Annotated in this window: 57 protein-coding genes (2 of these 57 only partly in view); 32 read left to right on the forward strand and 25 right to left on the reverse strand. The window is 67.7% G+C overall.

The window, feature by feature from the left end; all coding sequences use genetic code 11:
* The 6 genes from IEV99_RS10070 to mgrA all read left to right on the forward strand — a co-directional run.
* A protein-coding gene (locus IEV99_RS10070; protein WP_188517502.1) for a TadA family conjugal transfer-associated ATPase crosses the window boundary here: on the forward strand, positions 1-728 show its 3' end. The gene continues 790 nt to the left of window position 1, outside the view; only the last 728 of its 1,518 coding nucleotides appear in the window; the start codon falls outside the window, past its left edge; the stop codon is at positions 726-728.
* A gap of 3 nt (positions 729-731) precedes the next feature.
* On the forward strand, positions 732-1,697 hold the full coding sequence (locus tag IEV99_RS10075) for a type II secretion system F family protein (RefSeq protein WP_188517503.1): 966 nt from the start codon (positions 732-734) through the stop codon (positions 1,695-1,697).
* Positions 1,698-1,705: 8 nt separating this feature from the next.
* Complete coding sequence (locus IEV99_RS10080; protein WP_188517504.1) at positions 1,706-2,644, forward strand: type II secretion system F family protein; 939 nt, start codon at positions 1,706-1,708, stop codon at positions 2,642-2,644.
* A 2-nt stretch (positions 2,645-2,646) separates the two neighbouring features.
* Positions 2,647-3,192: a hypothetical protein gene (locus IEV99_RS10085; RefSeq protein ID WP_188517505.1), complete on the forward strand. Its 546-nt coding sequence runs from the start codon at positions 2,647-2,649 to the stop codon at positions 3,190-3,192.
* A gap of 94 nt (positions 3,193-3,286) precedes the next feature.
* Positions 3,287-3,565, forward strand: coding sequence for a DUF2934 domain-containing protein (locus tag IEV99_RS10090; protein ID WP_188517506.1), 279 nt, complete (start codon positions 3,287-3,289; stop codon positions 3,563-3,565).
* A 103-nt stretch (positions 3,566-3,668) separates the two neighbouring features.
* Positions 3,669-4,715: an L-glyceraldehyde 3-phosphate reductase gene (gene mgrA / locus IEV99_RS10095; RefSeq protein WP_188517507.1), complete on the forward strand. Its 1,047-nt coding sequence runs from the start codon at positions 3,669-3,671 to the stop codon at positions 4,713-4,715.
* A gap of 59 nt (positions 4,716-4,774) precedes the next feature.
* On the opposite strand, the gene IEV99_RS10100 is transcribed toward mgrA, so the two are convergent.
* A complete protein-coding gene (locus tag IEV99_RS10100) occupies positions 4,775-5,785 on the reverse strand; it encodes a LacI family DNA-binding transcriptional regulator (protein WP_188517508.1) in 1,011 nt (336 codons plus the stop codon).
* Positions 5,786-5,938: 153 nt separating this feature from the next.
* Here IEV99_RS10100 and IEV99_RS10105 point away from each other — a divergent pair, with 153 nt between their 5' ends.
* From IEV99_RS10105 to minC, 18 genes are all read left to right on the forward strand, one after another.
* Positions 5,939-7,216 (forward strand): ABC transporter substrate-binding protein, encoded by a 1,278-nt coding sequence (locus tag IEV99_RS10105; protein WP_188517509.1) that lies wholly within the window; start codon positions 5,939-5,941, stop codon positions 7,214-7,216.
* A gap of 79 nt (positions 7,217-7,295) precedes the next feature.
* Entirely contained in the window at positions 7,296-8,189 is an 894-nt protein-coding gene (locus IEV99_RS10110) for a carbohydrate ABC transporter permease (RefSeq protein WP_188517510.1), read from the forward strand.
* A gap of 17 nt (positions 8,190-8,206) precedes the next feature.
* Complete coding sequence (locus IEV99_RS10115) at positions 8,207-9,124, forward strand: carbohydrate ABC transporter permease (protein WP_188517742.1); 918 nt, start codon at positions 8,207-8,209, stop codon at positions 9,122-9,124.
* Positions 9,125-9,126: 2 nt separating this feature from the next.
* On the forward strand, positions 9,127-10,203 hold the full coding sequence (locus IEV99_RS10120) for an ABC transporter ATP-binding protein (protein WP_188517511.1): 1,077 nt from the start codon (positions 9,127-9,129) through the stop codon (positions 10,201-10,203).
* Positions 10,204-10,226: 23 nt separating this feature from the next.
* Positions 10,227-10,985 (forward strand): sugar phosphate isomerase/epimerase family protein, encoded by a 759-nt coding sequence (locus IEV99_RS10125; protein WP_188517512.1) that lies wholly within the window; start codon positions 10,227-10,229, stop codon positions 10,983-10,985.
* Between the two features lie 11 nt (positions 10,986-10,996).
* Complete coding sequence (locus IEV99_RS10130) at positions 10,997-12,157, forward strand: Gfo/Idh/MocA family protein (protein ID WP_188517513.1); 1,161 nt, start codon at positions 10,997-10,999, stop codon at positions 12,155-12,157.
* An 11-nt stretch (positions 12,158-12,168) separates the two neighbouring features.
* Positions 12,169-13,233, forward strand: coding sequence for a sugar phosphate isomerase/epimerase family protein (locus tag IEV99_RS10135; RefSeq protein WP_188517514.1), 1,065 nt, complete (start codon positions 12,169-12,171; stop codon positions 13,231-13,233).
* Positions 13,233-14,384: a Gfo/Idh/MocA family protein gene (locus IEV99_RS10140; protein ID WP_188517515.1), complete on the forward strand. Its 1,152-nt coding sequence runs from the start codon at positions 13,233-13,235 to the stop codon at positions 14,382-14,384. Before IEV99_RS10135 ends, IEV99_RS10140 begins: the two co-directional genes overlap by 1 nt.
* 127 nt (positions 14,385-14,511) lie before the next feature.
* Positions 14,512-16,017 (forward strand): ABC transporter substrate-binding protein, encoded by a 1,506-nt coding sequence (locus IEV99_RS10145; RefSeq protein WP_188517516.1) that lies wholly within the window; start codon positions 14,512-14,514, stop codon positions 16,015-16,017.
* Positions 16,018-16,032: 15 nt separating this feature from the next.
* The gene (locus IEV99_RS10150) at positions 16,033-16,962 is read left to right on the forward strand and encodes an ABC transporter permease (protein WP_188517517.1); all 930 of its coding nucleotides are present in this window, start codon (positions 16,033-16,035) and stop codon (positions 16,960-16,962) included.
* Complete coding sequence (locus IEV99_RS10155) at positions 16,959-17,816, forward strand: ABC transporter permease (RefSeq protein WP_188517518.1); 858 nt, start codon at positions 16,959-16,961, stop codon at positions 17,814-17,816. The genes IEV99_RS10150 and IEV99_RS10155 overlap by 4 nt, the downstream gene beginning before the upstream one ends.
* A gap of 7 nt (positions 17,817-17,823) precedes the next feature.
* Entirely contained in the window at positions 17,824-18,615 is a 792-nt protein-coding gene (locus tag IEV99_RS10160; RefSeq protein ID WP_188517519.1) for an SDR family NAD(P)-dependent oxidoreductase, read from the forward strand.
* Positions 18,612-19,508, forward strand: coding sequence for a polysaccharide deacetylase family protein (locus IEV99_RS10165; protein ID WP_188517520.1), 897 nt, complete (start codon positions 18,612-18,614; stop codon positions 19,506-19,508). Before IEV99_RS10160 ends, IEV99_RS10165 begins: the two co-directional genes overlap by 4 nt.
* 1 nt (position 19,509) lies before the next feature.
* Positions 19,510-21,057 carry a gamma-glutamyltransferase family protein gene (locus IEV99_RS10170; protein ID WP_188517521.1) on the forward strand — a complete coding sequence of 516 codons (1,548 nt, stop codon included), beginning with the start codon at positions 19,510-19,512 and terminating at the stop codon, positions 21,055-21,057.
* A complete protein-coding gene (locus IEV99_RS10175) occupies positions 21,054-22,052 on the forward strand; it encodes an ABC transporter ATP-binding protein (RefSeq protein ID WP_244643731.1) in 999 nt (332 codons plus the stop codon). Before IEV99_RS10170 ends, IEV99_RS10175 begins: the two co-directional genes overlap by 4 nt.
* Entirely contained in the window at positions 22,049-23,044 is a 996-nt protein-coding gene (locus IEV99_RS10180; RefSeq protein WP_188517523.1) for an ABC transporter ATP-binding protein, read from the forward strand. Before IEV99_RS10175 ends, IEV99_RS10180 begins: the two co-directional genes overlap by 4 nt.
* 56 nt (positions 23,045-23,100) lie before the next feature.
* Entirely contained in the window at positions 23,101-23,406 is a 306-nt protein-coding gene (locus IEV99_RS10185) for a hypothetical protein (RefSeq protein WP_244643732.1), read from the forward strand.
* Positions 23,407-23,544: 138 nt separating this feature from the next.
* Positions 23,545-24,297, forward strand: a complete 753-nt coding sequence (gene minC, locus IEV99_RS10190) for a septum site-determining protein MinC (RefSeq protein WP_188517524.1) — start codon at positions 23,545-23,547, stop codon at positions 24,295-24,297.
* Between the two features lie 133 nt (positions 24,298-24,430).
* On the opposite strand, the gene IEV99_RS10195 is transcribed toward minC, so the two are convergent.
* Genes IEV99_RS10195 through IEV99_RS10210 form a run of 4 tightly spaced genes read right to left on the reverse strand, consistent with a single transcriptional unit; the run spans position 24,431 to position 27,760 of the window.
* Positions 24,431-25,135 (reverse strand): ABC transporter ATP-binding protein, encoded by a 705-nt coding sequence (locus IEV99_RS10195; protein WP_188517525.1) that lies wholly within the window; start codon positions 25,133-25,135, stop codon positions 24,431-24,433.
* Positions 25,135-25,878, reverse strand: coding sequence for an ABC transporter ATP-binding protein (locus IEV99_RS10200; RefSeq protein WP_188517526.1), 744 nt, complete (start codon positions 25,876-25,878; stop codon positions 25,135-25,137). The genes IEV99_RS10195 and IEV99_RS10200 overlap by 1 nt, the downstream gene beginning before the upstream one ends.
* Positions 25,875-26,876 carry a branched-chain amino acid ABC transporter permease gene (locus IEV99_RS10205; protein ID WP_188517527.1) on the reverse strand — a complete coding sequence of 334 codons (1,002 nt, stop codon included), beginning with the start codon at positions 26,874-26,876 and terminating at the stop codon, positions 25,875-25,877. Before IEV99_RS10205 ends, IEV99_RS10200 begins: the two co-directional genes overlap by 4 nt.
* Positions 26,873-27,760: a branched-chain amino acid ABC transporter permease gene (locus tag IEV99_RS10210; RefSeq protein ID WP_188517528.1), complete on the reverse strand. Its 888-nt coding sequence runs from the start codon at positions 27,758-27,760 to the stop codon at positions 26,873-26,875. The genes IEV99_RS10205 and IEV99_RS10210 overlap by 4 nt, the downstream gene beginning before the upstream one ends.
* Before the next feature lie 172 nt (positions 27,761-27,932).
* On the opposite strand from IEV99_RS10210, the gene IEV99_RS10215 reads away from it, so the two are divergent.
* Positions 27,933-28,250 (forward strand): hypothetical protein, encoded by a 318-nt coding sequence (locus IEV99_RS10215; protein ID WP_188517529.1) that lies wholly within the window; start codon positions 27,933-27,935, stop codon positions 28,248-28,250.
* On the opposite strand, the gene IEV99_RS10220 is transcribed toward IEV99_RS10215, so the two are convergent.
* From IEV99_RS10220 to IEV99_RS10250, 7 genes are all read right to left on the reverse strand, one after another.
* The gene (locus tag IEV99_RS10220) at positions 28,218-29,540 is read right to left on the reverse strand and encodes a phenylacetate--CoA ligase family protein (protein WP_188517530.1); all 1,323 of its coding nucleotides are present in this window, start codon (positions 29,538-29,540) and stop codon (positions 28,218-28,220) included. The genes IEV99_RS10215 and IEV99_RS10220 overlap by 33 nt on opposite strands.
* Before the next feature lie 105 nt (positions 29,541-29,645).
* On the reverse strand, positions 29,646-31,598 hold the full coding sequence (locus IEV99_RS10225; RefSeq protein WP_188517531.1) for a heparinase II/III family protein: 1,953 nt from the start codon (positions 31,596-31,598) through the stop codon (positions 29,646-29,648).
* A gap of 100 nt (positions 31,599-31,698) precedes the next feature.
* Positions 31,699-32,934: an ABC transporter substrate-binding protein gene (locus tag IEV99_RS10230; RefSeq protein ID WP_188517532.1), complete on the reverse strand. Its 1,236-nt coding sequence runs from the start codon at positions 32,932-32,934 to the stop codon at positions 31,699-31,701.
* Positions 32,935-33,025: 91 nt separating this feature from the next.
* Entirely contained in the window at positions 33,026-33,229 is a 204-nt protein-coding gene (locus IEV99_RS10235) for a hypothetical protein (RefSeq protein ID WP_188517533.1), read from the reverse strand.
* A gap of 64 nt (positions 33,230-33,293) precedes the next feature.
* Entirely contained in the window at positions 33,294-34,298 is a 1,005-nt protein-coding gene (locus IEV99_RS10240; protein ID WP_188517534.1) for an inorganic phosphate transporter, read from the reverse strand.
* A 2-nt stretch (positions 34,299-34,300) separates the two neighbouring features.
* Positions 34,301-34,945 (reverse strand): DUF47 domain-containing protein, encoded by a 645-nt coding sequence (locus IEV99_RS10245; RefSeq protein ID WP_188517535.1) that lies wholly within the window; start codon positions 34,943-34,945, stop codon positions 34,301-34,303.
* A 9-nt stretch (positions 34,946-34,954) separates the two neighbouring features.
* On the reverse strand, positions 34,955-35,398 hold the full coding sequence (locus tag IEV99_RS10250) for an NUDIX hydrolase (protein WP_188517536.1): 444 nt from the start codon (positions 35,396-35,398) through the stop codon (positions 34,955-34,957).
* 153 nt (positions 35,399-35,551) lie between these two features.
* On the opposite strand from IEV99_RS10250, the gene acpA reads away from it, so the two are divergent.
* Positions 35,552-37,048, forward strand: coding sequence for an acid phosphatase (acpA, locus tag IEV99_RS10255; protein ID WP_188517537.1), 1,497 nt, complete (start codon positions 35,552-35,554; stop codon positions 37,046-37,048).
* A 3-nt stretch (positions 37,049-37,051) separates the two neighbouring features.
* Here the strand turns inward: acpA and IEV99_RS10260 are convergent, their stop codons facing one another.
* Together IEV99_RS10260 and IEV99_RS10265 are read right to left on the reverse strand one after the other, a co-directional pair.
* Positions 37,052-37,597: a hypothetical protein gene (locus IEV99_RS10260; protein ID WP_188517538.1), complete on the reverse strand. Its 546-nt coding sequence runs from the start codon at positions 37,595-37,597 to the stop codon at positions 37,052-37,054.
* 37 nt (positions 37,598-37,634) lie between these two features.
* Positions 37,635-38,588 (reverse strand): aldo/keto reductase, encoded by a 954-nt coding sequence (locus IEV99_RS10265; protein ID WP_188517539.1) that lies wholly within the window; start codon positions 38,586-38,588, stop codon positions 37,635-37,637.
* 221 nt (positions 38,589-38,809) lie between these two features.
* Between IEV99_RS10265 and IEV99_RS10270 the strand changes: the two genes are divergently transcribed.
* Complete coding sequence (locus tag IEV99_RS10270; protein WP_188517540.1) at positions 38,810-40,852, forward strand: NAD(+) synthase; 2,043 nt, start codon at positions 38,810-38,812, stop codon at positions 40,850-40,852.
* A gap of 7 nt (positions 40,853-40,859) precedes the next feature.
* Positions 40,860-41,474 carry a cysteine hydrolase family protein gene (locus IEV99_RS10275; protein ID WP_188517541.1) on the forward strand — a complete coding sequence of 205 codons (615 nt, stop codon included), beginning with the start codon at positions 40,860-40,862 and terminating at the stop codon, positions 41,472-41,474.
* 58 nt (positions 41,475-41,532) lie between these two features.
* Here IEV99_RS10275 and IEV99_RS10280 read toward each other — a convergent pair whose 3' ends face one another.
* Positions 41,533-42,057, reverse strand: a complete 525-nt coding sequence (locus IEV99_RS10280) for a DUF4142 domain-containing protein (protein ID WP_244643733.1) — start codon at positions 42,055-42,057, stop codon at positions 41,533-41,535.
* 247 nt (positions 42,058-42,304) lie between these two features.
* On the opposite strand from IEV99_RS10280, the gene IEV99_RS10285 reads away from it, so the two are divergent.
* Together IEV99_RS10285 and IEV99_RS10290 are read left to right on the forward strand one after the other, a co-directional pair.
* Positions 42,305-43,594 carry a TAXI family TRAP transporter solute-binding subunit gene (locus tag IEV99_RS10285; protein ID WP_188517542.1) on the forward strand — a complete coding sequence of 430 codons (1,290 nt, stop codon included), beginning with the start codon at positions 42,305-42,307 and terminating at the stop codon, positions 43,592-43,594.
* 24 nt (positions 43,595-43,618) lie between these two features.
* The gene (locus tag IEV99_RS10290; RefSeq protein WP_188517543.1) at positions 43,619-44,377 is read left to right on the forward strand and encodes a hypothetical protein; all 759 of its coding nucleotides are present in this window, start codon (positions 43,619-43,621) and stop codon (positions 44,375-44,377) included.
* A gap of 99 nt (positions 44,378-44,476) precedes the next feature.
* On the opposite strand, the gene IEV99_RS10295 is transcribed toward IEV99_RS10290, so the two are convergent.
* A complete protein-coding gene (locus IEV99_RS10295; RefSeq protein WP_188517745.1) occupies positions 44,477-45,673 on the reverse strand; it encodes an ABC transporter substrate-binding protein in 1,197 nt (398 codons plus the stop codon).
* A gap of 244 nt (positions 45,674-45,917) precedes the next feature.
* Between IEV99_RS10295 and IEV99_RS10300 the strand changes: the two genes are divergently transcribed.
* Positions 45,918-46,169 carry a hypothetical protein gene (locus IEV99_RS10300; RefSeq protein ID WP_188517544.1) on the forward strand — a complete coding sequence of 84 codons (252 nt, stop codon included), beginning with the start codon at positions 45,918-45,920 and terminating at the stop codon, positions 46,167-46,169.
* A 6-nt stretch (positions 46,170-46,175) separates the two neighbouring features.
* On the opposite strand, the gene IEV99_RS10305 is transcribed toward IEV99_RS10300, so the two are convergent.
* The gene (locus tag IEV99_RS10305; RefSeq protein WP_188517545.1) at positions 46,176-46,709 is read right to left on the reverse strand and encodes a GAF domain-containing protein; all 534 of its coding nucleotides are present in this window, start codon (positions 46,707-46,709) and stop codon (positions 46,176-46,178) included.
* A 182-nt stretch (positions 46,710-46,891) separates the two neighbouring features.
* Positions 46,892-47,671, reverse strand: a complete 780-nt coding sequence (locus IEV99_RS10310; RefSeq protein ID WP_188517546.1) for an enoyl-CoA hydratase/isomerase family protein — start codon at positions 47,669-47,671, stop codon at positions 46,892-46,894.
* A 276-nt stretch (positions 47,672-47,947) separates the two neighbouring features.
* Here IEV99_RS10310 and IEV99_RS10315 point away from each other — a divergent pair, with 276 nt between their 5' ends.
* On the forward strand, positions 47,948-48,229 hold the full coding sequence (locus tag IEV99_RS10315; protein ID WP_188517547.1) for a DUF3297 family protein: 282 nt from the start codon (positions 47,948-47,950) through the stop codon (positions 48,227-48,229).
* A 46-nt stretch (positions 48,230-48,275) separates the two neighbouring features.
* On the opposite strand, the gene IEV99_RS10320 is transcribed toward IEV99_RS10315, so the two are convergent.
* The 7 genes from IEV99_RS10320 to IEV99_RS10350 all read right to left on the reverse strand — a co-directional run.
* Positions 48,276-48,905, reverse strand: a complete 630-nt coding sequence (locus tag IEV99_RS10320) for a pyridoxamine 5'-phosphate oxidase family protein (RefSeq protein WP_188517548.1) — start codon at positions 48,903-48,905, stop codon at positions 48,276-48,278.
* A 66-nt stretch (positions 48,906-48,971) separates the two neighbouring features.
* Positions 48,972-49,613 (reverse strand): aspartate/glutamate racemase family protein, encoded by a 642-nt coding sequence (locus tag IEV99_RS10325; RefSeq protein WP_188517549.1) that lies wholly within the window; start codon positions 49,611-49,613, stop codon positions 48,972-48,974.
* Positions 49,614-49,622: 9 nt separating this feature from the next.
* On the reverse strand, positions 49,623-50,594 hold the full coding sequence (locus IEV99_RS10330) for an ABC transporter ATP-binding protein (RefSeq protein WP_188517550.1): 972 nt from the start codon (positions 50,592-50,594) through the stop codon (positions 49,623-49,625).
* A complete protein-coding gene (locus IEV99_RS10335) occupies positions 50,591-51,652 on the reverse strand; it encodes an ABC transporter ATP-binding protein (RefSeq protein ID WP_188517551.1) in 1,062 nt (353 codons plus the stop codon). The genes IEV99_RS10330 and IEV99_RS10335 overlap by 4 nt, the downstream gene beginning before the upstream one ends.
* Positions 51,649-52,557, reverse strand: coding sequence for an ABC transporter permease (locus tag IEV99_RS10340; protein ID WP_188517552.1), 909 nt, complete (start codon positions 52,555-52,557; stop codon positions 51,649-51,651). The genes IEV99_RS10335 and IEV99_RS10340 overlap by 4 nt, the downstream gene beginning before the upstream one ends.
* Positions 52,554-53,507: an ABC transporter permease gene (locus IEV99_RS10345; RefSeq protein WP_188517553.1), complete on the reverse strand. Its 954-nt coding sequence runs from the start codon at positions 53,505-53,507 to the stop codon at positions 52,554-52,556. Before IEV99_RS10345 ends, IEV99_RS10340 begins: the two co-directional genes overlap by 4 nt.
* A 67-nt stretch (positions 53,508-53,574) precedes the next feature.
* Positions 53,575-54,724 carry the 3' portion of an ABC transporter substrate-binding protein gene (locus IEV99_RS10350; RefSeq protein ID WP_244643793.1) on the reverse strand. It continues 446 nt past the right edge of the window, so 1,150 of the gene's 1,596 nt are visible here — the last part of the coding sequence; the start codon falls outside the window, past its right edge; the stop codon is at positions 53,575-53,577.

Here is a 54,724-nt window from a genome sequence, read left to right on the forward strand (position 1 = left end):
GACCGCAAATGGCCGAGCTGCTGGCTGCCGCCGTGAAGGCCCGCATCACCACGATCGTGTCGGGCGGCACCGGCTCGGGCAAGACCACGATGCTGAACGCCCTTTCCGCGTTCATCTCGCCGACCGAGCGCCTGATCACGATCGAGGATGCGGCTGAGCTGCAGCTGCAGCAGCCTCATGTCGCGCGCATGGAGACGCGGCCCGCGAACCTGGAAGGGAAGGGCGAAATTCGCCAGCGCGACCTCGTCAAGAACGCCCTGCGCATGCGCCCGGAACGCATCATCCTCGGCGAGTGCCGCGGCGAGGAAGCCTTCGACATGCTGCAGGCCATGAACACCGGCCACGAGGGCTCCATGGCGACGATTCACGCCAACAACCCCCGCGAGGCCATCTCGCGCCTGGAGCAGATGATCGGCATGGCCGGCCTGCCGCTGAGCCAGACCTCCATTCGCGGCCAGATCTCCGCCGCCGTGCGGATGATCGTGCAACTGCAGCGTCTTTCGGACGGCAAGCGGCGCGTCACCTCGGTGGCCGAGATCACCGGCATGGAAGGCGACATCATCCAGATGCAGGAGATCTACAAGTTCGTGCGCACCAGCACGGACCCGGACGGCACGATCCAGGGCCACCACGTGGCCACCGGCATTCGGCCGCGTTTCCTGCAGGAGCTGGTCGCCCACGGGGTCAACATCCCGTCCTCGCATTTCGACCCGTCGAAGCCGCTCTGACGCATGGACGCCCTCGACATCGATCCCGTCTATGCGGTGCTCGGCCTCGTCGCCCTGGCGGTCGTGCTCGTCGTGGAAGCGTTGTACCTGCTCGTCTACGACAAGAAGGACTACCGCACCCGCGTGAACCGGCGCCTGTCGCTCGGCGGCAAGGGCGACGCGCCCGAACGCGTGCTCGTGCAGCTCCGCCGCGAGCGCGGCCTGAACGCCGACGGGCACGCCTCGTGGTCCGGCTGGCTCCAGCAACTCGCCCTCCAGTCGGGCGTCCGCATGGGACTGCCGCTCATCGCCGGGCTGGTCGCCCTGCCGCTGCTGGCGGGCGCCGGCGCCTACTCGGCCACGCTCGAACCGACGCTGGCGCTGGTGGCGGCCGCGTTCGCCGGGACCATTTTGCCGCTCGGCGCCCTGCTGTTCCTGCGCAAGCGACGGCAGGCCAAGTTCGCCGAGCAATTGCCGCAGGCCATCGACGTCGTGGTGCGAAGCCTGCGCGCCGGCTACCCGGTGCCGATCGCCATCGCGATGGTGGCCCGCGAAATGCCCGACCCGCTCGGCTCCGAGTTCGGCATGATCGCGGACGAGATTACGTACGGCGCCGATCTCGAGGGAGCGATGCGCAGCATGCTGGCCCGGGTCGGGCAGGAGGATCTCGCGCTGTTCGTCACGTCTATCGCGATCCAGTCGACGACAGGCGGCAATCTCGGCCAGATTCTCGAGAACCTCGCCAAGGTCATCCGCGAGCGCTTCAAGATGCGCCGCAAGGTCAAGGGCCTCTCGGCCGAAGGCAAGGTCGCGGCCGCGATCCTGAACGCCATGCCGGTTTTCGTGTTCATGGCCATCAACGTCATCAGCCCGGAATTCTACGGCGACGTCTGGGGCCAACCCTCGGCGCCCTATGTGCTCGGCGGTTCGCTCGGCTGGATGATGGTGGGCAACCTCATCATGTGGCGCATGATCAACTTCAAATTCTGAGAGCCGCCATGGACGCGCCCGAAACCGACCTCCTGTCCGGCCTCGATCCCGATCTTCTGTTCGGGGGCGCGCTCACGCTCGTCGCGCTCGCGGTGGTCGCGGGCGTGGTGTGGACGTTGATGCGCGTGCGCCGGCAGGTCCGCCGCCGCGCTGCGCCCAGCCTCGCGCCCGCCGCCATCCAGGAAGGCGGGGCCGCGCTGGAGCGCCTGTCCGCCTATATCGCGCCCATCCTCGCGGGCGCGGACGCGCGCGAGCAGCGGCAGCTGCGCCAGCGCCTCGTGCAGGCGGGGTTCCTCTCGCCCTCGGCCGTGCCGCTCTTCTTTGGCGCCCGCCTCGCCGGCGCGGCGTTGGGCGGAGCCGGCACGGCGCTCGCGCTCTGGCTCGCTGAGAGCGACGCCAATCTGCTTGTCTGGACCGCCGCCATGGCGGGCATGGGATACTTTGGCCCGAACATCTATGTCGGCCGGCGGATCAAGGCCCGAGTCGAATCCTACCGGATGGGATTTCCCGATTTCATGGACCTCATGGTCGTCTGCGCCGAGGCCGGCCTGCCAATGGAATCCGCCATCGACCGAATCTCCCGCGAGCTCGTGCAATCCTATCCCTGGCTGGCCGAGAACCTCGCCATGGTGTCGCTGGAGATTCGCGCCGGAACCCCGATGGGGGAGGCGTTGAACCGTCTCGGCCAGCGTCTTGGGCTCGAAGAAGCCGTCACCTTCGCGGCGCTACTCCAGCAATCCACCGAGCTGGGCGCCAGCCTCTCTCAGTCTTTGCGCGTCTATTCCGATGAGATGCGCAACAAGCGTATGTCGCGCGCAGAAGAAAAGGCCTATGCGCTTCCGGCAAAGCTTGTGGTTCCCTTAACGGTTTTCGTCTTCCCTGTCCTGATCATCACGCTGCTCTATCCGGCCGGCGTCCGGGTCATGTCCTCTTTTGCGAATTCCTGACAATGCGCATCGTCTCGATCTTGTCCCTTGCTCTGGCCGGCTTCGCGTCGTTGGGTCTTGCGGGCTGCAATCCCGTGCTGGCGCCGGGCGGTGAGGCGACCCTCGAGGTGAGCGCCGCAACGCCGGCGCCGGCCGCGACCACGGTCGTGCAGGTTGCGGCGACGCCGGCGCCAGAAGGGCAAGCCGACCTGGAACTCGGCCAAAAGCACTTCGCCGCAGGCCGCTACGGCCTGGCCGAGATGCATTTTCGCAAATCCGTCGAGAGCCCCGGCGCGACCGCCGAGGCATGGCTCGGCTTGGCGGCTTCTTACGACCAGTTGCGCCGCTACGATCTCGCCGATCGCGCCTACGCCAAGGCCGAGCAGCTTGGCGGACGTACGCCCGCTTTTCTGAACAATCGCGGCTATTCCTATCTGCAGCGCCGCAACTTCAAGCTCGCTAGCCAAAACCTCTCCGCCGGCCTGGCGAGGGATCCCGAGAACCCCGAGATCGCCGCGAACCTGCAGGAGCTGGACAGGCAGGTGCGCGTCGCGCGTCCCGGCCGCTGACGCTGGCGCTCCAGCCGCTCTCGAACCTCCCGGAAGGCGCATGGAACGGCGGCGCGGCGGCGCCGTTTTCGCACAGGAATGCCGGAGAGCGAGCATGGACGAGGAGTTGAAGCAGCGCATTCGCGTGCGGGCGCACGAAATCTGGATGAACGAGGGCCGCCCTCACGGGCGTGACCAAGACCATTGGGACCAAGCCTTCCGCGAACTTTCCGCGTCGGGCGGCGCCGCCGCCGAAGCGGTTGAGACTCAGGCCTCCGCAGGCGCGGCGGCGAAATCCGGCCGCGGCGGGCGCAGCAAGAAAGCGCCTCCCGGCTCAACAGCGTCAGATGCCGCGAGCACGGCCGGCGAGAGCGCGTCGGGCCGCCGTCGCTGACGCGGGCGCGCCGCCGGGACACGGCCGCTATGCGGCCGTCATGGTTGCGGCAGGGCTGTCCGGCGTGTCTGATGAACGCCCATAGAAGCCCCAGGAGCCCGCCTTGCCTCACCAGCCCGCTGCCGACCGCTATGAAAGCGGCATGATCTACAACCGGGTCGGCCGGAGCGGCTTGATGCTGCCGGCGATCTCGCTCGGCCTCTGGCACAATTTCGGCCTGGACCGGCCGCAGGACACCGCACGCGCGATTGCTCGCAAGGCGTTTGATCTCGGGATCACGCATTTCGACCTGGCCAACAATTACGGCCCGCCGCCGGGTTCGGCCGAAAGCGCCTTCGGCGAGATCCTGCGCACTGATTTCGCCGGCCTTCGGGACGAACTCGTGATTTCCACGAAGGCCGGCTATCGCATGTGGCCGGGACCCTATGGCGAATGGGGCAGCCGCAAATACCTGATCTCCAGCCTTGACCAGAGCCTCAAGCGCCTCGGGCTCGACTATGTGGACATTTTTTATTCACACCGCTTCGACCCGAACACGCCGCTCGAGGAGACCATGGGGGCGCTCGACTCGATCGTGCGCCAGGGCAAGGCGCTCTACGTCGGCATCTCGTCCTACAATGCTCAGCGGACCCGCGAGGCCGCCCGCATCCTGCGCGAGCTCGGCACGCCCTGCATCATTCACCAGCCGAGCTACTCGATGATCAATCGCTGGATCGAGGACGACGGCCTTCTCGACGTGCTCGATCAGGAGGGCATGGGCTCCATCGTGTTTTCCCCGCTCGCACAGGGCATGCTCACCGATAAATACCTCCACGGCGTTCCTGGCGACAGCCGCGCCGCAGCCGGCAAGTCGCTCCGCTCCACGTTCCTGAACGACGAGAACATCAGCCGCGCCAGGGCTCTCGACGCCATCGCGCGGCGGCGCGGCCAGACGCTCGCGCAGATGGCGCTCGCGTGGGTGCTCAGGGGCGGGCGCGTCACCTCGGCGCTCATCGGAGCGAGCCGGCCCGAGCAGGTGGAAGACTGCGTCGTGGCGCTCAAGAACCTGGAGTTCACGCCTGCGGAACTCGCCGAGATCGACACCCATGCGGTAGAGGGCGGCGTCAATCTTTGGGCGGCGTCGGCCGAACGCGCGGGGCCCCCGCGCTAGCGCATCATTCCGCCGGGTGGATAACGATCAGCGGACAAAGATGGTGCAAAGACGGAGACCTAGCGCGCACGGGTGCTGTCGCGCATCACGATCTCGGCCGGCAGGCGGATTTCCCGCGAGGCGGGCTGGCGGCCTTCGATGAGGTCCACCAGCATGGCGGCGGCGCGCGCGCCGATCTCGGTTCGGGCCTGCCGCACCGTCGTGAGCGACGGATTGTAGGCCGCCGCGAACTCGATGTCGTCGAAGCCCGCAACTGAGACATCGCGCGGCGCAGAGAGCCCGGCGGCCGTGAGCGCCCGGATGGCGCCCATCGCCATGGCGTCGTTGCACGCGAAAATTGCGTCCGGCCGCGCGGGCAGGGCGAGCAGCGCGTGCGCGGCATCCTCGCCGGCCCGGATCGAAAAGTCTCCCGGCCGCACCAGCGAGGCGTCGAGCGGCAGGCCATGCGCCTCCAAGGCCTCGCGATAGCCCGCGAAGCGATCGTGCTCCAGCACGTTTGCGGCAGGTCCCGCCACATAGGCGATGCGCCTATGCCCTTGTTCGATCAAGCGTTCGGTCATCGCCCGCGCAGCTTCGCGGTTCGCGGTCTCGACATGGGGGAGCCCGGATCCGGGAATGCGCTCGCAAAGACTGACGGTCGGCGCACCAGCCAGTTCCCCGGTCGCGGCCGAGAGAAGCCGCCCATTCAAGAGCAGCAGGCCGTCCACACGGCCGGCGCGCACGAAATCGGCGTGGTCGCGCTCGCGTTCGGGGTCGTTGCCCGTATCGGCGATGATCAGGCTGTATCCCGCAGGCCGCAGCGTCGCGGCGATGCCCTGGAGCACCTGCGAAAAGAAGATGTTGGACACATCCGGAACCACGGCCAGCACCGCATGAGTGCGGCTCGTGCGCAGGTTGCGGGCCGCGACGTTCAGCACATATCCGGTCTCGCGCACGGCCTGCATTACGGCGTCACGGGTCTTCGGCTTCACCTGTTCGGGATTGGCGAGGGTTCGGCTGACGGTGGCTGTCGAAACCCCGGCGCGCCGGGCGACATCGTCGATCTTCGGCCTTTGTAGACGCTCGCCCATACTGTCGTCGGACCTTCCCGCGAGCGCCGCAGCAGCGCAAGGTAGACTGCGGACGCTTGACACGCGTCCCTCATGTGGCACTCTATGCAAAAATGTAATCGATTACAAATCGAAACGCATCGCGCTCAAGACGATGCTGCGGGAGGATGAACAATGACCAGCAAGGGTGCGCGGCTAGCGCCGCACAGGACCGCCACGAACCTCGTAACTCTCGGCGCGGCGCTCGCCGGCGTCGCGCTTTGGGCGGCTCCCGCGGTCGCCCAGGCCAACAAAGCCGAGGTAATCCACTGGTGGACGTCAGGAGGCGAGTCGGCCGCCGTGAAGGTGTTCGCCGAGCAGTTCGCGAAGGCCGGGGGCACCTGGGTTGACACCGCGATCGCGGGCGGCGCCAACGCCCGCACGGCGGCCATCAACCGCACCGTCGGCGGCACGCCGCCCACCATGATGCAGTTCAACACCGGAAAGCAGTTCGACGAACTGGTTGAGAACGACCTGCTCAACGACGTTGACGCGATCGCGACCGAGCAGAAGTGGAAGGACAAGATCCCGGGTCCGATCCTGGCTGCCACCACCCGCAACGGCAAAATGTTCGCCGTGCCGGTCAACATCCACGGCCAGAACTGGCTGTTCTACAACACCGAGGTCTTGAAGAAGGTCGGGGCCGAGGAGCCCAAGACCTGGGATGACCTGATCCCGATCCTCGACAAGATCAAGGCCGCCGGCCTGATCCCGCTCGCGTTCAGCGGCCAGAAAACCTGGGAACGCAACCTGTTCAACGCCGTGCTGATCGGGCAGGGCGGCCCGGAGCTCTGGCAAGCGGTCTACGGCAAGAAAGACCCGGCTGCCGTGAAGAGCGCCGCGTTCAAAAATGTCGCCGAGACCTATGCCAAGCTGCGCGGCTATGTCGATCCGGGCGCGCCCGGCCGCAATTGGAACGACGCGTCCGCGCTCGTGATCCAGGGCAAGGCCGGCTTCCAGGTCAACGGCGACTGGGCCAAGGGCGAATTCATCGCGGCCGGCCAGACGGCAGGCAAGGAATATGGCTGCACCATCCTGAGCAAGGCTGGCGGCGGCTACGTGATGGGCGGCGACGTCTTCGCGTTCCCGAAAACCAAGGACCCGAACCAGCTCAAGACGCAAATCATGCTGGCCAAGCTGATGCTGGAGCCCGAGACCCAGATCGCCTTCAACACCAAGAAGGGCTCGATCCCCGTCCGGACCGACGTGGACGTGAGCTCGATGGACATCTGCGCCCAGAAGGGAGCCAAGATGGCGGCCGACAAGGCCCAGCAGGCGCCCGCCATGGAGTTGCTGACGCCGCCATCCGTGACCGGCGCGGTGGAGGATGTGATCTCGTCCTTCTGGAACACGCCCGCCCAGAGCACGGACCAGTTCGCGGACAAGTTTGCCGCGGCGCTGAAGCAGATCTGACCCCGCGCCGGCCCGCCCCGTGCGGGCCGGTTTTCCTGTCGTTCGCTCCGGGCGCGCGTTGCGCCGTGGGAGGATCGCCATGCGCGCCATCAGGCCTCGCCTCGCATCCCGCTTCGCCGCGCTCCTCGGGCTCGCGCCGGCGCTTGCGATCCTGGTCGTCGTCTATGTCGGCTGCACGGCATGGACGATCTGGATCTCGATGACGTCGTCCCGGATGCTGCCGAGCTCGAACTTCGTCGGGCTGCGCCAATACGAGGCGCTGTTCGCCAACGAGCGCTGGCAGGTCTCGGTCGGCAATCTGGCGGTATTCGGCGTGCTGTTCATGCTCGTCAGCATCGCGCTCGGCTTCCTGCTGGCGGTGGCGATCGACCAGCGCGTGCGGGGCGAGAACCTGCTGCGCTCCATCTTCCTCTACCCGTTCTCGATGTCGTTCATTGTCACCGGCCTCGTTTGGCAGTGGCTGCTGAACCCGACCTTCGGCATCGAGAAGATGGGCCGCGACCTCGGGTTCGCCGCCTTCCGCTTCGACTGGATCGTGCGTCAGGACATGGTGATCTACACGCTCGTCTTCGCGGCCGTGTGGCACGCCGCCGGGCTCGTCATGGCGATCATGCTGGCGGGCCTGCGCGGCATCGACGAGGACATCTGGAAGGCCGCCCGCATCGACGGCCTGCCGCCCTGGCGGGTTTATCTCTCGGTCGTCATCCCGATGCTGGGCGCGAGCTTCGCCACCGCCTCCGTGCTGCTCGCCACCAGCGTGGTGCGGCTCTACGACCTCTCGGTCGCGATGACCAATGGCGGACCTGGAGTCGCCTCCGAGGTGCCGGCGAAGTTCGTCATGGATCACCTGTTTGAGCGCGGCAATCTCGGCCTCGCGACCGCGGCCGCCACCTCCATGCTGATCACGGTCGCGGCCGTGGTCGGGCCCTGGCTTTATTGGCAGAGCCGCCGAACCGGGAGGGCGCACGCATGACCGCGCCCGCCGAAAGCATGCGGCCGGCCTGGCCCAATTCGCCCGCCGCCCCGCGAGCCCTGGAGCCCAGCGGCGCCCGCCCGAGGCGGCTCAACCCCGCCCGGGTCGGCCTCTACGCCTTCCTGGCGATCACGGCGCTGTTCTTTCTGACGCCGCTCTACGTAATGGTGGTCACGTCGCTGAAGGAGTTGAGCGAGATCCGCTCCGGCGCGATCCTGTCATTGCCGCTGGCGCCCACCATCGAGCCCTGGATCAAGGCCTGGTCCTCGGCCTGCACGGGCCTCAGCTGCAACGGCATCAGCGTCGGCTTCTTCAACTCGGTGGCCATCCTGGTGCCGTCCGTGATCGCCTCCATCGCCGTGGGGGCGCTCACCGGCTACGCGCTGTCGTTCTGGCGCGTCAGGGGCTCGGGCGTGCTGTTCGGCGCGCTGATGATCGTCGCCTTCGTGCCCTACCAGATCTTCATCTACCCGCTGGTGCGCGTCTTCGCCTTCGTGGGCATCAACAACTCGATCCCGGGCATCGTCGTCATCCACACCATCTTCGGCCTGCCGACGATGACGCTGCTGTTTCGCAACTACTTCGTCTCGCTGCCGCCCGAACTGTTCAAGGCCGCGCGGGTCGATGGCGCAGGTTTTTTCCGCATCTTTTGGTCCGTGATGCTGCCCATGGCGACGCCGATGATCATCGTCGCCGTGATCCTGCAGGTCACCGGCATCTGGAACGACTTCATCCTCGGGCTCGTCTTCGCCGGCCGCGAGAACCTGCCGATGACCGTGCAGCTCAACAACATCGTCAACTCGACCCAGGGCGAGCGCGCCTACAACGTCGACATGGCCGCCACGATCCTGACGGCGCTTGTTCCCCTGGTCGTCTATTTCGCATCCGGACGCTGGTTCGTCCGCGGCATCGCTTCCGGCGCGGTGAAAGGCTGACCATGACCAAACGCTGCGACGTTTCTATTCGCGGAGTCGAGATCTCCTTCGGCGCCGTGCGCGTGCTGGAGAAGCTCGACCTGGAGGTCGCCCAGTCCGAGTTCCTGGTGCTGCTGGGGCCGTCCGGCTGCGGCAAGTCCACGCTGCTGAACGCCATCGCGGGGTTGATCGACGTGCAGGCCGGGAAGGTCTGGATCGGCGGGCGCAACGTCACCTGGGAGGAGCCGAAGGACCGCGACATCGCGATGGTGTTCCAGTCCTACGCGCTCTACCCGCGCATGACGGTGCGCGGCAACATGTCGTTCGGCCTCAAGGTGGCGGGCATGCCGTCCGCCGAGATCGAGAAGCGCGTCGCCGCCGCGGCCGCGATGCTGAAAATCACCGAACTGCTGGACCGGCGGCCGGCAGAACTCTCCGGCGGCCAGCGACAGCGCGTGGCGATCGGCCGGGCGCTGGTGCGCGACGCGGGCGTCTACCTGTTCGACGAGCCGCTCTCCAACCTCGACGCTCAGCTGCGGGCCGAGTTGAGGGTCGAGATCAAGAGACTGCACCATCGTCTTGCTGCGACGATGATTTATGTCACGCATGATCAGATCGAGGCGCTCACGCTGGCCGACCGGATCGCCGTCATGAAGGATCGCGTGATCCAGCAGCTCGGCACGCCGAACGAGATCTATCGGACGCCCGCCAACCGCTTCGTCGCCTCCTTCGTGGGCTCGCCGGCCATGAGCTTCGTGCCGGGATCTTACGAGGTGCGCGAAGGCTTGCCCTGGTTCCACGCCGAGGGCGTGGCGGCGCCGCTTCAGGGCTACGGCTTCGCCGACCGCCTCCAGCCCGGCGCTCCCATTGAGCTCGGCGTCCGGCCAGAACATGTCGAGGCCGGCGGGGACATCAGCGCCGCCATCGAGATGGTGGAGCCCATGGGCTCCGACCAGCTCGCCTGGCTGCGGCTCGGCAAGCACCCTGTTTCCATGCGCCTCTCCGCCGAGGCCGTCGCCGCGCCCGGCGCGCCCATGCCGATCCGGCTGCCGCCCGACAAGCTGAACCTCTTCGACGCCGCCTCCGGCCGTCGCCTCTGATCCGATCTGAAAGGACTCCCCTGATGACGCCCCTCGACGGCCTTTCCTTCCAGCTTTACTCGGCCCGCATGATGGAGCCGCTCGAAGCCCAGTTCGAACTGCTCGCCGGCCTCGGCTACCGCAAGGTCGAGCCCTTCGGCGGCCTGCTTGGCGATCCCGACAGGCTGAAGCGCCAGCTCGACGAGCACGGCATGGCCGCCCCGAGCTGCCATGTCGGCATGGACCGCCTGCGGGCCGACCCGGTCGCCACGGTGAAGCTCTGCCGCGGGCTCGGCATCGAGACCATCTACGCCCCCGCGCCGCCACCCGGCGAGCGCGACGGCGGCGAGGCCGAGTGGACCGCGATGGGACGCGAGCTGAACGGCATCTGCAAGACCGTCAACGGCGAGGGCCTGCGCTTCGGCTGGCACAACCACCATTTCGAGTACGGCCAGACTGCCGACGGCCGCCGCTTCCTCCACATCCTGCTGGAGGAAGCGCCGCAGATGCTGTGGGAAGCCGACCTCGCCTGGATCGTGCGCGGCGGAGCCGATCCCATCGCCGAGGTGAAGCGCTACGCCGGCCGCGTCGAGGTCGTGCACGTCAAGGACATCGCGCCAGAAGGCCATTGCGCCGACGAGGACGGCTGGGCCGATCCCGGCCACGGCGTACTTGATTGGAGCGCGATCGTGCCCGTGCTGCAGGAGATCGGCGTAAAGCTCTTCGTCGCCGAGCATGACAAGCCCAACGACGTCGCCCGCTTCGCCCGCCGGGCGATGACCACCGTCGCATCCTGGCGCTGAGGAGAAAACCCATGCGGGAGCTTGGTGTCGGCGTCGTCGGCTGCGGCGTCATTTCGACCATCTACATGCAGAACATGCCGTTGTTTCGGGGCGTGAGGCTCGTCGCCTGCGCCGATCTCGCGGCGGAGCTGGCCCGCTCGCAGGCGGAGAAATTTGGCGCCCGGGCGCTCACCATCGACGCGCTGATGCGCGACCCGGAGGTGGACGTCGTCCTCAACCTCACCCCGCCCAACGCCCATTTCGAGGTGAGCCACGCGGCGCTCACGGCCGGCAAGCACGTCTTCACCGAGAAGCCGCTCTGCGTCTCGGCCGAGGACGGCCGCAGGCTGCTGCGCGAGGCCGACGGACGGGGCCTCAAGCTCGGCTGCGCTCCCGACACGTTCCTGGGCGCCGGCGGAAGGCTGGCGCGCGAGACGGTCGACAGCGGCCAGATCGGCCGCGTCCTCGCGGGCTCGTGCTTCCTGATGTCCCACGGCATGGAGCACTGGCACCCGAACCCCGAGTTCTTCTTCAAGCCCGGCGGCGGCCCGATCCTCGATATCGGACCCTATTATCTTGGCGCGCTGTGCAATCTGCTTGGCCCGGTCGCGAGCGTGCAGGCGCTGTCCTCCACAGGCTTCGCCGAGCGCATCGTCTCGGCCGAAGGGCCGCGCAAGGGCGACCGCATCAAGGTGGAAACGCCCACCACCGTGATGGCGCTCCTGCGTTTCGCAGGCGGCGCCGACCTCGTTTTCTCGATGAGCTGGGACGTGTGGAAGCATGGCCACCCGCCGATCGAGCTCTACGGCACGGAGGGCTCGTTCCGGGCGCCGGACCCGAACTTCTTTGGCGGCGTCGTCGAGGTGACGGCGCGCGGCGAGGATTGGCGGGTGCTGGATTCCTCCTCGCGGCTCTACGGCAAGCCGAACTGGCGCTCGCCCAACTGGGCGCCGACCTTGCCGGACCGCGCCAACTACCGCTGCCTCGGGCTCGCCGACCTCGCCAGCGCAGTGCTGCACGGCACGCCGCACCGCTCGTCCGGCGCCTTCGCGTCGCACGTGCTGGACGTCATGCACGCGATCCTGCAGGCCGGCGTGGGCGGCGGGGCGATCCGCATCGAGTCGCGTGTGGAGCGGCCGGCGCCGCTCTCCGACGAAGAGGCGGCGTCCTATTGGCGCGGCCAAGCGGCCTGAGGGGAACAGCCATGCCAGCCACCATGAAAGGGCCCGCGATCTTCCTGGCCCAGTTCGCCGGCGACGCCGCGCCCTTCAACAGCTTCGACGCCATCTGCGGCTGGGCCGCCGGGCTCGGCTACAAGGGCGTCCAGGTCCCGACCTTCGACCCGCGCATGATCGACCTCGACAAGGCGGCCGAGTCGCAGACCTATTGTGACGAGATTGCCGGCGTGGCGGCGAGCCACGGCTTGGCGATCACGGAGCTGTCGACGCATCTGCAGGGCCAGCTCGTCGCCGTGCACCCGGCCTATGACGAAGCCTTCGACGCTTTTGCGCCCGCGGCGCTGCGCGGCAAGCCGCAGGCCCGCCAGGAATGGGCGGTGGACCAAATGCTCAAGGCCGCCAGCGCCTCCCGGCGTCTTGGCCTCACTGGCAGCGTCAGCTTCACGGGCGCGCTGGCCTGGCCGTTCCTGTACCCCTGGCCGCAGCGGCCGCCCGGGCTGATCGAGACCGCCTTCACGGAGCTGGGGCGCCGCTGGACGCCGATCCTCGACGCCTACGAGGAGGCGGGCGTGGACCTCTGCTACGAGATCCACCCCGGCGAGGACGTGTTCGACGGCGCGACCTTCGAGATGTTCCTGGAGGCGACCTGCAATCACCCCCGCTGCGCCATCAACTACGATCCGTCGCACTTCCTGCTGCAGCAGTTGGATTACCTCGCCTTCATCGACATCTACGCGGATCGCATCCGCGCCTTCCACGTCAAGGACGCCGAGTTCAACGGTTCCGGCCGGCAGGGCGTCTATTCGGGCTTCCAGCCCTGGCTGGACCGCGCCGGGCGGTTCCGCTCGCTGGGTGACGGGCAGGTCGACTTCAAGGCGATCTTCTCGCGCCTCGCAGCCATCGGCTACGACCGCTGGGCCGTGCTGGAATGGGAGTGCTGCCTGAAGAACGCCGAGGACGGCGCCCGCGAGGGCGCGGGTTTCATCCGCGACCACATCATTAGGGTGACGGACAAAGCCTTCGACGATTTCGCCGGCGGCGATGTCGATCCCACGCAGGCGCGGCGCATGCTCGGGCTGGGGAGGGAGTGATGGCGAGCCCACGCATTCGCCTCGGCATGGTGGGCGGCGGGGAGGGGGCCTTCATCGGCGCCGTACACCGCATCGCGGCCCGCCTCGACGACCGCTACGAGCTGGTGGCAGGCGCCCTTTCGTCCACGCCCGACAGGGCGTTGCGCTCCGCCCAGGCGCTGGGCCTGGCGCCGGACCGCTCCTACCCGGACTTCGCCGCGATGGCGCGCGCCGAGGCGGCGCGGCCGGACGGGATCGAGGCCGTCGCCATCGTGACGCCCAACCACATGCACGCGCCGGCCGCCGAGGCGTTCCTGGACGCCGGGGTGCACGTGATCTGCGACAAGCCGCTCACCGCCACGCTGGGGGAAGCGTGGCGCCTGCGTGACAAGGCCCATGCCAGCGACCGCATCTTCGCGGTGACCTACAACTACACCGGCTATCCGCTGGTGCGGCATGCGCGCCGGATGATCCGCGACGGCGAACTCGGCGCGATCCGGGTGATCCAGGTCGAATACCCGCAGGAGTGGCTCTCCACCCCGCTGGAGCAGACCGGCCAGAAGCAGGCCGACTGGCGCACCGATCCGGCCCGCTCGGGCGCGGGCGGATGCATCGGCGACATCGGCACGCACGCTTTTCAGCTCGCGCACTTTGTTTCTGGTCTTGCGCCCAGCCACGTGCTGGCCGAGGTCACCACCTTTGTGCCTGGCCGACGGCTCGACGACAACGTCCAGGTGCTCCTGCGTTACGCCGAGGGCGCGCGTGGCGCGTTGTGGGCCAGCCAGGTCGCTCCCGGCAACGACAACGGCCTGCGCCTGCGCGTGTTTGGCGACAAGGGCGGCATCGACTGGCGTCAGGACGAACCGAACCGACTGACATGGTCGCCGCTGGGCGAGGCCCCGCGCCTGATCGGCCGGGGTACCGCCGCCATGAACGCCGATGGCCAGCGCGTCAACCGCATTCCGGCCGGCCATCCGGAGGGCTACCTCGAAGCCTTTGCGACGCTTTATTCCGAAGTCGCCGACGCGATCCTGGCCAAGCGCTCAGGTGGCTCCGTGGACGCCGCCGTCACCTTCCCGACGATCGGGGACGGCTTCGCGGGCGTGGCGTTCGTGGATGCGGCGCTGCGGTCGAGTGAGGGCGGGGGCGTCTGGGTCTCCCCGGATCGTTAAGGGGAACAGCAGCCCCATCCGGGCGCGAAGAAGCGCGCGTGGTGGATGGCGCCCATTCCCACAACCGCACTTGTGGGAGGCGGGCCGCCGTTCCATGATCCGTTTCCCCCGTCAGAGCGAAGCGATCATGACCCGAATTCAACATCTTCTCGCCGGCGCAGCCATCGCGCTCACGGTTGGCCTCGCGGCCTCGCCGTCCATGGCCGGCCGCGACCGATTCGTGGTCGACCTCGTCAACGAGCCGTCCTCGCTGGACCCGCAGGTGCAGTGGAACCCGGACAGCTACTACGTTTACCGGAACATCTTCGACAACCTCGTCACCCGCGACGACAAGGGGGCGCTCGCGCCCGAGATCGCCACGGCGTGGAAGCAGGTCTCCGACACCGAGATGGAGTTCACCATCCGGGACGACGTCACCTTCCATGACGGCAAGAAGCTGACGCCTGAGGACGTGGTGTTCAGCGTCAAGCGCATCACGGACCCGAAGTTCGGCAGCCCGCAGCTCGGGCAGTTCAACAAGATCACGGACGCGGTGGCGACCGGCCCGAACACCGTGAAGCTCGTCACCGACGGTGCCTACCCGGCGCTGCTGGCGCAGCTCGTGAAGCTGTCGATCGTGCCCAAGCACGTCGTCGAGGCGGTCGGCAAGGACGCCTTCAACGCCAAGCCTGTCGGCAGCGGCCCCTACGTGTTCGCCGACTGGTCGCGCGGCGTGGCCGTGACGCTGAAGCGCAACGACAAATACTGGGGCAAGAAGGCCCCATTCCCGGAAGTCGCCTTCCGCGCCGTGCCTGACGCCTCCACGCGCGTCGCCAACCTGCAGGCGGGCTCCAGCGACCTCGGCGTCAGCCTCGACAGCGACCTCGCGGCGCAGATCAAGTCCTCTCCCAAGGCCAAGCCGCTGTCGGTGCTCACCGAGCGCGTGGCCTATCTGCGGCTGAATCCGTCCAAGCCCCCGTTCGACAAGGGCGACATCCGCCGCGCCGTCGCGATGGCGATCGACAAGGAAGCGCTGGTCCAGGGCATCCTCGGCGGCTACGACAAGGCCGTGCCCGAGATGCTGACGCCCGCCCATTTCGGCTGGGTGGAAGGCGTCGAAGCGCCGGCCTTCGACCCGAAGAAGGCCAAGCAGATCGTCGAGGCGGCCGGTCCCGCCGGCCAGCAGGAGATCGAGCTCTCCACCGCGCCGGTGTTCGACCAGCGCATCGTCCAGGCCGTTCAGCAGATGCTGGCCGATGTCGGCCTGAACGTGAAGATCAACATGTCCGACATGGCGTCCTACCTGAAGCGCGCGCAGAGCGGTCCGGAAAGCACCCCGGCGCTCAGCTACGGCCGCTGGTCCTGCGCCTGCCAGGACGCCGACGGCGTGCTGTTCCCGCTGATGCACAACTCGAGCGGCTGGTCGGCCTACCGCAACACCACAACGGACAAGCTGCTCGAAGCCGCGCGCGCGACCCTGAACCAGGACAATCGCATGGCGGCCTACAAGCAGGTGCACGAGATCATCGCCAAGGAAGTTCCGCTGATCCCGCTCTACCAGTCGGCCATCATCTACGGCGCGGCCAAGCCGCTCGTCTGGCAGCCCACCCCGAACGAAAGCATGTTCCTGAACCGGATGGACTGGAAGGAGTAGCGCGGGCGCCCGGCCATGGCGGGTTTTCTTGCCCGGCGGCTTGCCCAGGCGCTGGTGACGATTTTTGGCGTTGCGACGCTGATCTTCTTCCTCCAGCGCCTCACTGGCGATCCGACCTATCTCCTCGTGCCCGAGACCGCGACGCCGGCCGATATCGACGCCATGCGTCGCAGCCTCGGCTTCGACCGGCCGTTGGTGGTTCAGTACGCGTCGTTTCTGGCCGACCTGCTGCGCTTCGATCTCGGCCGCTCGGTGATCCAGAATGCGCCTGTCACGACCATCATCGCCTCCCGGGTGCCTTACACGTTGGCGTTGGCTGCCGGCGCCCTGCTGGTTGCGTGCGGCATCGGCATCCCGGTTGGGATCGCGATGGCGTTGTGGCGCGACAGCGTCTTCGCCAAGGCGTTGTCCGGGCTCGTGCTGGCGGCCCAGAGCCTGCCGACCTTCTGGAGCGGCATCCTGCTCATCCTCGTGTTCGCGGTGACGCTCGGCTGGCTGCCGCCCTCAGCCACGGGTGGGATCTCGCATCTCGTCCTGCCCTCCGTGGCGCTTGGCCTGCTCAGCATGGCGACCTTCGCGCGCATCACCCGCACGGCGCTGCTGGACGAGCTGTCGCGCGACTATGTCCGCACCGCCCGCGCCCGCGGCGTGCTGCCCGGACGGTTGCTGGGGCGTCATCTGGCCCGCAACGCCGCCATTCCGGTGATCACCGTGGCGGCGCTCGAGATCTCCAACCTGCTCGCCGGCGCGGTGATCGTCGAGACCGTGTTCGCCTGGCCAGGGCTCGGGCAGGTCACCGTGCAGTCCATTCTGGCGCGCGACTTTCTGGTCGTGCAGGGCGTGGTCCTGCTCGGCGCCTTCGTGACGGTGGCGCTGAATCTTGCGGCCGACATCCTTTACAGCGTAGTCGACCCGCGCATCCGCCTGACGGGAGCCCGGGCGTGAGCGCCGTGTCGCAACCCCTCGCGCGTCGACGGGCAGGTCCGCGCTGGAGCCTGTGGGCGCCGGCCGCGCTGCTGGCGTTGCTGGTCGTCATCGCGCTCGCAGCGCCGTGGCTTGCGCCTTATTCGCCGACGCAGCAGAACCTGCTCGCACGTCTCAAACCGCCGGGTTTCGTGTCGCGTGGGGTCACCTATTGGCTGGGCAGCGATGAACTTGGGCGCGACCTCCTGAGCCGCCTCATCCACGGCGCGCGGATCTCGCTGCTGGTGGCGTTCTCCTCCGTGATCCTGTCCGGCCTGGTCGGCACGACGCTCGGCATGATGGCCGGCTACCTGCGCGGGCCGGTCGAGACGGTCGTCATGCGGGTGGTGGACATCTTTCTGTCGGTGCCCGCCATCCTGCTCGCCATCATCACGGTGGCGGTGCTCGGCCCGGGGCTCATCAACGTCATCGTCGTGCTGGCGCTCACCCGCTGGCCCCGCTACGCGCGTGTGGCCTATGGGCAGACGCTCGGCGTGTCGAACATGCCCTATGTGCGGCTCGCCGCCTTCATGGGCGCGCGCGCGCCGCGCATCCTGTGGCGGCACGTGCTGCCCAACATCATCGGCGCGATGACGGTGGTGGCCACGCTGGAGTTCGGCCTGATGGTGCTGTTCGAGGCCGGCCTGAGCTTTCTCGGCCTCGGCGTGCAGCCGCCAACCGCGAGCTGGGGCGCGATGCTGAGCACCGGCCGCAACTATCTCGCCACCGCCTGGTGGATCGCCACCTTCCCGGGCCTGTGCCTCTTCGTGCTCGTGCTCGCCGTGAACCTGATCGGCGACGACCTGCGCGACCGTTTCGATCCAAGAGCCTCATGAGGACGCCATGACCCAATTCCCAGATCTCGCCGGCAAACGCGCCGTGGTGACAGGATCGGGCGGCGTGATCGGCCGCTGGATCGCCGAGGTCCTCGTTGAGGCGGGCTGCCGCTTATGCCTGACGGACACCGACCAGGGCGCTCTCGAAGCTCAACTCTCCGGTCTCCGTGCGCCTGAAGGCAGCTTCGGCCATGCCGCCGATCTCACGGATTCGGCCTCGATCGAGGCGCTGGCGGCCGCCGTGGGCGAACGCTGGGGCGCGGCCGACATCCTGGTCAACAATGCCGGGATCTACCCGTCCGGCTTTCTGCTGGACATCGACGTCGCCGAGTTCGATCGAATCTTTTCGATCAACCTGCGCGCGCCCTTCATCCTCACTCGGGCGCTCGCGACCCAGATGGTGCGGCAGGGCGTGAAGGGCTCCATCATCAACATATCGTCTGGCGCCTCGCGCAAGATGCGACGCACCGTCGTGCCTTACTGCACGTCCAAGACCGCTTTGGACCGGCTCACCAAGGGTTTTGCCGTCGAGTTGGCCGAGTTCGGCATCCGCGCCAACACGCTGGAGCCCGGCTTTGCGGCCGGCAGCACCGTGAGCGCGCTCACGGACGAGCACATCCGCAACACCGTGGCGCAGATCCCGTTGGGCCGGCCCTCATCGCGTGACGACGTCGGCGCAGCATTGCTCTACCTCGCGAGCGACGCCTCAGCCTATGTCACCGGATCCACCCTCACGGTCGACGGCGGCAATTCGATCGGCTCGCTGGCCGTGCACCAGGCGAAGAAGAACCCGCTATGACGGTGATAGAACCCCGCCCAGCCCCCTATGCCTGGCCGGAAGGCAAGCGCAGCGCCTTCTGCTTCACGGTGGATGTCGACGCCGAGTCGCCGTACCTGTGGAGCCTCAAGGATGCGCCGCCCTCGCGCCTGCTCGGCCAGATGGAGCAGCGCCTGTTCGGCCCGCGCGTCGGCATCTGGCGCTTGCTGGACCTGCTGGACCAGTACGACATCAGGGGCACCTTCTTTGTGCCGGGAGTGGTCGCCGAGAACCATCCGAACCTGCTGCCCGAGTTCCTGACCCGCGGCCATGAGGTCGGGCTGCACGGCTATTTCCACGAGCTGGCGTCGCAGGCCTCCGACGCGGAGTTCACCGCCGCGCTCGACGCCGCGCTGGAGCTGTTCCAGCGCCAGGCCTGCCTGACGCCCGTCGGCTTCCGGTCGCCCGCCTGGGAGATGACGCCGCACATGATCGCCGAGGTGAAGCGCCGCGGCCTCTACGACAGCTCGCTGATGGGCTTCGACCATCCCTACACGATCGACGGCGTCACGGAAGTTCCGGTCCAGTGGGCGCTGGACGACGCCGTGTACTTCAAGTTCGTGGGCGGAGGAGCCGACCACTGGCCGCCATCCGCGCCTGGTCCCATCCTGGATGGCTGGATGGATGAGTTCGAGACGCTGCACCGCTTCGGCTCGCTCACGATGCTGACGGTGCACGACTGGATCTCCGGGCGGGCTCACCGCATCCGCATGCTGGAGCGGCTGCTCGACAGGGTCACCACGGATCCGACCGTCTGGGTCACGACCGTCGCCGAAGTGGCGGCGCATCATGCCGCCTCAGCCAACGCCGAGACCTATGCGGTGAAGTCGCGCCTGCCGGACGCGATCGCGTCCCGTCGCCATGGAGCGTCCTGACATGCAGACCTTCACGATCCACAAGCACGAGGTCCGGTCCCGCCACGGCCTCGTCTCGGCTCAGAACCGCCTCGCCGCCGAGGCCGGCGCCGCCGTGCTGGCGCGGGGCGGCAACGCCATGGACGCCGCCGTCACGACCGCGCTGACGCTCTCGGTGGTGGAGCCCTGGCTGTCGGGCATCGGAGGCGGCGGCTTCCTGCTGCACGCCGACGGCGCCAGCGGCGAGGTGAACACGCTCGATTTCAACGTCGTCGCCGCTCAAGGGCTGGACCCGGCCGACTACCCGCTGAGCGGCGCCAATGCGGGCAACTGGTTCGCGTGGCCCTCCGTGGTGGACGATCGCAACGTTTCCGGCTTTACCTCCATGGCGGTCCCCGGCGCGGTTGCGGGGCTCTCGGCCGCGCTGGAGCGCTTCGGCACGATCGCCTGGGCGGACGCGCTGGCGCCCGCCATCGAGCATGCCGAGCGCGGGCTGGAAATCGACTGGTTCGCCTGCCTGTCGTTCGCGGTGGAGGCCGCCGGATTGGCCAAGCATCCTTCGACATCGGTGCTGTTTCTGGACGAGGGCAGGGCGCCCAAGGCCGGCGACGCCGCCTCGCCCAACCGCAAGCCGATGCCCAACAAGGCGAAGCTTCTACGGCGGTTGGCGCAGGCCGGCGCCCGCGACTTCTACGAAGGCGAGACCGCCCGCGTGATCGCTCGCGACCTTGCGGAGGGAGGCTCCCGGATCACGGGGGCTGATCTCGCCGCCTATGCGCCGCAATGGCGCGAGCCCTTGCGGGGCGCCTATCGCGGCGTCGAGATCAACGCCATTCCGGGGCTGAGCGGCGGCCCGAGCTATCTGGAGGCCGCCGCCGAGCTCGAAGGGCAGGCGATCGATCCAGCCGGCGCTCCCGCCGAGGCGGCGCTCGCCTACGCGGTCGCGATCCGCAACGCCTATGAGCGCCGGCTGACCACCATGGGGCATGCGGCGACGCCGGAGGCCGGCTGCACCAGCCATTTCAGCGTGGTCGACGCCAGCGGCACGATGGTGTCGCTCACCAACACGCTGCTGTCGCGCTTCGGCTCGCGCGTGGTGCTGCCCGAGGCGGGCTTCCTGATGAACAACGGCGTGATGTGGTTCGACCCCCGGCCGGGGCAGCCGAACTCCATGGCGCCGGGGGCCAAGCCGCTCGCCAACATGTGCCCGTTGATCCTGCGCCGCGACGGCAAGCCCTGGTTCGCGCTCGGCGCGGCCGGCGGGCGCACCATCTTCCCGACGCTGCTGCAGATCATGTCGCACGTGGTGGACGGCGGCATGAGCCTCGAAGGGGCGTTCCTTTGGCCGCGTCTCGACGCCAGCACGCCCACCATCCGGGTGAACGCCCGCGCGCCCGAGACGGCGGCGCTGCTCCGCGGCCGCTTCCCCGTCGAGGTGGTGGAGGACACCGTGTTCCCGACCAACTTCGCTATCGCGTCGGCGGTGATGCGCTCGCCGGATGGCGAGAACGTCGGCATGGCGCACCAGACCAGCCCATGGGCTGCGGTCGCGGTCGGGGAGCGCGCGTGAGCGCAGCATCGCCTCCGGCTGCCGACGCCCCGCTGCTCGTCGTCGACGACCTCGCGGTCACAATCAACGGCGCGTCCGTGGTGGACGGCGTGTCGCTCAGCCTGCGACGTGGGCGCGTTCTGGCGCTGGTGGGCGAGAGCGGCTGCGGCAAGAGCCTCACGGCGCTCAGCATCCTCGGGCTGCTCCCCAAGGCGGCCCGGCGCGTTCGCGGCCGGGTGACGCTGGACGGGCAGGACCTTACCGCGCTGGACGAACGCGCACTCGCCAGGGTGCGCGGCGACCAGGCTTCGGTGATCTTCCAGGAGCCTGTGGCCTCGCTCAATCCGCTGATGCGTGTCGGCGACCAGGTCGCCGAGGCCTTGCGCCTCCACCGCGGCCTCACCGGCGAGGAGGCTCGGCGCGAGGCCGTCGCCATGCTCACGCGCGTCGGCATTCCGGACGCCGAGCGCCGGGCCGAGGCCTACCCCTTCGAGCTCTCCGGCGGTATGTGCCAGCGCGTCATGATCGCGGCCGCGCTCGTGTGCCAGCCCAAGCTCCTGATTGCCGACGAGCCCACCACGGCGCTGGACGTCACCGTGCAGGCGCAGATCCTGGGCCTCATGCACGGCCTGCGCGCCGAGGCGGGCGCGACCATCCTTCTGATCACCCACGACATGGGCGTCGTGGCCGAAATGGCCGACGATGTCGCGGTGATGTATGGCGGCCGCATCGTCGAGAGCGGCCCCGTCGAGGAGCTCTTCGCCGATCCCGCCCACCCCTACACGCGCCTGCTGCTGGCCACGATCCCGCGGCTCGACGGCCGCCGCAAGGAGCACCTGCGCACTATCGAGGGCGTGGTGCCCACCGCCGACCAGTGGCCGGACGGCTGCCGCTTCCGCAGCCGTTGCCCGCTCGCCGCGGACATTTGCTCCCGCACGCCTCCGCTCGAGCCGGTGCGCAGCGCCGTGCGCCGAGCCGCCTGCTGGCGCACCGCAGAGGCGGCCGCGCTCGCATGACCGAACCCTTGCTCCAGGTCCGCGACCTGCGCGTCCATTTTCCGCTGCGTGGCCGCGGCGGCGTCGTGAAGGCCGTCGATGGCGTCAGCTTTAATGTGCCAGCCGGCCGCACCGTCGCGCTTGTGGGCGAGAGCGGCTGCGGCAAATCGACCACCGCCTACGCGATCCTGGGCCTTGAGCCGGCCACCTCAGGCGAGGTTCGTTTCGACGGCCGTGACATCACTCGGCTGGATCGCGCCGGCCGTCGCGCGCTGGCGGGTGACATGCAGATCGTCTTCCAGGACCCCTCGGCGGCGCTGGACCCGAAAATGACGATCGCCGACAGCATCGGCGAGCCGCTTGCAATTCAGGGCTGGAAGTCGGCCGCCGCCGCCAGACGTGTTTTCGCGGTCATGGATCTCGTCGGCTTGCCGGCGAGTTTTGCCGGCCGCACGCCCAACGCACTCTCGGGAGGGCAGCGCCAACGCGTCGTCATCGCCAGGGCGCTTGCGCTCTCGCCGCGCTTGCTGGTGCTGGACGAGCCTGTGTCGGCCCTCGATGTCTCGATCCGCTCGCAGATCCTGAACCTGCTGATGAACCTGCAGGCCGAGCTCGGCCTAGCCTACCTGTTCATCTCGCATGACCTCTCGGTCGTGCGGCACATCGCGGACGAGATCCTGGTGATGTATCTCGGCACGATCGCCGAGCGGGGGCTGACTGACCCGGTGTTCGCCGCCCCAACGCACCCCTACACGGAGGCGCTGCTCTCCGCGATCCCGCTGCCGGACCCCGTGGCCCAGCGCAGACGCCGCCGGATCGTCCTGACCGGCGACCTGCCGAGCCCGCTCGCCATCCCGCCCGGCTGCCCGTTCGCGACGCGCTGCCCTCTGGCGCAACCGCGCTGCGTCGAGGTGCGGCCCGTGCTGGCCCCATCCCCGTCCGGGCAGGCGGCCTGCCTCGTGCGCATTCCGGCGGCGGACCCCGATGCGGCAACGCGCGCAGCGCAAAGGTAAGCGACCGTTAACGGGTTTCCGGCAGCTTCGCTTCAGTTCTGCTTAAGAGGTCCGCCATGTCCTTGCGTATCACCGCCATCGCGACGCTCGCGGCGACGTCGCTCGTCTGCTCTCTCGGTTTCGTCGCGCCCGCCCAGGCGCGCGACGGCGTCAACGGCGCCCTGTTCGGCGGCCTCGCGGCCGGCGCGATCGTGGGCGGCGTCGTCGCCAACAGCATGAACCGCCCGCCGGTCGTGTACCGCGAAGTTGGTCCGCCCCCGCCGCCGGTCGTGGTTTACCCGGAGTGCCACAATGTCCGCGAGCCGCTCTACGACTCCGCCGGCTACGTGGCCGGACACCGCACCGTACGCGTCTGCGACTGACCGGATCGGACATCATGTGCAGGGGCTCGCGACTGTCGTCGCGGGCCTTTTGCGTTCTTGCGCCCCGTGGACAAGGCGTGCTGCGTCGTTGACACGAATCCGGCGAGGTCCGATGCATCAGGGGAAGAGGACGCCCCCTTGAGCACCGAATCCGCCCCCAAGCCGACCATCCGCTTCCGCGGCCGCAACTTCCTGGCGCTCGTGGTCGCGCCCGATCCGCCGCTGGACGAGTGGCTCGCGCATCTCGATGACTGGCTCACCCGCGCGCCGGCTTTTTTCAAGGGTCGCCCGGTGATCCTGGATCTGTCGGCGATGAAGGCCGAGCGCAGCGAAATTCCCGCCATCGTGGCGGCGGTGCAAGCGCGGAACGTCCGCGTCATGGGCGTTGATGGCGCCGACGTCGAATGGCTCGGCATCGGCACGCCGGCTCAGTTGCTGGGCGGCAAGGGTGATCCTGCGCCCGAGTTCCGCGCCGAGGGTTCGCCCGCAGCGGGCGTGGCAGCGGGCATTGTGGCCACGGCCCCCGAAATCAAGCCCGAGACGCCGCACGGGGAGGGTGATGCGACCTCTCTGGTGCTCGCCGAGCCGGTCCGGTCGGGTCAGCAGATCTACTTCCCCAGGGGCGACGTCACTGTGATCGGCGCGGTGCAATTTGGGGCCGAGATCGTCGCCGGCGGGTCCATTACGGTACACGGCCCCCTGCGCGGCCGCGCGATCGCGGGCGTCTCCGGCAACGCCAGGAGCCGCATTTTTTGCCGCCGCTTCGAGGCCGAGCTGCTGTCCATCGACGGCGTCTACAAAACTGCAGACGACGTCGACCCAGCTTTGATCGGCAAGCCCGCCCAGGCCTGGCTGGAAGGCGACACGCTCAGGACGGCCGTGCTCGACTGAAAGGCGCCCTCGCCGTCATTGCGAGCGCAGCGAAGCAATCCAGGAGCCGGGCGAAAGGGCTTCGGCCGAAACCGGCTTCACGCCCAGCCTCTGGATTGCTTCGCCTTCGGCTCCAATGACGGGAGGGTGGCCTTCAAAGCCCGAGATAAGCCTGCCGCACGCGGTCGTCGTTCAACAGCTCGGCGCCCGTGCCCGAGAGCGTGACGCGGCCGTTTTCCAGCACATAGGCGCGGGACGCGAGGCGCAGGGACACGGCGACATTCTGCTCCACCAGCACGCAGGTGAGGCCGGTCTTGTTGAGGTCCACCACGGTCGCCAGCACCTGCTGCACCATGGCGGGCGACAGGCCGAGCGAGGGTTCGTCGAACATCACGAGCTCGGGTTCGCCCATCAGGCAGCGCGCGATGGCGAGCATCTGCTGCTCGCCGCCCGAAAGTGTGCCGGCCGCCTGCGCGTGCCGCTCCGCGAGGCGCGGGAACAGCGTCAGCATGCGGTCGAGGTTCTGCGCCCGGCGCGCCTTGGCGCGCGGCAGCATGGAGCCCATCAGCAGGTTCTCGCGCACCGATAGGGTCGGGAACACCTGCCGGCCTTCCGCGACCTGGCCGACGCCGAGATTGCACACGACGTGGCTCGGCTCGCCCGCGATGTCGCGCCCCTTCCACAGAATGGACCCGCGCGAGGGCCGGAGCATGCCGCCGATGGCGCGGATCAGCGAGGTCTTGCCCGCGCCGTTCGCCCCCACGATGGCGACGATCGCGCCCTCGGGCGCGTCGAGGCTGACGCCGTCCAGCGCCTGCGCGTCGCCATAGCTCAGATCGAGGTCGCGCACCGACAGCATCAGCCGAGCGCTCCTACCGCGTGGTCGGCCTGGCCGAGATAGGATTCGATCACGCGCGGGTCGCGGGTCACAACTTCCGGCGGGCCCTCCGCGATGGTGGCTCCGTGATGAAGGACGTGGATGCGGTTGGCCAGCGCCATCACGGCGCGCATCACGTGCTCGATGAGCACGATCGTCATGTTCTCATGGCGGTTGAGGTCCTTCAGCACCGCCACCATCCGGTCGGTTTCCGTCGGTCGCAGGCCGGCCATGACCTCGTCGAGCAGAAGCAGGCGCGGGTGGGTCGCCAGCGCCCGCGCGACCTCCAGCCGCTTGCGGTCCGGCAGTGTCAGCGAGCCGGCCTTCTGGGCGCGCTTGTCCCACAATTCGAGCCGCCTCAGCACGTCGCCGGCGGCCGCGCGCGCCTTATCGACGTCGTGCTCATGGAGAAGCGCGCCCACGATGGCGTTGTCCAGCACGCTAAGATGCGGGAACGGCCGCACGATCTGGAACGTCCTCGCGAGCCCGCGGCGGCAGATCGCGTCCGGCGCTGCGCCGTCGATGCGCTCGCCCGCAAACGCGATTTCGCCCGCCTCGGGCGCATAAACGCCCGCGATCAGATTGAACAGGGTCGTCTTGCCGGCGCCGTTGGGGCCGATCACCGCGAAGATTTCGCCGTCGTTCACGGTGAGCGAGACATGGTCCACGGCCAGCAGCCCGCGAAACCGCTTGGCGACGCCCCGGACTTCGAGCAGCGCGCTCATACGTCGCCCTCCGGCACGCCGAGGCGGCGCTTCAGCGCCGGCCAGAGCCCGTTGGGCGCGAGGATCACGATGGCCATCAGGCAGACGCCGTAGAACACCGCCTTGGTTCCCGGCGCATTGAGCCCGAGCGCCCCCGTGATGGCGATCAACGCTTCCCCAAGCGGCGTCAGGATGAATGCTCCCAGCACCGGGCCGAACAAGGTCCCGACCCCGCCCACGATCGGGGCGAGGATCATCTCGATCGAGCGCGAGATGTCGAAGACCTGCCCGGGAAACAGGTTGTTGTAGTAGAACGCATAGAACACGCCGCCGAGGCTCGTGAGCCCGGCCGAGATCAGCACGGCCGCCATGCGGGCCCGGAACACGTCGATCCCCAGCGCCCGGGCGGCTTCGGCGTCCTCGCGCACCGCCAGCCAGCGATAGCCGAGCCGTGAGGCGCGCAGAGCCGCACAAAGCACGAAGGCCGCCGTCGCCATCATGAGCGCCAGATAGTAGAAGAACAGCGGCCCGCCGCGCAGGTTGAACCAGGCCCCTGCCTCGGCGCTGACCGGCAGAAAGAGCCCGGCCGCGCCGCCCGTCCAGCCGATATGGTCGAAGCCGATGCGCGCGACCTCCGCAAACGCGATCGTGAGCAGCGAGAAATAGACGCCTTCGATCCGAAACCGGAATCCCAGCCATCCGATGGCGGCGCCCACCGCAACTGACACGAACGCCGAGAGCCAGAGCCCTGCCCAGGGGCCGATCCCGAGCTTCACGAACAACGTAGCCGCCACATAGGCGCCGAGGCCGACATAAAGCGCGTGCCCGAGCGAAAGCAGGCCCGCGAAGCCCATCATGATGTTCCAGGCCTGCCCCACATAGGCGAACCAGAACACGAGGATCAGCACCGAGGTGAGGTAACGATCGAGCGCAAGCGGCGCGGCCAGCAGCACGGCCAGCAGCAGCCCAAGCAGCAAGAGCGCCCGGGGAGGCGCCGTGCGAACGAGACGAGTGATCATGCGGCGCGCCGCCCCATAAGGCCCTGCGGGCGAAAGGCCAGAACCAGCACCAGCAGCGCGAAAGACACCATGCTCTTCATTGAAGGGGCGACCACCACGCTGGCGAGCGCCTCGGCGACGCCGATCAGGAGCCCGCCCGCAAGCGCGCCCGCCATGGAGCCGAGCCCGCCGATGATCACGATCGTGAACGCCAGTAGCGTGAACGACGGCGCGAGCATGGGGGTGACGTCGGTGAGCGCCACCATCAGCGACCCGGCCGCGCCCACGCAGGCAAGGCCGATCGCGAAGGTGAGGGCGTAGAGGCGCTTCACGTCGAGCCCTACCACCGCCGCGCCCACCAGATTGTCCGCGCAGGCCCGGATGGCCGCCCCGGTCAACGTGAATCGGAAGAAGGCGAACAGCAGCCCGCAAACTGCGAGCGCCGCAAGCGCTGCGTAGACCCGTACCTTGTCGACGATGATCTCGCCCGCGAAGCCCGTGGGCACGAACCAGCTATCGAAGGAATAGGGCAGGTTGGCGTGCCGGGCGTCCGGCCCGAAGATCATCAGGAGGCCGTTGACCATGATGATCGCCAGCCCAACCAGCAGAATGAACTGGTCGTGCTCCGGCCGGGTGATGAACGGGTTGATGAGCACCCGCTGCAGGCCATAGCCGATCACGAAGAACAAGGCTGCGATCGGAGCCATGGCCAGAAAGGGATCGAGGTTGAACGCCGTAAACAGCACAAACGCGGCGTACATGCCCAGCACGGCGAATTCGCCATGCGCGAAGTTGACCACCCGGACGACGCCGAAGATCACCGAAAGCCCGAGCGCCATCAGGCCATAGACGAGGCCGGTCAGGACGCCCTGGAGCAGGACTTCGAGGTATAGGGGGAGGGACATCGCTATGAACGGATGGGTGTGTGGCTGGCGGAACGCGCCTCATGCGCCGATCGGCGCGCGAAGGCAAGCCGGGCGGGGCCGGTCGGGAGCGGTTTTGCAACCCGGAATAGCGCCCCGGGCTCGCCAAGATCGCGCAAGATGATATGGATGCGTTCGCAAAGGAGTTTTCTCGATGCGCTTCACCGCTCCCGTTCTGGCCCTCGCATTGTGCGGCTTCATTGCGGCCCCGGCCGCCGCCCAGCAGCTTGGCGCGCCACTAAGCGCCACACCCGCGACGCAGAAGCCCGCCAAGCCGGCCGCCAAAGCCGCAAAGCCGACCGCGAAGGCGCAGGCCGCGGCGCAGACGGCGGGCCGTCAGCCCAAATGGGAAGATGCGCCGATGCCCACGCCGTTGCCCGAGAAGGATCCCAACCCGAGCTGGCCGACAGGCAAGGGCGGCATGCGCCCCACCATGGGGTCAGGCGGCGGCGGGATGGCGCTCGGGTTCTGAGATCAACTGCGCCGGCTCGATCTGGCGCCCGCGCACGTCCACGAAGAGCGGCGCCTTGCCGTTTGGGAGTCTAAACGGCGCATCGGCGACGAGCCATTCCACGCCGACGCTGGCGGGCAGCTTCTGCCGCAGATTGCTGAGCGCGACCGCGCGCGTCGCGGCGCAGAAGCCTTCGGCCTGCGTGACATGAAGGCGCACCCGGTTCGGCCCGACCTGAAGAACCTGGACGCTTGCGGCCCCCGGCACGCCACGCGGCACGTGGTTGAGGCCGATGATGCGCGTCCCGTCCGGCAGCTCCACATATTCGGATTGCCGTCCGGTCAGCCCAGCGAACGGCGCAACGCCCAGCCGGACGAGACGGAGCCGCTCCGCGCTGGTGTCCGGACCGAGGTCCGCGAGATCGCCCGTGTCGTAGCGCAGCAGGATTTGCGCCCGGTTCCTGAGCGACGTCCCGACGATGTGCGCACCGTCCTCGGCCGCCGCGAACTCGACAAATCCGTAGTCGGGCCTAACCCAGTACTCGCCATCGTTGAGCGACCAAGCGGCGCAAACACGCTCGGCCTGCCCGTAGAAGTCCAGCAGATCGGCCCCGAACGCCCTTTTCACGCGGGCTCGCAGGCCACTGGGCAACTGCTCTGACGAGGTGAACACGAGCCCGATAGGAGGGCCGCCGCCGGCTTCCTCGGCGAGCCGGGTGAGCTGGTCCAGCGCGGACGGGTAGGCATGGAGCACGCCCGGCCGCTCGCGTTCAAGAAACGCCGCGTATGCGGGGTAGTTGGCGCGGGAGAGGTGGTGGGCCGATAGCAGTGTGCGCCCCGGTCCGACCGCGCGCCAGAAAGGTGGAGCGGTTTCATCCACCGGCTTGATTACGTCCCCGCGTAGCGTGACGCTGCGGTTCGCGACCCCACCCGCCAGCGCGACAAGGTGGTCGACCATGGCCTGCTCGAATACGATCTGGCCCGGTGACCTGCGCAAGCGCAGGGGCTGGCCGGTCGTTCCGCCGGTGGCTGCCGGAGCGCCGACGCCGCGGCGGGCGTAGTGGGCTTCGCGCCCGCGCATGTCGGACTTCTCCAAAACGGGCAGTTGGGCGAGCGTTTCCGCGGCGGGATAGGCCGCCAGTTCACGCGCGTTGGCCTGCACGCGTCGGAGCAACCGGTCCTGCATGTCCTCGCGCTGGCCGGCGTCCATGGCCTCCACAGCCTCGATGGCGCGGCGGGCGCGGCCGTAGAGCACGGGCGGGCGTCGAGCCAGCCGGTCGAACAACGCTGAGCGGCGAAGAACGTGCAACATCGGGACGGAACCTCCGGGCTGGCCGAACTCTCGCAAGCCCGGGGCCGACCGGAGATGTGCCGTCGCGATACAACCTCTAGTTGTAGAACTCCGGCTGACGAGGCTTCAGCTGACCGGCAGCACCCGCAACTGCGTCCGGAGCGGCTGCCGGAGGGCGGCCGTCGTCGTGTGGATCACGACGGCCTGCCCGCCCTCCAGCGCGTTGAACGCCGGCGAGAACCAGGGAGGATCCGCGACGGTGCCGGCTTCCAGCGCAATGCGAACGGGAGCAGCCGGCCTGATGGCCAGCAGTGGCCCACCGTCGTCGTGCACGACGGCGTGATCGGCCTTGATCTCGATGCGCAAGGCTGGATGGATATGGAACCTGATCGCGACGGGCCGGTCCGGGCCCGATCCGATCAGGCGATCGGTGACCAGATGTCCGTCGTCGTCCGGCTCGATCTGGCGTTCGTGCCGGAAGCCGAAGCGTTTCTCATAGCCGCCATGAGACGCTCGGATGCGCCAGACGTCGCCAGGCAAGCGCTCGTCGAGATTGGCGTCCGTCTTCATGCGCCAGTTGAATGCACCGGAGACAAGGCTCTGAGACCTCCCGTCAATCACCAGCGTGCTGTGCGCGGCTGAGGAGCGCAGCCAAGCGCGAACCTCGCCGCCGCCGGAATACAGGTAGGTCCCGCTGTCGACGATCACAGGTCGGCCGTCGATATGAAGCCAGAGAGCCAGCGCGTCGGCGTGGCCATGCGCCGCGATGGATAGGAACCCCAATGGCCCATGGTCAAACGCCAGCATCGTGCGCCGGCCGGCCGCTGCGCCCGAAGCAAACGTCATCCCGCCGTGCGGAAATACCTGGACGCCGTCGGGCGCAGCGCCGCCTGCGGGCGGGCTGCCGAACAGGAGATCCCGCCAGTGCGGGTCGCGCTCGGGCGGGCTGAGTTCTGGCGCGTCCAGCACGCCTGCCAGGCCGGCGAGCACGGAAGCGGCATAGCGCGGCTCGCGATCTGGCGGGCAGGCCAGTACGCGGCCCTCGTCGTCGTCGCCGATATGGGGCGCGTGGCCGTCGTGGTCGAGCGCATGGCGGAGCGCGTCGCCGGCCCTGCGCAGGCGGACGATGCATTCCGGCGGCAGCGGATCCCCGGCGTCCGCCAGGAGCGTCGCGCCGAGCGCCAGCATCTCCAGCGTGAAGGCCGTGTAGGTGGGCGACTGTTCGGCACCCCACCCGTCGGCGTGGAACTGGCTACCCGTCGCGTCAACGAGTATGCCGCGGCCTTCGGCGCGCCAATGCGGGGCCTCAGCGAGGTCCGGGGCCAATAGGGCGGCGACAAGCAGACCGAGCCCTTCGGCCACCAGATGGTTGTTGGCCGACGAGAACCGCGACGGAAAGCGCGCCAGCCAGAAACCGTGCGCGGCGACCAGCGCCCGAATGCGCCGGCGGTCCTCCGGCGAAAGCGCTTCCCCGGCGGCCGCGACCACGAGCGCGACGCTGACGAGTCGCAGGGCGAGTTCGATGCCCGAGTACCAGTTCACGCCCTGGAAGGGCGGGTTGCCGTCCATCCACGACCGCAGCACGCCGAGGCAGAAGGCGGCGGCCTCGGGATCGCGCTTCTGGATCGCCAGGGCTGCGACGGGGTGCAGGGCCTGCAGCCGGCTGAGCTCGAAGGCGAACTTCACGTCGCCGCGCCCCTTGGCGTGGCGGAAATCGACGTCGAAGCAATAGGTCGAGGGCGAGGACCAGGGCGCCCCCGATACGGGGTCGATCGCCCAAATCGCGGGCTCGAAGCGGGTAGGCGGCCACATCTGGCCCAGGAGCGAGAGCCGGCCGTCGCGGGCCGCCGCGGCCGCTGTTTGCATTCGTGAGGGCAGCGGCTCCGGCCATCCTCCCCGCAGGCGGGTGAAGATCGGCAGGAAGGCCAGCACGCCATCCTGGCGGTCGAAGCCGTCCCAACCCGCCGCATAGCCTCGCGAGCGGGCGCGCTTCCATTGCTCGCCGAAGCGATGCAGCACTTCGGCGGGGCTCATGGCCCGCAGACGTTGCGCGTACCAGCGGAAACGATCGAGTGTCACGGGGTTCTCCGGCGCAACTCCAGAGAGCAGCGCCGGGGTAACGTCGACCTTAACGGGCGGCAGGCTGGGCCAGCCTTCCGCCGCATATGGTTTGCCAATCCTATTTGCGGCCCTGCCAGCTCGGCATCGGCAACACGGGCGCTTCGGTAGCGACCTCTGCGGGCAGCACCACCGTGGGCGTGCGGTTGCGGTTCTGAACCGCCGCGGAGCCGATGTTCGGATTGTTGCCCTTGGCGTCGAACTGGATTGGTCCGCCGATCATCACGTGCTTCTCGATGTTGGTCTTGCGGATCGCCTCCATCAGGGCCGGACCGTCGGTCGCGCCCGCGCGCTTGTGGGCGTCGGCCGCCACCAGGATCGCCTCGAAGGTGAAGCCGGCGTTAAAGCAATCCACCGCGAAGCGGTTGCTGGGGTTGGCCTGCTTGAACGAGGCTTCCAGCGCCTGGGTCATGTCCGATTTCGGGTTCACCCAGGGCAGGTTGAACATCAGATAGTCGGCCAGCGGCCCCACCGCCTGGTAGAACTCCTCGTCATAGAGGCCGGGCGAACCGGGCGAGATGATCGCCTTCGGCTCGAAGCGCTGGCGCACCATGTCGCGCACCAGCTTGATGGCGTCGCCCGCGCGGCTCACCACCAGCACGAGATCGGGGTTGAGCGAGCGCAGCTTGGTGACCTCGACGGCGAGGTCCTGCGCCTTGGGGTCGTATGCGATGCTCTCGACCAGCTGGAACGGCATGTTCTGCTTGGGGAAGATCGCGTCCATCGCGCCGCGTTGGGCGGTTCCAAACGTATCGTTGGCATGCAGGAACACGGCCGACTTGAACTCGACCTTGGTGGCGGCCGAGATGTCCTTGATCAGCCGCAGGCCGTTGGTGACCAGCGCGCCGCCGGTCTGGAAGTTGCGGACCAGGAACTTGTAACCCTGCTCGGTGATCTGCGGCGCGGCGGCGATGTTGCAGATCAGCGGGATCTGGCGCTGCTCGGCGGCCTGCGCGATCGCGAGCGTGTGGCCGGAGTCGAAGGCGCCGACCAGACAATGCATGCCGTCATTGATGGCGCGCTCGGCCTGCGTGCGGGCCGTGTCGGCCGAGGATTCCGTGTCGATGTGGAAGAGCTCGACCTTGTAGCCGAGGTCGGCCAGCACCTTGGGCGCCGCGAGCGCGCCGCGGTGGCAGCTCTGGCCCGCCTGGGCGAAGAACCCCGAGCGCGGCAGCATGACGCCGACCTTCAAGGTGGCGGCCTGGGCCCGAACAACAGCCGGCGCCGAAAGGGTCAGCGCGGCCGCACCGGCGACGAAGTGACGGCGGTTTACGCCAGAAACGGGTTTGTGGCTCACGGGTCGATCCTCCCAGCAGTCGTTGGGCGGATCCTAGAGCATTTTTCACGCTGGACGGCTAGGCGCCGCGCGCTCGGATGACGTCGCGAGCTTAGGGCCTTGCTGGGCGCTTGAGGGCCTTCGGCAGGCTGCCGGTCACCACCGGGTCGTACGCGTCCGCGTCGGACGCTACGATGAGGCAGCCGATCTGGTCCTTGGCGCAATTCGGCGTCTTTTCGCCGAACCGGAGAGGCGACAGGAGATAGACGAGCGCCATCAGCACGACGGCAACGGCGAGTGGCTTGGCGGCTGGCATGGATCAACGTCCAATTGCTCAATGCGAGCAGCATGAACGGAATCCGTTAAGGCGCTGCTAAGCCTCAGCCGACCAAGCCTGCCGCCCAGTAGGCCAGCGCACTGATCGCCGCCGACGCGGGAAGCGTCACCACCCAGGCCACCACGATGTTGCTGGCCACGTTCCATCGCACGGCGGACACCCGCCGCGCTGCGCCGACGCCGACGATCGCACCTGTGATCGTGTGCGTGGTCGAGACCGGCACGCCCAGCCAGGTCGCCAGAAACAGCGTCAGGGCGCCGCCAGTCTCGGCGCAGAAGCCCTGCATCGGCGTCAGCCGGGTGATCTTCGAGCCCATGGTGTGGACGATGCGCCAGCCGCCGAACAACGTGCCGATCGCCATAGCGGCCTGGCAGGACAGAACCACCCAGAGCGGCACGTGGAATCCGCCCTCCATGTAGCCCTGCGAGTAGAGCAGCACCGCGATGATGCCCATCGTTTTCTGCGCGTCGTTGCCGCCATGGCCCAGGGAGTACAGCGAGGCGCTGACGAATTGCAGAACGCGGAACGTACTGTCGACCGCGAGTGGCGTCTGGCGCACGAAAATCCAGGACACCATGAGAACCAGCAGCAGCGCCAGGACGAAGCCGACAAGAGGCGACAGCACGATGGCGGAAGCGGTTTTCGCGAACCCGCTCCAGACGACGGCGCTGAAGCCTGCCTTGGCGAGGCCCGCGCCGACGAGGCCGCCGATCAGTGCATGCGAACTGCTCGACGGGATGCCGAGCACCCAGGTGATCACATTCCAGGTAATTGCGCCCACCAGCGCGCCGAAGATGACGCGCGGCGTGACGATGCTGACCTCGATGATGCCGGTCCCGAGCGTCTGGGCGACATGCAGGCCGAAGAACAGGAAGGCGATGAAGTTGAAGAACGCCGCCCAGAACACGGCGTAGCGGGGCCGCAGCACCCGGGTCGACACGATGGTGGCGATCGAGTTGGCGGCGTCATGGAGGCCGTTCAGGAAATCGAACAGCAGCGCGACCCCGATGAGGCCGATCAGCAACGAGAGCGCGATTGGGGCGTCCATGCTCACACGTGCTCGATGACGATGCCGTTCATCTCATTGGCGACGTCCTCGAACCGGTCCACCACCCGCTCGAGGTGCTTGTAGATTTCGGTTCCGACGATGAACGCCATGGCGTCGCCGCCGCGATGGCGGCGGAAGAGGTCGCGCAGCCCCTCGTCGTGCAACTCGTCCGAGCGGCCCTCGAGCTTGGTGATGCGCTCGGCGTAGCTGTTGATCGCGCCCGCGTGTTCGCCGATGCGCCGCAGCAGCGGCACGGCCTCGATGGTGAGCCGGGCGCATTCCACCGTTATGGCCGCCATCTCGCGCATGGGCGGGTCGAACACGCGCTGCTCGTACAGGGTGATCGCCTTGGCGGTCTGGTGCATCTGGTCGATGGCGTCGTCCATGGACTGGATCAAGTCCTTGATGTCGCCCCGGTCAAATGGCGTGATGAACGTGCGACGCACCGCCAGCATCACCGCGTGGGCGATCGCGTCGGCCTCGTTCTCGTGCTTGACGATCTCGGCGCACCAGCGCGGCACGTCGTCGCCGCCTTCCAGCAGCTTGGCCAGCGCATCTGCGCCTTGCTGCAGCGTCAACGAATGCTGCTCGAACAGGGCGAAGAAGCGATCTTCGCGAGGCAGCAAGGCTCTGAACCAGTTCAGCATGATGATCGCCTAGACGGGAGTGGATTGTGTCGTCTTGGATGCGGAAGCGACCGCCGGCAGCATGTCGCGGATCAGGGCTGCCAAACCCGGCTCCTCGACCTGCTCGGCGGCTTCGGCGACTGGGAACCAGCGCCGCTTGCGCTGACGCCGCTCGGGCCAGACCTTGAGTTCGGCCGACACCGTCATCGCGAACACCTCGACGGTGCAGAGCAGGCGATTGCGGCGCAGCTTTTTCCAGTACGTGAAACCGCCGATCGGCTCAGGCGCAGCGTCGCCTTTCACCCCGGCCTCCTCGAACGCCTCGCGGGCGGCTGCCTGATGGGGCTGCTTGCCGCGCATGGGCCAGCCTTTCGGGATCACCCAGCGGCGCGTCTCGCGGGAGGTGACGAGGAGGACCTCGACGCGTCCCTCGATCACACGGTAGGGCAGGGCGGCGAACTGCATCGCGGGCATGGCGGGGTGCTAGGCCAGGACTGCGAGTCCGGCAATCGAAAACTGTCATGATTCTGTCGCAGGAGTTTCATCGGGGACCTCTAGCGCTATGGACGCGCGCGCTGTTTGATAAAGGCGGCGGGGCGCACGATCCCGCACCGGGAGGAGAACAGGATGAAGCGCCATTCGAAACAGGTCGCGTTTGCGGCCGTTCTCGCCGCCAGCGTCGCCGCGACCACCGCCGCCCACGCGCAGGGCGCGCGGCCCATCGACAAGATCAGCCACGTGGTTGTGCTGTTCCTGGAGAACAGGTCCTTCGACAATCTGTTTGGGACGTTCCCTGGCGCCGAAGGGATCGAGCAAGCCATCGCGAAAGGCCAGACTCTGCAGCGCGACGCCTCGGGCAAGCCTTACGACAAGCTGCCGCCGCCGCACAAGAATGGCCCCTTCGACGTGTCTGACAATCCCAAGGAGATCCGTGAGCTTCCTTTCGGCGACCGCCCGAACGCGCCGTTCGCGATCGACAAGATGGCGCCCGAAATCAGCACGGCCGTGAACACCCGGGATCTCGTGCATCGCTTCTATACCAACCGTACGCAGATCAATGGCGGCAAGAACGACCTTTTCGCGGCCTATTCGGACGCCGGCGGGCTCGCGATGGGCTACTATTCGCGCGACGCGATGGAGAAGTCGACCTTGTGGAAGCTGGCGCGCGACAACGCCCTGCTCGACCACTTCTTCATGGGCGCCTTTGGCGGCTCATTCCTGAACCACATCTACCTCGTCTGCGCTTGCGCGCCCGTGTGGAACGGCGCTCCCGAGGCGCAGCGCTCCAAGCTCGATGCGGATGGCCGGCCCGTGCCGGACCCCAAGAAGCCAGGCGATTTCGAGGACAATCGGGTCGTTGCGGCGGCGGATGGCGATTACGCGGTCAACACCGTCCAGTCCGTATTCCTGAACAACGGCGGGCAGGGCGCGAACCTGCTGCCTGCCCAGACCATCCCCAATATCGGCGACCGCCTCTCGGCCAAGGGCGTCGACTTCGCCTGGTATTCGGGCGGCTTCGACCTCGCGGCTCGCACGGACCGGACCGAGGAGGAATCGAAGTATCTCGCCGGGTCGGTCCGGTTCCAGTGGCACCATCAGGCGTTCGCGTATTGGAAGCGCTTTGACCCGACTACCCCGGGTGGGCTGGCCGAGCGCACAAAGCATCTGAAGGATGTCGCCAAGCTCGACGCCGACATCCAGGCCGGGACATTGCCGCCCGTTACCTTCTACAAGCCGTCCGGCAAGCTGAACCAGCACCCCGGATACGCCGAGCTCGACAAGGGCGACGGCGAGGTGGCCCGCATCGCCGACCTCCTGGCCAAGAGCCCGATAAAGGACAGCTATGCGCTGATCATCACCTATGACGAGAATGGCGGCTTCTTCGACCACGTCGCCCCGCCGAGCGGCCCGGCCGCCGGCGCACGCGCCGACTTCATCGGCCCGGCCACCCGGGTGCCGACGCTGGTGGTGTCGCCGCTGGTGAAGAAGGGCTTGATCGACCACACCGAGTACGACACTGGCTCGATCCTCAAGCTCATCACCGAGCGCTTCGACCTTGAGCCGCTGCCGAGCCCGCGCGTGCAGGCCGTCAACTCGCTCGCGAAAGTCTTCGACGCCAAGTAGGCGTCACGCCGAGCGACGATCTCTCAGCCGGCTGAAAAAGGCCGCGATCCGCATCCGGGTCGCGGCCGCATAACTTTTGATCGCGATCCAGGCCGGCCGCGAGCGCAACCACGCCATCGCGACATCGCGCACGCGCTCCACGAGCAGCGCGATGCGGGCAAACCACGCGATGGTGAGCAGCTTGTCGCGGCCTGCCTGGTAGATGCGCTCCACCAGCACGAAGCTGGCGCCGTGACCAAGGACCAACGTCGGAATGGCGATCCGCACATGGCCGGTTCCGAGCCAGTAAAGCCCCAAGAGCTTCAGCGGTTCGAGCAGGACGAATGGTACCAGGAACGCCGCGAGCACCCCGTAGGGCGGCAGGGCGCCGACCGCGTGTTCGAGCCACTGCATGAACTTGAGGCGGCTCAGGAGACGGATCAGCGGCCGATACAGCGGCCTGATCAGTTCGTCGGCGAGAACGAACGGCAGGACGACGGCGTCGACCACCGGCCCGAGCACGCGCATCGGGCCGGTTCGTTTCGGCGGCGGGGGAGACGCGAGCGTCATGCCGCAGCTCGGAGGGCGGTGAGCGCGTTCACTCCGCTCAGCCGGCGCTCGCCGCATCCAGCTCGGCGATGTCCTGGGCGGCGAGCTTGAGGCTCATCGACGCCGCCAATTCCCGCACCTGCTCGACGCTCGTCGCGCTCGCGATCGGGGCCGTAATGCTGGGGCGGGCGATCTGCCAGGCCAGCGCTACACGCGCAGGCGTCGCGGCGCGCCGGGCCGCCACCGCGTCCAGCGCCGCCAGGATGCGATAGCCGCGATCGTTCAGGTAGCGGCTGATGCTGCGCGCGCCGCGTGGGCTCTTGCCGAGATCCGCTTCAGATCGGTACTTGCCGGTGAGGAAGCCGGCCGCCAATCCAAAGAACGGGATTACGCTCACCTGGTTGGCGAGGCATACGGGCTCGAGCCCGTTCTCGTAGTCGGCCCGGGTGTAGAGGTTGTATTCCGGCTGCATCGTCTCGTAGCGCGGCAAGCCGTGCTGTTCGGAGAGCGTCAGCGCTTCCGAGAAGCGCTCCGGCGAATAGTTGCTCGCCCCGATGATCCGCACCTTGCCGGCCTTCACGAGTTCCGCGTAGGCGCCCAAAGTCTCGGCCTGGGGCGTGTCGGGATCGTCCTTGTGCGACTGGTAGAGGTCGATGCGGTCCGTCTGCAGGCGGCGCAGCGATACCTCCACGGCTTGGCGGATATAGTCGGGCTTCAGCCCGACCTTGCCGTCGCCCATGTCCATGCCGACCTTGGTGGCCAGCACGATGCGGTCGCGATTGCCGCGCGCCTTCATCCACTTGCCGATGATGGTCTCCGACTCGCCGCCGACATGTCCCTCGGCCCAGCGCGAATAGACGTCGGCCGTATCGATAAACGTAAGCCCGGCCGCAAAGGCGGCGTCCAGCACCTCGAAGGAGCGCGTCTCGTCGATGGTCCAGCCGAACACGTTGCCGCCCAGGCACAACGGCGGAACGGCAATGTCGGAGCGGCCAAGGGTGCGAGTTTCCATGCGGAATGTCCTTTTCTGATCTGCGGCGCAAACCATAACGGGGGCTCAACGCACGCGCCGCACAAAATGGGGCGCCGTCGCTTCTCATCCACGTGGGTCGCAACTATAATCTTTTGCTCAGATTGAGCATATGTTGACGTCGCGGTCCGCACGGTTCGGCGCGCTGCGTATCGTGCTCGGAACCGGGAGCGCCCGGGCGGCTTCGAAACGGGATGACGGCGATGGAATTCCGCTCCATTTATCGGCACGGCTTCGCTCGGGTGGCGGCCTGCACCACCGTGACCCGCTTGGGCGACCCGCTGGCCAACGTGGAACGGATCCTGGACGTCGCCCGGCAGGTTCATGACCAAAACGCCGCCGTGGCTGTGTTTCCGGAGCTCGCGCTGTCGGGCTACTCCATCGATGATCTGTTTCTACAGGATACGCTCCTCGACGCCGTCGAGGCGGCTGTCGAGGCGCTGATCGGGGGCTCCCAGGACCTCCGCCCGCTTCTGCTGGTCGGCGCGCCGCTGCGCTGGGAGGGACGCATCTACAACTGCGCGCTCGCCATCCAACGCGGCCGACTGCTGGGCGTCGTGCCCAAGATCCACCTGCCGAACTACCGCGAATTCTACGAGCGCCGCTGGTTCGCGTCAGGACTCGACACGGATGGCGGCATGATCACGCTGGCCGGGCACGAGGCCGCCTTCGGGCCCGACCTCCTGTTCGACGCGCAGGACGTGCCGGGCCTCGTGGTGCACGCCGAGATCTGCGAAGACCTGTGGGTGCCGGCGCCGCCGAGCGGCTTCGGCGCGCTGGCGGGCGCTACGGTGCTCGCCAACCTCTCGGCCAGCAACATCACCATCGCGAAGGCCGAGACGCGGGCCCAGCTTTGCGCGTCGCAGTCGGCGCGTTGCCTGGCCGCCTACCTGTATGCGGCGGCGGGCGCTGGCGAGTCGACCACCGATCTTGCCTGGGACGGCCAGACCTCCATCTACGAGAACGGCGCACTGCTGGCCGAAAGCGCGCGATTTCCCGAGGGCGCGCAATACGTGCTCGCCGACGTCGACCTCGACCGCCTGCGGCAGGAGCGCGCCCGGCAGGGCACGTTCGACGACAATCGCGGCCTTGCAGCCGGGGCCATCGCGTTCCGCCGGATCGGTTTTGCCGTGGAGCCGCACGGAGAGGACTGCGGCTTCATGCGCCGGGTCGAGCGCTTCCCGTTCGTACCCGCCGACCCGGAGCGCCTCGCGCAGGACTGCTACGAAGCCTACAACATTCAGGTCGCCGGCATCGTGCAGCGGCTCAAGGCCTCAGGCGTCAAGCGGGCTGTGATCGGGGTTTCGGGCGGCCTGGATTCCACCCAGGCGCTGATCGTCGTCGCCAAAGCGATGGACCTGCTGAAGCGCCCGCGCACCGACATCATGGCCTACACGATGCCGGGTTTCGCCACAGGCGATGAAACCAAGGCCAACGCTATCGCGCTGATGTCCTCGCTCGGAGTGACCTGGAGCGAGCTCGACATCCGCCCTGCCGCTCGCCAAATGCTGGCCGATCTCGACCACCCGTTCGCAAAAGGCGAGGCGGTCTACGACGTCACCTTTGAAAACGTTCAGGCGGGGCTCCGGACCGACTACCTGTTTCGGCTCGCCAATCACAACGACGGCATGGTGATCGGCACAGGCGACCTTTCGGAACTCGGCCTCGGCTGGTGCACCTACGGGGTCGGGGACCAGATGTCCCACTATAACGTCAACGCCGGCGTGCCCAAGACGCTGATCCAACACCTGATCCGCTGGGTCATTGCATCCGGCCAATTCGACGACAGCGTTGGCAGGACGCTCGACGCCATCTTGGGAACCGAGATTTCGCCCGAGCTGGTGCCCGTGGAGGCCGGTGAGAAACCGCAGAGCACGGAGGCCAAGGTTGGCCCGTACGAGCTGCAAGATTTCAACCTGTTCTACACGCTGCGCTACGGCTTCCGGCCTTCCAAGATCGCCTTCATGGCGCTGCACGCCTGGGGCGACCCGGAATCCGGCGCATGGCCGCCGGGATTTCCGGACGATCGCCGCCGGGCGCATGGTCTGCCGGAGATCCGCCGCTGGCTGGAGGTGTTCCTCCGCCGCTTCTTCGCCTTCAGCCAGTTCAAGCGCTCGGCCATGCCGAACGGGCCCAAGGTGGTCGCGGGCGGCTCGCTGTCGCCGCGCGGCGACTGGCGTGCGCCATCGGATGGGAACGCCGACGTCTGGCTGGCCGAACTGGAACGCAACGTCCCGAAGGAGTAGGTCCTGCATGTCCGAAGATGACGCGCTGCCCTACGGCCCCCTGCGGCCGGAAACAACGGTGCATCTCTGCGTCGACATGCAACGCCTGTTCGCCGAAGACACGCCTTGGCGAACGCCCTGGATGACCCGCGTGACCCCCGCAGTGGTGCGGCTGGTCGAGCCCCGCCCCGAACGGACGATTTTCACCCGCTTCATGCCGGCCCAGCGGCCAGGCGAAGGCCAGGGAACTTGGAAGCGCTATTATGAGCGCTGGGCCGACGTGACGGTTGAACGCATTGGCGACGACATGGTCGACCTGGTCGCCGATCTCCGCCGCTTTGCCCCGCCCGCGCGGGTGCTGGACAAACAGGTGTACTCGCCCTGGATCGACGCCGGGCTCGAAGGCGTGTTGCACGACATGAGGGCTGACACCGTCGTGGTCAGCGGCGGCGAGACTGACGTGTGCGTGCTGGCCGCGGTTCTGGGCGCGGTGGACCGCGGCTACCGTGTTGTGGTCGCCACGGACGCGCTTTGCAGCTCATCGGACGAAACACACGACGCAATGATGACGCTCTACCATCGGCGTTACGGTCAGCAGGTGGAGACTGCCGCCACGGACGTGATCTTGCGCGAATGGCGCTAGCGAGACTGCCGAGCGCTCTTGGGGAGGGGCGCGCGCTGCGACGCGCCCCGGCCGTGGACTACATGGTCTTAGCGGCGCCCTTCTGCAGCGCCTGGGCGGCTTCGAGGTGCTTTTGCAGGTCAGGCAGCGTCTGGCTGGCGTAGTCGCCCGCCGGGTCGCCCTTCATCTTCGACGCTTTGGTGTATTCGGCGATGTCCTTCTTGTGGTCCATCACGGCGTGCTGGGCGAAGGCCTTGTCGAAGGCGGCGCCGGTCAGCTTTTGCATCTTGGCCATATCGGCCTTTTGCTTCTTGCTCGGCTCGGTCGGGACCGTGACGTTCATCTGCTGAGCCACCGCCTGGGCCTTGTCGTTGGCGGCTCCGTGGTCGGTCGCCAGCATCTGGCCATACTGCTTCACGGCGTCGGACTGGCCGTTCTGCTGCGCCAGCTGGCCCATAGAGACTTCAGCCATGTTGCCCTGGATGGCCTTGGTGATGAACGCCTTGCTGGCGGGCTCCTTCGCGAAGGCCACGCCGCCCGGGAGCGCCAAAGCGAAAGCTGCGCTCATGCCGAGGAGCGCATTGCGGGACATTGTGTTGCGCATCTTGACGTTTCCCTTGCTGCTTGTGGGCCGCTAGCGCGGCGGATGTGGCAAGCAACGGCGTGGGCGCGGGGTGGTTCCTGGGCGGGACCTCGGGTCGCGGCGAAGTCTGCGGGAAGTTCCAAATGGTGCACTCCAGCTCACGAATCCGCTTGACTGTGTGCGAATAGCCAGATTCGGCAACCACTTGGACACAAGTTGGCCGGATTCGCCCGGCACTGAACAGGGGTAACATTCGAGGATCAGGACCATGCAAACGACCGCTCGCGCTGCGCTCGCGGCCGCCATGATCGCCGCGGCGGCGTCCTTTGCGACCGGGGAGGCCGCTGCCCAGCAACCGGTTCCGCAGCCGGCCCAGCAGCCGGCGGCCGAGCCTTGCAATGCGCTGTGCCAGCTGGTGCGCGGCATCGGGGGAGATCGCAATCCGCCGGGCGCGCGGCAGGCTGCCGCGCCGCCGCAGGCGACGGGACAACCCCCGCTGGCGCTCGAGACCGCAAAGCCGAAACACCTGCGGCGCGCGGCCGGCCACGCGCCGCATCGCAACGCTGGGACGTCTGTCAACGATCTTGCCACGTCGGCGGTGCGCGACGCGCCTGCGGCCGCCCGCAACCTCCCGGAAGACGGCGCCGCGCCGCAGGCTGCTGAAGCGACGCCTGCGAAGGCGCCTGCGCCGCCCGCAAAGGCCGGCCCCGCTCGCCTTGGCGTGCTGATGGGCCCGGACGAGGCGCTTGAGCCGATCCTTGCCGACCTGGGCGCCGCGCTGGGACCAAAGGTCAAAGTCGAACCCGTCCGTGGCAAGGCGGCTCCGCTGAAAGACCTTCTGTCGCTGCCGAGCGTCGACATGGCCGTGGTGTCTTCCCCCATGCTGGCCGAGGCCGGGACCGCGGCCGCCAAGCTGGTCTACGTCGCCAAGCTCTTCGGCGAGGAACTGCACGTCGTTGCCGGATCCGAAGTCCGAACGCTCGAGGATCTCGCGGGAAAAGCCGTGTATCTCGGGGCTCCGGGCGGCGACAGCGAACTCGTCGCCCGCGCCGCGCTGGCGCAGCGTGGCGTGGCCGTGACGCCAGCCGGCGGAACGCTGGCGGAAGCACTCGTGGGTCTGCGCGAAGGCCGTATCGCGGCCGTGATGCTGCTGGCCCCCAAGCCCTTTGCGCCCATCGCAGAGCTGGGTGGGGGAGGGGGATTGCACCTCGTCCCGGTGTCGTATGCGGCCTTGGGCGAAAACTACGACCCCGCTTCCTTTTCCAGCGCCGACTATCCGGGGCTCGTGCGTGACGGCGAGCGCGTCGAGACCGCGGCCGTGGATGCGGTTCTGATTGCTCCCTGGTGGCGGGAGAGCTCGCCGCGCCAGCAAGAGCTGACGACCGCCTCGCGGGCGCTGATGGAGCGTTTTCCCGAATTGCTGAAGGAGGGTCGCCATCCCAAGTGGAAGGAGACCAACCTCGCCGCCGTGGTGGACGGCAAGCGGCGGCTGAAGGCCGCCGACCAGTGGGTGCAGAGCCAGATCAAGAGACGGCGCGCCGCCTCGGCGGCGCAGTGATCCGGCTGATCGAGGAGGAGTTGAATGCTCAGTCCTGACGCCATCGACCGCGACGCCCCTATCGGGGCCGCGCGGTTGCGCAACAGCGGTCCCCGAAAGGCTCCGCTTGCGCGCAAGAAGCGGAAAGGCGCCTGGAAGCCTTTCGTGGGTGCGGCCGTGATCGCCCTCATGGCGGCGGGCCTCGCCACCGTGATCGTGCAGGCGCTCGCGCCCGGCGATGCCGATCGGTCCGCGTCCTACCGTCAGGCAGCCGCGCCGGTTTCGCAGCCGCAACCTGCCGAGGTGGCGCCGGCCCCGAAGCCTTCGTCGGTGGCCGCCCTGCCGCAGACGACATCACCGACGCCGGCCGATCAGATGGCTGCGCCTGCAGCGCCTCCTGCGGCGGCTGTTCCCGAGCCGGCTGCTCCGCCCGTGGCGTCCGTCGTGGCTCCGCCCGAGCCGGCGAGCCCCGCGCTGCCGACGCCCGCGCCGATGACGGCTGACCAGAAAGCCGGCGCCGAGGCCGTGGGCGCTCTCGCGACGGGGTCGCTCAACCTGTCCACCCAGGAACTCCTGTCATCGCTGGAGCGTGGCGAGGCGCGGCTGAAGGCCGGCGACATCGCCTCGGCCCGCCGCTACTTCGAGCGGGTCGCCCTTGCCGGAGACGCCCGCGGCGCGACCGCGATGGGACGCACCTTCGATCCCGAAGTTCTCTCCAAGCTGCCGGTGATCGGCCTTGAGCCCGACGCTGCGGCGGCCGCCACCTGGTACGACAAGGCGCGCACGCTGAAGGCCGGTCCGTAATCAGTGCGCGGCCTGGCGGGAGTAACTCCCTGATCGCACGATAAAGGGCTCCCTCTCGGCCGAGAGGGAGCCCTTCTCACATCATCGAGTAGGGTTTGATCAGCCCTTCACGAACGCGCAGCCGCCGTCCGCCATCGGCCGGAACGCCTTGTCGGCCGGGATGGTGGCGAGCGTCTTGTAAAGGTCCCATTCGCCCTTGGACTCAGACGGCTTCTTGACCTCGAACAGATACATGTCGTGCAGCTTGCGGCCGTCCGGGCGGATCGAGCCCTTGCCGAACAGCGGGTCGTCGGTGGGCATTTCCTTCATCTTGTTGATGACCTTCAGGCCGTCATCCTTGGCCTTCATGGCCTCGATCGCCTTTAGATAGTGGAGCGTGCCCGCATAGACGCCGGCCTGCACCATGCTGGGCATCTTGCCGTTGTTCTTCTCGGCAAAGCGCTTGGAGAAAGCTCGTGTCTGGTCGTTGTTGTCCCAGTAGAAGGACTCGGTCAGCACGAGGCCCTGCGCGACGTTCAGTCCGAGGGATTTCACGTCGGAAATAAACACCAGCAGGCCAGCGATGCTCTGGCCGCCCTTCACGATGCCGAATTCCGCCGCTTGCTTTACCGAGTTGATGGTGTCGCCGCCCGCGTTGGCGAGCGCCACCACCTTGGCCCCGGAGGCTTGCGCCTGGAGCAGGAAGGACGAGAAGTCCGTGCCCGGGAACGGGTGCTTCACAGAGCCGACGACCTTGCCGCCTGCCTTGGTGACCAGCGCCGAGGCGTCGCGCTCCAGCGCCGCCCCGAAGGCGTAGTCGGCCGTGATGAAGAACCACGTGTTGCCGCCGCGCTGCACCATGGCGGTGCCGGTGCCGTTGGCGAGCGCCCAGGTGTCATAGGTCCAGTGAATCGTGTTCGGCGAGCACTGCGCCCCGGTGAGATCGGACGTCCCGCCGCCCGAATTGATATAGACCTTGTTCTTTTCCTTGGTGATCTGCGACACGGCCAGCGCCACCGACGAGGTCGGCACGTCGATGATCATGTCGACGCCGTCGCGATCATACCACTGCCGCGCGATCGCGGCGCCGATGTCGGGCTTGTTCTGGTGGTCGGCGACGACGATCTCGGCCTTGATGCCTTTGTCGGCGGCCTTGAAGTCCTCCACCGCCATGCGGGCCGCGATGGCCGAGCCTTCACCCGTGATGTCGGCGTAGAGGCCGGACCGGTCGTTCAGGACGCCGATTTTCACGGAGGTCTGTGCCTGCGCTGAGACGGCGGCGAGCGTCATCGCTGCGCTGAGCAGCCACGTTTTCATGTTCATTGTTTCATTCCCTCCCTAAGGGACGGAAAGAGTAGGCGAAAGCGCGGCCCTGAGGGAAGAGCATTCGGAAAACGGCGTTCCTGCCGCGCCCGTCGAGCGCAAATCCTGGGTCGGCGGTGGGGCGTCGCGCGGTCCGTCGCGCGCCGGTTCACCAGCATGGTAAGGGAAAGTTCAACGCTTCTGCTGCAACTTGACCCATAGCGGGTCCGGGCCCGCCTGTTCGTGCGTGGAGAGTTCAATGCGAAGCGACGCCACCCTGGCAGCCGACGCGGTCACGATCATGGCCATGATGGAGGCGCTGCGCGTCGCTTTCGAGGCGGCGACGGACGGCGGCGCGCGCGACCCGGACGACCTCGACCGGCGCATTCTGCGCGAGGTCAAGCAAATGGAGCTGCCAAGCTATTCCTATGGGGCCCAGGCCAAGGGCATCGAGGAGGCGATAGCGTGCATCCGGCTCGCCGTCGACCAGGCGCGCCGCAAGGCCGCCTGAGCAACTTTAGCCAGCCATGCAGGCCTTTTCGGCCAGCATCTCGCGCGCAACCCGGCCAGCCTGAACCAGCCGGAGCTCCGACACCGCGATGTCGGCGAGATTACGAAGGACGATCGTCTCGGCGCGGCTCAGCGTGCGCGGCTTTGTATCGATGATGCAGACGCTGCCGACCCGACACCCGCTTGCCGGGACGATCGGGGCCCCGGCGTAGAAGCGGATATGCGGCTGCCCGACCACGAAGGGGTTCTTGGCCGAGCGCGTATCCCTGAGCGTGTCCTGGATCACCAGAACGTCGTCGCCCATGATCGTGTGGCTGCAAAACGCATCCTCTCGGCGCAGAACGGAGGCTTGCAGACCGATCTTCGCCTTGGCCCAGGCGCGGTCGCTGTCGATGAACGTCACCAGCACGATTGGAACGTGGAAGTATTCCTGCGCAATCTGGCAGATGCGGTCGAACGCCGGGGAGGCGTTTGTATCCACGATCTCCAAGCGGTCGAGCGCCTTCTGGCGAGCCGTTTCATTGGCGGGAACGGGATACATCAATCATCCTCGACTGCGAGAGATGATCCTTGTCACGTCAGCATGAACTACGCCATGCGGTGTAACCCGTGCGTAAAAATACGCCGCTGGTCACCGTTCACCGCAGAAAAACAACAAAAATCAAAATAAATAACAACTCTAACAATGCTTGATCTTCGCAAGTCGTCGACTACACGTTGGGATTATCTCCCCTTCCAGCGGGGCGACCGCTTTTCCAGAAACGAATCAATGCCTTCCCTGAAATCCTCGCTCGTGTAGCAAAGCACGACCAGATCGTCGCCTTGGACGTCGGCCGAACGCCGACGGATGCGGGCCAACGCTTCCTTTGTCGCTCGCAGCGTTAACGGAGCCTGACCGGCGACGAGCCGCGCGAGGGCGTCGGCGCGGGCGGGCAGCGCGGCCACATCCTCGACCAACTCCGTGACAAGGCCGATCGCCTTCGCCTCGGCGGCGTCTACCAGCCGCGATGTGAAAATCAGGTCCTTGACCCGGGCGGGGCCGATCAGCGCCGCCAGCCGCGCATAGTTGCTGACCGAAAGGCAGTTGCCGAGCGTGCGCGCGATCGGAAATCCGAACCGGGCGTTCGAGGCCGCGATGCGCAGATCGCAACAGGCCGCGATGGCCGCCCCTCCGCCCGTGCACGCGCCCGCGAGGGCCGCGATGGTCGGAACCAGGCAATCCTCCAGTGCGGTCAGAACGCGCTCGATCTTGCTCTCATACGCAATTGCGTCCTCGGGCGTCGAGAAAGCCCTGAATTGCGCGATGTCGGTGCCGGCCGCGAAGGCCTTGTCGCCGGCCCCGGTGATCACGAGCGCCCGCACGTCCGTCTGTCCGCTCAGCGAGGAGCAGATTTCGGCGAGCCGCTCATACATCTCGAAGGTGAGGGCGTTGCGGGACGCCGGACGATTGAGAACCAGACGCGCGACGCCGTCCTCGACCGAATAAAGAATTTCGTCCGACATCCGTTTTCTCCAGCTCGTCTGAACGGCTGGTTAGCACGCCAAAAGGGCGGCGAGAAACGAAGCGAGAAAGTCGAGGCCAAAAAGAAGAAGCCCCCGCAAGCTTTGGAGCTTGCGAGGGCTTCGTGCAATCTGGAGGGGGCATTCTCAGCTTGCGGACCGATAACGTCCCGCGCTGGCCACGGTTCCGGCGCGTGGTGAAAAAAGTTGATGGTCTCCGACGGATTGTCCTAGCGCGCGCATTTGGATAGGTCTGCGCCCACACGCAAGGAGTCCACCATGGCCGACAGCCTCCCAGACCGCCTCTCGGTCGACCCGAAGAGCCCCTACTACAACGAAGCCGTGCTCGGTCGCGGCGTCGGCATCCGCTTCAAGGGCGTCGATAAGACCAACGTCGAGGAATACTGCGTCAGCGAAGGCTGGGTGCGCTTGAGCGTCGGGACCACCAAGGACCGTTTCGGCAACCCAATGACCATCAAGCTGAAGGGCCCGGTTGAGCCGTACTACAACGGCCCCGCCGTTGAAGACGCTTCCGCTCCGGCTGATGAAGGCCAGGGCTGACGCTCGTTCAGCCGAGCGCGGTCCGGTCGATAGAACGTCCGCGACCTCACCACAGCGTCTTGCGGGCGCGCTCGGGCCAATCGCGGTCGTAGGCCTCGCCCCCGACCGCGCCTTCCGTCATGTCGGCGAGAATCTGGCCGGGCGAAGGCAAGTCTTGCGGGTCGACGCGCTGCTCCGGGTTCCAGAGTTCTGACCGAACGATGGCGCGTGCGCACTGGAAATAGACTTCCTCCACGCCGATCACGATCACGCTGCGCGGAGCCTTGCCGTCCTGCGCGAAGCTGTCGAGCAACCCCGGCTCCTTGCTGACGCGGGCGCGGCCGTTCACCCGCAGGGTATGGCCGAGACCCGGGATCAGGAAGAGCAGGCCCACGCGTGGGTCCCGCACGATATTGCGCAACGAATCGATCCGGTCGTTCCCGCGCCGGTCTGGCATCAGCAGCGTGCGGTCATCATGGATCCGCACGAAGCCCGGGACGTCGCCCCGAGGTGAACAGTCGAGCCCTTCGGGCCCGCTTGTCGCCAGCGCACAGAATGGGGAGCTTTCCAGCAGCGCCCGGTAGTGCCGCGTCATCCGGTCCGAGACCTTGACGGTGGAGGCCGCGACGGGCGTCCCGTAGAGCGCCTCCAGATCAGCGACGGTCTCGACGTAAAAGGCGGAATCGAGCGGCGGCATGGGCTGTCTCCTGGGACTCCACCGTTGAACCCGACAACGTCGTCGCCCGCAAGAGCCGGCCCTTGATCATGATGCGCTAACGGAGATCGCCAGCCGAACAGCTTCCGGGATGGGCTCCACGAGCCGCGCCGGAATGACGTTGCGAAGACTCCGGGCCGCCGACGCGAGCGGACCGCCGCCAATGATGATCGCGCGTGCGCCCGCCTGAACAGCGTCGCAGCACGCGCCGTGAAGCGCATCCCGCAACGCGGACGCATCCGCCATCAGGGTCACGGGATCACCCGGGGGCAGGAACACGCCGAGAAACGAGTCGCCTCGATAGGTGCGGCCCATGGCGCTGATAGAAGTGACGAGATCGGGCGTGGTCGTCACCACCGCGACCGGATACCCCGCCGGTGCGGCCCGAAACGCCGCCTCGCCGATACCAACCACCGGCATGGAAAGAGCCCTCCGGAGCCCCGCCAATCCGGGGTCGCCGAACGCCGATACGATTACAGCGTCGGGCGCTAGGGCCGCAATCTCGTCGGCCATCCCGGCGACCGTCAGCGCGGCCGCCGCAAGCGCGTCCTCTTGGGTGATCAGCGGCGGCCCGCTCGGGGCCGTGATGCCGGTAACGGTCGCGCGACCGCCGGCCGCTTCCCCGGCGATCGCCACCATGGCGGCGGTGGTGGCCGCGTTGGTGTTCGGATTCACGAGAAGGATGCGCATCGAAGAACGCTACACTGTTTCGGCCACCCGGATGCACGCCGCCGTATGCGCCGGGCCGACCTCGGCGAGCGGCGGGACGATCTCGCGGCATTGGGGCGCGGCAAGCGAGCAGCGCGGCGCGAACGCGCAGCCGGGCGGCAAGGCCGTGAGATCCGGCGGAGAACCCGGGATGGTTTCCAGCCGGTCGCCCTTCTGGGCGCGCTCCACCCGCGAGGCGAGGAGGCCGCGCGTATAGGGGTGCCGGGGCCCCCGGATGACGTCGCGCACCGAGCCGCTTTCCACCACGCGGCCCGCATACATCACGGCGATTCGGTCGGCGATCTCCACCGCGACGCCGATGTCGTGCGTGACGAAGATGATCGATAGTCCGAGTTCACGCTGCAACTCCCGCAGCAGAAGCAGGATCTGGATCTGCACGGTCGCGTCGAGCGCCGTGGTGGGTTCGTCCGCCAGCAGCACGCTGGGCCGGCACGCCAGCGCCAGCGCGATCATTGCGCGCTGGCGCATGCCGCCGGACATCTCGTGCGGGTAGGCGTCAAGCCGTCGATCGGGGGAGGGGATGCGCACCCGCTCGAACAGCGCCAGGGCGCGCTTGCGAGCGTCCGCAGCGGAGATTTTTTCGTGCCGACGGATAGCCTCGGTGATCTGCGCGCCCACGGTGTAGACCGGGTCCAGCGCCAGCATGGGCTCCTGGAAGATCATCGAGACAACGCCGCCCCGAAAATCGGCGAGTTCGCCAGGCGACAGTTCCAGCACGTCGCGGCCGGCGACCCGGATCGAGCCGGTCATGCGCGAGCGCTTGGGCGGATGCAGGCGCAGCAGCGAGCGCAGGGTGACGCTCTTGCCCGAGCCGGATTCGCCGAGCAGCGCCAGCACCTCGCCCTGGCCCAGCGACAGCGACACGCCATCCACCGCGCGCACCGGCTTGGACCCGCCCGTGAACGTGACGCTGAGGTTCTCGATCGCGACGGCCTCGGTCATGCGGCGGCCTCTACGGGAGCGGGCGCGCGGCTATGGCCGGAGCCCGGCAGCGCCATCAGGCAGGCGGCCTCCTGCAGGCCTTCCATCGCGGCCAGAGGCGGCTCCTGGACCGAGCAGACAGGTTCCGCAAGGGCGCAGCGCGTGTGGAATCGGCAGCCGCTCGGCGGATTGATGGGGTTGGGCGGATCGCCCGTGAGCGGCGCTTCGGCGCTGCGCGCGTCCGGATCCATCTTGGGCATCGAGGCCAGCAGCGCGGCCGTGTAGGGATGGCGCGGGGCGCCGAACACGGCAGGACCTTCGCCGATCTCCGCCACCTTGCCGAGATACATCACCATCACGCGGTCGACGATGAATTTCACGACGTTGAGGTCGTGCGAGATGAACACGTAAGTGAGCCCGAACTCGTCCTTGAGGTCCTGCAGGAGGTTCAGCACCTGCGCCTCCACGGATTTGTCCAGCGCCGACACGGCCTCGTCGAGGATTACGAGGCGCGGCTCGAGCGCGAGCGCGCGCGCGATGTTGATGCGCTGGCGCTGCCCGCCCGAGAGCTCATGCGGGTAACGGCCCGCGAATCGCCCGGGCTCCAGCCCGACGCGCGCCAGCAGGTCATGCGCCTTGGCGCGCGCCTTCGCGGCCGAAACGCCATGAACTTGCGGCCCATAGGCGATCGATTCCTCGATGGTGAGGCGCGGGTTCAGGGACGCGTAGCTGTCCTGGAACACCATTTGAACCTGACGGCGATAGGCGGTGAGGTCGAGGTCCGCGCCCACTTTCTCGCCGTCGAACACCATCTCGCCGGAGTCGGCCTTGATCAGGTGCATCAGGAGCCGCGCCGTGGTGGACTTGCCGCAGCCGCTCTCGCCGACGACGCCCAGCGTCTCGCCCTTGCGGATGTCGAACGACACGCCATCCACGGCGCGCACCACCGCGCCCTTGCCGAACAGGCCTTTTCCTTTCACCGGGAAATGCTTCACGAGATCGCGGACGCTGAGCAGCGGCTGCGCCGGGCCGCCACGGTCGGGGCCGTCCGGCAGGTGAGCGGGTTCGCCGATGATCATGACTTCACGTCCATGGCGCTGCGCAGCCCGTCCGAGACCATGTTGAAAGCGATCGACGTGATGAAGATCATCACGCCCGGCAGCGCCGCCACCATCGGCTGCGTATAGATCGCGGTGCGCAGCGTGTTCAGCATCAGGCCCCACTCGGGCTCCGGCGGCCGAACGCCGAGGCCGAGAAACGACAGGCCGGACGCCAGGATCATCGACACCGACACGAGGCTGGTGGCGTAGACGAAGATCGGCCCGAGCACGTTGCCGAGCACATGCACGCGGATGATGGACCCCGCCTTGGCCCCGGAGGCGCGCGCGGCGTCGATGTAGTCCAGCCCGCGCACCTGCGTGGTGACGCTTTCGGCTACGCGCGCGATCGGCGGCACGAAGACGAGCGTCAGCGACACCAGCGCGTTGGTCAGCCCGGCTCCTAGCGCGCCGGAGAGCGCCACCGCGAGCAGCACCGATGGGAAAGCGTAGAACACGTCCACGGTGCGCATGATCAACGTGTTGGTGAGCCCGCCCACATAGCCGGCCGTGATGCCCAGTAGCGAGCCGATCACGAACGCGATCGGCACCGGGGTCACGCCCATCAGCAGCGAAAGCCGTCCGCCGTGGATGAGCCGCGAAAGCATGTCGCGTCCGAGCTCGTCCGCGCCGAGCGGATAGCCCGGGAAGCCGATCGGTTTCAAGCGCCGCAGCATCGACCCCTTGGATGGGTCGGCCGGCGCGATATAGGGGGCGAAGATCGCCATCAGCAGCAGCAGGACGATCACGACCAGGGCCGTCATCGCAACGGGATCGCGCGACAGCCGGCGCAGCACGCCTGTCCAGTAGCCTGGCGAGCGGACCACGGCGGCGTCCACGACGGGAGAGGGGCTCGGGGTCTGCCCGATGGCGGCGCTGAGGCTCATGCGCGTTGCACCCGCGGATCAATGGCGGCCTGGAGAATGTCGACCGTCAGGTTCAAGAACACGAAGAACAGCGCCAGCACGAGAATCGAGCCCTGCAGAAGCGGCAGGTCGCGCTGAAAGATCGCGGCGTTCAGCAGGAAGCCGGTGCCCGGCCACGAGAACACCGTCTCGATCAGGATGGAGCCGCCCAGCAGGTAGCCGAGCTGCAGCCCCATCACGGCGAAAGCCGTGGGCGCCGCGTTCTTGATGACGTGGCGAAACACGCCGCGCTCGGTGAGACCCTTGGCGGCGAGCGCATGGACAAATTCCTGGTTCAGGATCTCGCCCACCAGCGCCTTTACGGTGCGGGCGATGATGCCCATCGGGATCACCGACATGGTGACGGCCGGCAGCACCAGGAAGCGCAGGTAGTCCCAGTCCCAGGAACGGCTGGCGGAGCCCTGCGGCCCGCCGCCGGTGGCGGGCAGCCAGCCGAGCTGCACCGAGAAGATGATCACAAGCACCATGCCGAGCCAGTAGTGCGGGACGCTGACGCCGAGCACCGACACGAAGGAGGCGATGCGGTCCACCCAGCCGCCGCGGAAATAGCCGGCCAGGATGCCGAGCCCCGCGCCGGCCACGAAGCCGATCAGCGTGGCGGCGGCCGCGAGCGCGAGCGAGTTCTTCACCGCGTTGAACACTTCGGACGTCACCGGTCGGCCCGTCGCGATGGAGGCGCCGAGATCGCCCTGCACGACGCGCCAGATCCAGAGGCCGTACTGCACCGGCAGCGGCTTGTCGAAGCCGTAGAGCGCCCGCATCTGCTGCTGGAGCTCAAGCGTTGCGTCCACCGGCAGCACGGCCGTCAGAGGGTCGCCGGGCGTGATGTGGACCAGCAGGAAGCAGACGATGCTGACGCCGATCGCGACCGGCAGCACGTAGAGAATGCGCTTCAGGATGTAGAGCAGCATGGGGGCGTCCGGCCTTCACGGGGGCGTCCCGCGCCGGCGCGGCGCGGGACGGGGGCGGCGGTGCGCCTTACTTCGTCATCGTGATGGGCGAGAAGTCCTGGAACCAGTTTTGCGCCTGCACAAAGCCCTTCACCTTGGTCGACATGGCGCGCGGGTTTACGTCATGCGTGACCATCAGGAACAGCGCGTCATCCACGTACTTCTCGTGGATCTTTTGCAGAATGGCGGTCTGCTCCTTCGGCTCGAAGGTGTTGCGCACCTGATCGAACAGCTTGTCCATCTCGGGATCGCAATAGGAGCCCCAGTTGGTGCCGGCCGGCGGGGCAAGGTTGCACTGGAGATGGCGCACGAAACCCGTGAACGGGTCCTGGATGAAGTAGGTGTAGTTCATGCCCGTTGCGCCGCGCGAGCTCTCATGCTTGGCGCCGGCGCGCCAGATGTTGATCAGCGTGTTCCATTCCACGACCTCGAAGTCGATCTGGATGCCGACCTCGGCGAGGTTCTGCTGTACGAACTCGTTCATGGGCAGCGGCTGCATCTGGCCGGAGCCTGAGGCCGAGATCAGGATCTTGGTCTTCAGCGGCTTGCCGGGCCCGTAGCCGGCCTCGGCCATCAGTTTCTTGGCCTCGGCCACGTCGTGCTTGAGCTTGAACTTGGGCGAGCCGAACCACTGGTGACCCGGCGGGAAGAAGCCCTCGGCCGGGATCATCATACCGCTGAGCAACTCCTTGAGCCCCTCGCGATCCACCGCCAGGTTGGCGGCCTTGCGGACCTTGATGTCATTCCACGGCGATCCCTCGACCCGCGACAGGTGCCAGGTCCAGTTATGCGGATAGGCGTTGGTGACGATACTGAACCCGGCCTGCTTCAGCGACGCGACGGCGTCGGGCGCCGGCGCCTCGATCCAGTCGACCTGGCCGGAACGCAACGCCGCCACGCGGGCGTTGGCCTCGGGCAGCGGGATCAGCACCATCTTGTCGAGCTTGGGAACGCGCGGCTTGTCCCAGTAGTCGGGATTGGGGACGAGTTCGACCCGCTCCCGCGGCACGAAATTCACGATCTTCCACGGCCCGGTGCCGGACGGCGCCTTGGCGACCGCATCCCAGCTCTTGCCCTGCTTCTCCCAATTCGCGGGCGAGGACATCATGATCCAGGCGAGCTGGTAGGGCAGGGTGGCGTCGGGCGTCTTGGTGACGATCTCGAGCGTCAGCGGATCG

The sequence above is a fragment of the Alsobacter metallidurans genome, from assembly GCF_014636935.1.
In the GTDB taxonomy this organism is placed as follows: domain Bacteria; phylum Pseudomonadota; class Alphaproteobacteria; order Rhizobiales; family Beijerinckiaceae; genus Alsobacter; species Alsobacter metallidurans.

What these genes read in the sequence shown, in the direction of transcription:
- IEV99_RS10075 (WP_188517503.1), top strand. Translation starts at nt 732, where the DNA reads ATGGACGCCCTCGACATCGATCCCGTCTATGCGGTGCTCGGCCTCGTC.
- IEV99_RS10080 (WP_188517504.1), top strand. Translation starts at nt 1,706, where the DNA reads ATGGACGCGCCCGAAACCGACCTCCTGTCCGGCCTCGATCCCGATCTT.
- IEV99_RS10085 (WP_188517505.1), top strand. Translation starts at nt 2,647, where the DNA reads ATGCGCATCGTCTCGATCTTGTCCCTTGCTCTGGCCGGCTTCGCGTCG.
- IEV99_RS10090 (WP_188517506.1), top strand. Translation starts at nt 3,287, where the DNA reads ATGGACGAGGAGTTGAAGCAGCGCATTCGCGTGCGGGCGCACGAAATC.
- IEV99_RS10100 (WP_188517508.1), bottom strand. Translation starts at nt 5,785, where the DNA reads ATGGGCGAGCGTCTACAAAGGCCGAAGATCGACGATGTCGCCCGGCGC.
- IEV99_RS10105 (WP_188517509.1), top strand. Translation starts at nt 5,939, where the DNA reads ATGACCAGCAAGGGTGCGCGGCTAGCGCCGCACAGGACCGCCACGAAC.
- IEV99_RS10110 (WP_188517510.1), top strand. Translation starts at nt 7,296, where the DNA reads ATGCGCGCCATCAGGCCTCGCCTCGCATCCCGCTTCGCCGCGCTCCTC.
- IEV99_RS10115 (WP_188517742.1), top strand. Translation starts at nt 8,207, where the DNA reads ATGCGGCCGGCCTGGCCCAATTCGCCCGCCGCCCCGCGAGCCCTGGAG.
- IEV99_RS10120 (WP_188517511.1), top strand. Translation starts at nt 9,127, where the DNA reads ATGACCAAACGCTGCGACGTTTCTATTCGCGGAGTCGAGATCTCCTTC.
- IEV99_RS10125 (WP_188517512.1), top strand. Translation starts at nt 10,227, where the DNA reads ATGACGCCCCTCGACGGCCTTTCCTTCCAGCTTTACTCGGCCCGCATG.
- IEV99_RS10130 (WP_188517513.1), top strand. Translation starts at nt 10,997, where the DNA reads ATGCGGGAGCTTGGTGTCGGCGTCGTCGGCTGCGGCGTCATTTCGACC.
- IEV99_RS10135 (WP_188517514.1), top strand. Translation starts at nt 12,169, where the DNA reads ATGCCAGCCACCATGAAAGGGCCCGCGATCTTCCTGGCCCAGTTCGCC.
- IEV99_RS10140 (WP_188517515.1), top strand. Translation starts at nt 13,233, where the DNA reads ATGGCGAGCCCACGCATTCGCCTCGGCATGGTGGGCGGCGGGGAGGGG.
- IEV99_RS10145 (WP_188517516.1), top strand. Translation starts at nt 14,512, where the DNA reads ATGACCCGAATTCAACATCTTCTCGCCGGCGCAGCCATCGCGCTCACG.
- IEV99_RS10150 (WP_188517517.1), top strand. Translation starts at nt 16,033, where the DNA reads ATGGCGGGTTTTCTTGCCCGGCGGCTTGCCCAGGCGCTGGTGACGATT.
- IEV99_RS10160 (WP_188517519.1), top strand. Translation starts at nt 17,824, where the DNA reads ATGACCCAATTCCCAGATCTCGCCGGCAAACGCGCCGTGGTGACAGGA.
- IEV99_RS10165 (WP_188517520.1), top strand. Translation starts at nt 18,612, where the DNA reads ATGACGGTGATAGAACCCCGCCCAGCCCCCTATGCCTGGCCGGAAGGC.
- IEV99_RS10170 (WP_188517521.1), top strand. Translation starts at nt 19,510, where the DNA reads ATGCAGACCTTCACGATCCACAAGCACGAGGTCCGGTCCCGCCACGGC.
- IEV99_RS10180 (WP_188517523.1), top strand. Translation starts at nt 22,049, where the DNA reads ATGACCGAACCCTTGCTCCAGGTCCGCGACCTGCGCGTCCATTTTCCG.
- IEV99_RS10185 (WP_244643732.1), top strand. Translation starts at nt 23,101, where the DNA reads ATGTCCTTGCGTATCACCGCCATCGCGACGCTCGCGGCGACGTCGCTC.
- IEV99_RS10195 (WP_188517525.1), bottom strand. Translation starts at nt 25,135, where the DNA reads ATGCTGTCGGTGCGCGACCTCGATCTGAGCTATGGCGACGCGCAGGCG.
- IEV99_RS10200 (WP_188517526.1), bottom strand. Translation starts at nt 25,878, where the DNA reads ATGAGCGCGCTGCTCGAAGTCCGGGGCGTCGCCAAGCGGTTTCGCGGG.
- IEV99_RS10205 (WP_188517527.1), bottom strand. Translation starts at nt 26,876, where the DNA reads ATGATCACTCGTCTCGTTCGCACGGCGCCTCCCCGGGCGCTCTTGCTG.
- IEV99_RS10210 (WP_188517528.1), bottom strand. Translation starts at nt 27,760, where the DNA reads ATGTCCCTCCCCCTATACCTCGAAGTCCTGCTCCAGGGCGTCCTGACC.
- IEV99_RS10215 (WP_188517529.1), top strand. Translation starts at nt 27,933, where the DNA reads ATGCGCTTCACCGCTCCCGTTCTGGCCCTCGCATTGTGCGGCTTCATT.
- IEV99_RS10220 (WP_188517530.1), bottom strand. Translation starts at nt 29,540, where the DNA reads ATGTTGCACGTTCTTCGCCGCTCAGCGTTGTTCGACCGGCTGGCTCGA.
- IEV99_RS10235 (WP_188517533.1), bottom strand. Translation starts at nt 33,229, where the DNA reads ATGCCAGCCGCCAAGCCACTCGCCGTTGCCGTCGTGCTGATGGCGCTC.
- IEV99_RS10240 (WP_188517534.1), bottom strand. Translation starts at nt 34,298, where the DNA reads ATGGACGCCCCAATCGCGCTCTCGTTGCTGATCGGCCTCATCGGGGTC.
- IEV99_RS10245 (WP_188517535.1), bottom strand. Translation starts at nt 34,945, where the DNA reads ATGCTGAACTGGTTCAGAGCCTTGCTGCCTCGCGAAGATCGCTTCTTC.
- IEV99_RS10250 (WP_188517536.1), bottom strand. Translation starts at nt 35,398, where the DNA reads ATGCCCGCGATGCAGTTCGCCGCCCTGCCCTACCGTGTGATCGAGGGA.
- acpA (WP_188517537.1), top strand. Translation starts at nt 35,552, where the DNA reads ATGAAGCGCCATTCGAAACAGGTCGCGTTTGCGGCCGTTCTCGCCGCC.
- IEV99_RS10260 (WP_188517538.1), bottom strand. Translation starts at nt 37,597, where the DNA reads ATGACGCTCGCGTCTCCCCCGCCGCCGAAACGAACCGGCCCGATGCGC.
- IEV99_RS10265 (WP_188517539.1), bottom strand. Translation starts at nt 38,588, where the DNA reads ATGGAAACTCGCACCCTTGGCCGCTCCGACATTGCCGTTCCGCCGTTG.
- IEV99_RS10270 (WP_188517540.1), top strand. Translation starts at nt 38,810, where the DNA reads ATGGAATTCCGCTCCATTTATCGGCACGGCTTCGCTCGGGTGGCGGCC.
- IEV99_RS10275 (WP_188517541.1), top strand. Translation starts at nt 40,860, where the DNA reads ATGTCCGAAGATGACGCGCTGCCCTACGGCCCCCTGCGGCCGGAAACA.
- IEV99_RS10280 (WP_244643733.1), bottom strand. Translation starts at nt 42,057, where the DNA reads ATGCGCAACACAATGTCCCGCAATGCGCTCCTCGGCATGAGCGCAGCT.
- IEV99_RS10285 (WP_188517542.1), top strand. Translation starts at nt 42,305, where the DNA reads ATGCAAACGACCGCTCGCGCTGCGCTCGCGGCCGCCATGATCGCCGCG.
- IEV99_RS10290 (WP_188517543.1), top strand. Translation starts at nt 43,619, where the DNA reads ATGCTCAGTCCTGACGCCATCGACCGCGACGCCCCTATCGGGGCCGCG.
- IEV99_RS10295 (WP_188517745.1), bottom strand. Translation starts at nt 45,673, where the DNA reads ATGAAAACGTGGCTGCTCAGCGCAGCGATGACGCTCGCCGCCGTCTCA.
- IEV99_RS10300 (WP_188517544.1), top strand. Translation starts at nt 45,918, where the DNA reads ATGCGAAGCGACGCCACCCTGGCAGCCGACGCGGTCACGATCATGGCC.
- IEV99_RS10305 (WP_188517545.1), bottom strand. Translation starts at nt 46,709, where the DNA reads ATGTATCCCGTTCCCGCCAATGAAACGGCTCGCCAGAAGGCGCTCGAC.
- IEV99_RS10310 (WP_188517546.1), bottom strand. Translation starts at nt 47,671, where the DNA reads ATGTCGGACGAAATTCTTTATTCGGTCGAGGACGGCGTCGCGCGTCTG.
- IEV99_RS10315 (WP_188517547.1), top strand. Translation starts at nt 47,948, where the DNA reads ATGGCCGACAGCCTCCCAGACCGCCTCTCGGTCGACCCGAAGAGCCCC.
- IEV99_RS10320 (WP_188517548.1), bottom strand. Translation starts at nt 48,905, where the DNA reads ATGCCGCCGCTCGATTCCGCCTTTTACGTCGAGACCGTCGCTGATCTG.
- IEV99_RS10325 (WP_188517549.1), bottom strand. Translation starts at nt 49,613, where the DNA reads ATGCGCATCCTTCTCGTGAATCCGAACACCAACGCGGCCACCACCGCC.
- IEV99_RS10330 (WP_188517550.1), bottom strand. Translation starts at nt 50,594, where the DNA reads ATGACCGAGGCCGTCGCGATCGAGAACCTCAGCGTCACGTTCACGGGC.
- IEV99_RS10335 (WP_188517551.1), bottom strand. Translation starts at nt 51,652, where the DNA reads ATGATCATCGGCGAACCCGCTCACCTGCCGGACGGCCCCGACCGTGGC.
- IEV99_RS10340 (WP_188517552.1), bottom strand. Translation starts at nt 52,557, where the DNA reads ATGAGCCTCAGCGCCGCCATCGGGCAGACCCCGAGCCCCTCTCCCGTC.
- IEV99_RS10345 (WP_188517553.1), bottom strand. Translation starts at nt 53,507, where the DNA reads ATGCTGCTCTACATCCTGAAGCGCATTCTCTACGTGCTGCCGGTCGCG.